We start from the raw sequence: 56071 nt of genomic DNA on the forward strand, positions 1-56071 counted from the left end.
GGCACCCCGATCCTCCGCGCACCGAGCCCGTCCAGCACCTGGGCGATCACCTCGGCGGTGCGGGCGACCGTGCAGGTGCGCACCTGCGCCTTGTAGTCGACGAGCCGGTCGGTGAAGAGTGCGAGTCGCTCGTCGTCGGGGAGCGTGCGGCCGGTCCGGTAGTCACGCGGGATGGCGGTGTCCGGCGTGGGGGCGAGGGCCAGGGCGTCCCGGACCCGACCGAGCACCGTGGCGCGAGCGTTCGTCACTTCTCCTCCTCGTGCTGGTTCCTGTCGTACTCGTCGGCGGCGGCCCGCATGGTCGCGGCACCCTCGTCCGACGCCAGCCACGTCCGGAAGGACTGGTTCGGCGGCGCCGCGGTGTCACGGCTGTCGCTCCACCCGCTGAACGGCGGCGGCAGATGCGAGATCTTCCCGTCCCGCCCACCGAGCACCCGGCCGAGCCCCGCCGCCTTCTGGGCGGCGGTGAACAGTTTCGGCCTCTTCATCACGCCGGCCGCGGCCTTCATGGCCAGCTTCTCGGCCGTCGTACCGGACTCTTCGGTGTGCTGGTGGCGCAGTTCGACCAGCAGCGACGGGATGTCGATCTTGACGGGGCAGGCATCGAAGCAGGCGCCGCAGAGGCTGGAGGCGTACGGCAGCGAGCTGTTGGGGTCGTCCTTGGCGGCATGCATCCCGGCGAGTTGCGGCGTGAGGACCGCGCCGATGGGTCCGGGATAGGTCGATCCGTACGCGTGACCGCCGGCCCGTTCGTACACCGGGCAGACGTTGAGACAGGCCGAGCAGCGAATGCAGTTGAGCGCCTCGCGCCCGATCCGGTCGGCCAGCGCGGCGGTCCGTCCGTTGTCGAGGAGGACCAGATGGAAATCCTGCGGTCCGTCGCCTGGCGTCACGCCCGTCCACATCGAGGTGTACGGGTTCATCCGCTCCCCGGTCGACGAACGCGGAAGCAACTGCAGGAAGACTTCGAGATCCTGATAGCGCGGCAGCACCTTCTCGATGCCCATGACGGTGATCAGGGTGTCGGGCAGGGTCAGGCACATCCGGCCGTTGCCCTCGGACTCGACGACGGACAGGGTGCCGGTCTCGGCGATCCCGAAGTTGGCGCCCGAGACCGCCACCTTCGTCGTCATGAACTTCTCCCGCAGATAGGCGCGGGCCGCGGCGGCGAGATGTGCGGGCACGTTGTCGAGCCGCGGGTCGACGCCGGGGATCTCCTTGAGGAAGATCTGCCGGATCTCGTCGCGGTTGCGGTGGATGGCGGGCACCAGGATGTGTGACGGTTTGTCGTGGGCGAGCTGCACGATGAGCTCGGCGAGGTCCGTCTCGTACGGGGTGATGCCGGCCGATTCCAGGTGTTCGTTGAGACCGATCTCCTGGGTGGCCATCGACTTGACCTTGATGACCTCCGTGGATCCGGTCGCCCGGACGAGCCGGGTGACGATCTCGTTGGCCTCGACGCCGTCGCGCGCCCAGTGGACGGTACCGCCGCGCTCGGTGACCTGCTGCTCCAGCTGTTCCAGGAGTTCGGGGAGCCGGTTCATGGTGTCGGTCTTGATGGCCGAGCCGGCGTCGCGCAACTGCTCCCAGTCCGGGAGTTCGCCGGTGACGTTCAGGCGCTTGGCGCGGATCGTGTGGGTGGCCTTGCCCAGGTTGCGGCGCAGTTGCTCGTTGCGCAGCTCGTCGTGGGCGGCCGCGGGAAACTTCCGGTCGCCGCGCAGATTGCCCGTCCCGTACGGGGAGCGGGGCGGGGTGGCGGGCATGCCGAGGAAGGTGCTGCTCATCGGACGGCCTCCGTCAGGACGTACGGCGAGGTGCGGGTGGAGGAGAGGATCTGCGCGAGGTGCAGGGTGCGGGTGCCCGACTTGATACGGGAGAGTCCGCCGCCGATGTGCATCAGACAGGACGAGTCCCCGGCGGTGCACACGGCCGCCTTCGTGGTGGCGATATTGCGCATCTTGTCCTGGAGCATCGCGGTCGACGTCTCCGCGTTCTTCACTGCGAAGGTACCGCCGAACCCGCAGCAGGAGTCCGCCTCGGGGAGCTCCACGAGGTCGATGGAGTCGACGGCGCGCAGCAGCTTCAGCGGCTTCTCGCCGACGCGGAGCATCCGCAGGGAGTGGCAGGTGGGGTGGTAGGTGACGCGGTGGGGAAAGTAGGCGCCGACCTCGGTGACGTCGAGGACGTCGACGAGGAACTCCGAGAGCTCGTACGTCTTGGCCTTGACGGTGGCGACACCCGCACGCAGGGCCGTGTCGCCGTATCGCTCGGCGACGATCTCGTGCTGGTGGCGCACGGATCCGGCGCACGATCCCGAAGGCATGACGACGGCGTCGATGGACGGGTCGCCGAACTGCTCGGCGAAGTTCCGCACCAGGGGGACGGGCTCGCGCTGGTAGCCGGTGTTGACGTGCATCTGACCGCAGCAGGTCTGCTCCGGCGGGAACACCACTTCGTGTCCCAGGCGGGCGAGCAGGACCGCGGTGGATTTCACCGCCTCGGGGAAGAGCGTGTCTCCCAGACAGGTGGCGAAGAGTCCGATACGCATGGGGCCTCTCCGATCGTTTCTCTGGCCTTTGTATGGTCGGACCATACTAGCCTCGGTCCGGAAGGTGAAGGGGTCGGGACATGCGAGAGGGGCGGTGCACATGCACACCGCCCCTCGATCGCCCGATGCCCTGCGGGCTATTCCTTCTCGTCCACCAGCGTGCCGTGCAGGCTGCGGATGTGCCGCTCGACCAGATCGGCCGCCTTCGCCCCCTTGCCCGCGCGCACCAGCCGCAGCAGTTCGGCGTGCTGGGCGTTGAGCCCGGCCGCCGTGGCCGGCCAGTCCTCGGCCGCCTCCAGCGCCCGCAGAATCAGCGGACGTACGGACTCACGCACGGCGGAGGTGAGGGTGGAGGTCAGTTCGTTGCCGGAACTGCGGGCGATCTGCACATGGAAGCGGGTGTCCAGATCATTGAACTCGGCCACGCCGACATCCGGCTCCCCCATGCGTATGAGCAGGCGCTCCGCCTCGTCCAGATCCTCGGCGGAGGCGTGGGTGGCTGCCGCTTCGAAGCTGGACCGTTCCAGCACGACGCGCGCTTCGAGGACGTCCTCCAGGCTGTAGCTGCCGAGAGCGAAGTGGAGCCGCAGCAGTCGACCGAGGGCATCGTCGGGGTTGCGCACGATCCGCGCCCCGGCATCCGGGCCGCGGCCGGGCTGGGCGACGAGCACCCCGATCGTCTCCAGCACCCGCAGCGCCTCACGGAGCGCGGATCGGCTGACGCCGAGCACCGGTGCGAGTTCACGCTCGGGCGGCAGCCGGTCCCCCGCCTTGAGCTCTCCCGCGAACACCCGCTCCTCGATGCTCTGGAGCACGAGCTCATGCGTACGGGACTGCCGTACGGGTTGCCACTCGACGGGCACCGTTCACCCCCTGCTTCGGCTTTGCTCCCACTATGTCACACACGCCATGTGGTCGGACCAAAGATTCGGCGCACCACGACTGCCCCCGTCGCCTCCCGCCGCACACGGGACGTGGACAGGTTCGGCTACGCGACACCCGGTGCATTCACGGCGATGTTCCGCCGGACGCCGGGCTCGACCCCTTCGGCATACTTCGCCGACCGGGAAGGAGCCCAGCTCGGCAGGTGAGGCCTCAGTAGGTGACGACGATGCGGCGGGCGGTCCCGTCGACGCGGATGTGTCCGCCGTACGGGATCACCACCTGCGGGTCCGTATGGCCGAGGTCGACGTCGAGGACGGCCGTCGTGTCGGGGGCGTACTCGCTCAACGCGCGCAGGACCGCCTGCCGTTGCTCCGCGCGGAACCGGTCCCCGTCCTCGGCGCCGAGCGGCTGTGCGAACGACCAGCACTTGGCCCGCCCCATGATCAGCGCGGGGAACTGCTGGAGGAGCCCACGCTCTCCCATGCCCCGCAGAATCCTGTAGACCTCGTCGGCGGAGGGCATCTCCTCGGACGTCTCCAGGAAGAGCACGCTGCCGGTGTACTCGTCGACCGGCCGGATCTCACGGTCGGCCATGAGCAGCCACGACAGGATCTCCAGGTTGCCGCCCCAGCCGATCCCTTCGACGACCCGGTCGGCGTTGTGCCAGATCCAGCCGTCGGCGGGTCGCATCCCGGGCTCCGAGTCGAAGGTTCGCGGGTCCTCCCAGGGGCGGTTTACGTGGTCGGTCTCCTTCGCCGGAGTCAGTTCGTAGGTTCCCCGGGTGAAGAGGGCGGCTCGCAAGGAGTCGGCGGTCAGGGGGTGCATCGCGCCGGGGCGTCCGAGTTCGACCATCACCGACCCGCCGTGGTAGCCGACGATGCCCAGGTTCCGGAGGAGGACCAGCAGGTTGGTGTTGTCGCTGTACCCGAAGAACGGCTTGGGGTTGGCGCGCAGGAGCTCGCGGTCCAGGTGCGGAAGAACGGTGATCTGGTCGTCACCGCCGATGCTGGCGATCACCGCCTTGATCTCGGGGTCGGCGAACGCCGCGTGGATATCGGCGGCCCGCTCGGCCGGAGTCGATCCCATGGTGCGCGTCGCCGGATACTCCACCACTTCGAGCCCGAACTCCTCGCGGAGTCTGCGCAGCCCCAACTCGTAGGGCAGGGGCAGGATTCCGGGCAGTCCGGAGGACGGGGAGATGACGGCGACGCGGTCGCCGGGGCGGGGCTTGTCCGGGTAACTGGGTGTCGTCATCCGGCGAGCGTAGGACCAGCCCGTTCCCGGTGTCAGCCGGGTTTCGGCTCAGTCGGCGAACGAGCCGTGGCGGCCCGCACCGCCTCCGAACCGGTCGGCACCGGCCTGGGTCTCACCCGCGGTCAGCGGAACCAGACCGTGCCGGTACTCGGCCGCCAGGGCTTCCTGCTCGGAGAGACCGTACTGTTCGCGCGCGGAGAGCCTGTCGTGACGCAGGCACAGTTGAGGGAACGCGGCGATCTCCCGGGCGAGTTGCTCCGCCGCGTGACGCGCCTGACCGGTCGGCACGAGCCGGTTGGCGAGCCCGAAGTCGTACGCCTCCGCCGCCGGGACCGGGCGACCGGTGAGGATCATGTCCATGGCGCGGCTCTCCCCGATCAGACGCGGCAGGCGCACCGTGCCGCCATCCACCAGGGGAACGCCCCAGCGGCGGCAGAAGACACCGAAGACCGCGTCCTCCTCGACGACGCGCAGATCGCACCAGACGGCGAGTTCCAGGCCGCCGGCCACCGCATGGCCGGAGACTGCGGCGACGACGGGTTTGCTCAGCCGCATCCGGGTGGGACCCATGGGGCCGTCGCCCTCGGCGAGGACCTTGTTGCCGCGTGCCGTGCCGATGCCCTTGAGGTCCGCACCGGCACAGAAGGTGCCGCCCTCGCCCCACAGCACGGCGACGGACGCGTCCGGGTCGGACTCGAAGGTCCGGAAGGCGTCAGCGAGTTGGTCGGCTGTCGGCCCGTCGACGGCATTGCGGACCTCGGGGCGGCTGAGGATCACCGTGAAGACGGGGCCGTCGCGCTCGATCCGTACGGCGGGGTGTCCGGCCGTCATTTTCCCTCCCACAGGGGGTCGCGCAGGGCCCGGCGGAGGATCTTTCCGACCGGCGAGCAGGGGATGGTCTCGACGAAGTGCACGGCCTTGGGCACCTTGTAGCCGGCCAGACGGGCGCGCACATGGTCGCGCAGGGACCCTTCGGAGACCTCGGCACCGGGTCGAAGCGTGACGAAGGCGGTGACGGCCTCGACCCAGGTGGCGTCGGGGGCACCGACGACAGCGCACTGCGCGACCGCGGGGTGGCTCGCGAGGGCGTCCTCGACCTCGCGCGGGTAGACGTTGTAGCCACCCGTGATGATCATGTCGCTGCTGCGGTCGACGAGGTGCAGACAGCCGCGGTCGTCGAAGCGCGCGAGATCCCTGGTGCGGATCCAGCCGTCGCCGGTGAGGCTCGCGGCGGTCAGCTCGGGGGCGTTGTAGTACCCGGCCATGGTGAACGGGGCCTTGACCCGGACCTCGCCGATCGCGCCGGGCGCCACGGGGGCGCCGTCCTCGTCGGTGAGGACGAGCTGCGCGTCGACCGCCGGATACCCGGCGGCACCGAGCAGTTCGCCGCCCTCGGCGTGGTCGTCCTTGTCCAGCACGGTGAGACACAGCGGCGCCTCGGTCTGGCCGAAGTACTGGACGAACCTGGGGCCCCAGGCGTCCAGTGCGTGCTCGATGAGCGGGCGCGGCATCGGGCTGGCCCCGTAGACGACGGTGGACAGCCGGGCGAGGTCCGCGCGTTCGGCCCGCCCGTCGGCGAAGAGCATGCCGAGCATGGTGGGGACGAGGTTGACGGCGGTCACCCCGTAGCGGGCCATGGCCGCCAGGTACTCGTCCGGGTCGAAGCCGCCGAGGACGACGGCCGCGCCGCCCCGCACCCAGTACGGCAGCACGAAGGTGCCGCTGGCGTGGATGAGGGACGCGGCGTGCAGCATCACGTCGTCCCGGCCCGGCGAGACGAGATTGGACAGGATGTTCGCGGTGATCGCGGCGTAGCTCGCCTGGGTGTGCTGGGCCGCCTTGAGCGTGCCGGTGGTGCCGGAGGTGTAGAGAATCAGGATGACGTCGTCCGGCGCGGCGGGCAGCATCGGGTCTGCCGGGCTCGCCTCGCGCATGGCCGCCGGCAGGTCGAGGTGGCCGGCCGCGTCGGGGCTGCCGAGGCAGGCGAGCACCAGCCCCGGTACGGCGGCGGCGAGTTCGATCGCACGCTCGGCACGTTCCGGCCCGTAGACCAGGAGGGTCGCTCCGGTGTCCTGGAGCATGCGGGTGTGTTCGGCGGCGGAGAGCCGGTCGTTGAGGGGGACGCGGGCGGCCCCGGCCTTCAGGCAGGCGAAGTCGACGGAGATGGACCACATCCCGTTGCCGAGGAGCAGCCCGACCCGGTCGCCGCGGCCGACGCCCAGTCCTGCGAGGACGTGGGCCAGGCGGTTGGCAACCTCGTCGACCTCCGCATAGGTGAGGGAACGGTTTTCGAAATGCACGGCGGTACGCCCTGCGAAACGCGCGGCACCGCGGCGAACCAGGTCTACGGCAAGCATGGCCCGGACGATAGACCCGCCACATACAGTCCGTCCAGACTGTATGTGGCGGATCAGGCGTGCCGTACGCTCGCCGACATGCCCGCTCCGCGCCGTACCCAGCAACAACGCCGGGAGGAGACCCGGCTCAGGCTCCTCGACGCCACGATCGGCTGTCTGGTCGACTACGGCTTCGCCGGCACCACGACCCAACGCGTGCAGGAGCGGGCCGGGGTCTCCCGCGGCGCGCTGCTGCACCACTTCGCCTCGAAGGCCGATCTGCTGGCGGCCGCCACGCATCACGTCGCCGAAGTGCGGCTCGCGCACATCCGTACGGAGACGGAGAGCGGCCCGCACGATCGCGAGAAGGGGCTCGCGCTGCTCCGCACCGCGATGTCGGGCCCGCACTTCCTCGCAGGTCTGGAGCTGTGGCTGGCGGCCCGCACCGACCCCGATCTCAGAGCGGCGCTGCTTCCGGCCGAGCGGGACGTGGGCGCGGCTCAGCGTGCGGTGATGGCCGATGTCTTCGGCCCGGAGACGGCGGCGCGCGAGGACTTCGCTCTGCTCTGCGAGTCGCTTCTCGTCCTGCACCGCGGTCTCGCCCTCACCAGTGTGCTGCGCGAGGACCCGGCATTCGACGACGCGTTGCTGAGACTGTGGACGGAGCGGTTTCTGGGGGCTCAGCCCTGAGGCTGCGCGCCCCGCAGATCATGGACGTACCGGTTGAACGAGGCGCCGTCCGCTTCCACGGCCTGCTTGAGGTACGTGAAACCCGCCCGCCGCGCGACGGCCACCGACGCCCTGTTCTCCGGGTCCGCCGCTGGGCCGGCGCACCAACTGCTCTTCCTCGCCCGCCAGATGGGCGTCGACATCGTCCAGACGGAGGTGACAGGGTGACAACACTCCATGACGGACAGCAGATGCTCACCACTTCGGAGGGCACCGCCGTCCGGCCCTGTTCCACCGCGGCAGAACGGCCATGGGACGGGGCGGGGCAAGGTCTCGGAGCCATCCGCCGGCCAACTAGAAGTTGCCCGCGTGCATGTGTTGTGTGGGGTGCTCGAGGATCTCGCTCAGCCACGGGCTGCGGACGGCCGGCAGCCGGGCCAGGGTGCGCTTGAACACTCCATGGTCGATCCGAAACGAGTCATGGACACTCGGTGTGGGCGGGTCGTCGCGAAGGACGTCGTCGGGCATGAGATTCGACGCGGGGACGGGCAGCTGCGGCTCAGGGAAGACCAGCCGGAGCCACACCCCGAACGGCAACGGCACCAGATACGCCCGGGCGGCCGAGGCGGGTGGGGTCCAGACCTCCCCGGTCTGCGGATGGGACGGCACGAGGAGGATATCGGCGTCCGTGTCGGGGGCGGACAGTCCCGGTCCGGCGAGGACGGCGCGCCGCACCGGCGGACCGGCCGGCAGTAGAGCGTCGAGGGCGCGTTGGAACACCTCCGCGGCCAGGCCGTCAGGGACGGCCACCGCCCGGCCTTCCGAAGCCGCCAGGAGGTGGGCGAACGCCCACCCGGCCGCCGCCACCCACCTCGGGCTCCAGGACCACCGGTGGCTCGCCCCGGACAGCGATCCCCACGGGGTGATCGGCTCGAACGGGGACACACCCTTCCCCTCCGCCATCAGCTCCGCCCAGGAGAGCGGTCCGGCGTCGACGCCTTCCACGGGCCGGCAGCGCACGGCGTCCGGGGCGAGCCACACGGCCTGCCAGAGCGAGCAGTCGTCGATCCGGCTCGCCACCGGCAGACCGCACGCCTCGCAGGCCATGTTGGGGCCGTCGGACCCGTCGAGGCCGCAGCAGGCGCCGCCGCGCTTCTCCGGGATCAGCACGGCGCCACGGGTATCCCCGGGTGCGATGACGATCGCACCGGGCGCGCCGTCGGACAGGGCGTGGACCGGCGCGTAGACGCCACGGGCCGCGGCCTCGTCCGGATCGATCCCTTCCCACCTCCGCCACGGCGGCCCCCAGGGCTCCGGTTCCACGGCGAACGTCCCCGGCTCCATGAGCACCGGGAGCTGAAGCCCGTTCCCGTACTGCTGATGGGCATGGACCGGCAGGGCGACCTGGGACAACGGGGCGGTCAGCTCGGCGTCGCACCCCGAACACACGAAAACGAACAAATGTCCTCCGCTCGGGAAACAGGGGCATCGTCGCAGCTCGGCAGCGGCCGGCCAACGTGTTTTCCGTCCGTCCCCTGCCCGCAGCGCAGCCACGGCGTGCGGCATCGACCCCGGCGCGAACGGGTGCCGACCGTCGCCCATCCCGGTGGGTAAGGCGCGGCACGCTGCGGCGGGCGCGGCGCGGCGGTGCGCTCGGTGCTCGCCGCGCGGCCCGGCACCTTCGGTATGGACGCGACGGCGACGGCCGGGCCAAGCCTCGTGCCGTGACGTGGAACAGCACGGAAGAAGTCCTTGTCGACTACATCGATCTCTCCCTCTCGCCGGTCCGCCGCCGCTCAAGTGGCCTATGGTGGTGCGGTGTCAACAGGAATCACCGTGGTCGCGCGCAACATGCGCATCCTCAGAGAGCAGCGCGGGCTGTCGCTGGCCGAACTCGCCCGGCAGGCCGGTCTGGCCAAGCAGACGCTCTCCAAGGTGGAGCTGGGCACCGGCAATCCCACGGTGGAGACGCTCTTCGCGGTCGCGGCGGCCCTCGGGGTGCCGGTGACCCGGCTGGTGGCCGAACGCGAGCAGGTCATGACGGTACGCCGGGGCGGGGACGCCGCCTGGCAGGACCGGTCCGGATACGAGGTCCGGAGTCTCGATCACGTCTACGGTTCCGGTGTCATCGAGAACTACGTGCTGCGGATCCGGGGCGAAGGACGCTCGGAGCCCCACCCGGTGGGCACTCTTGAGCACCTCTACGTCATCAGCGGCCGGGTCAGGGTCGGCCCGGAGGACAGTCCGGTGGAGCTGGTCGCCGGTGACTTCGTACGTTTCCCGGGCGACCGTCCGCATCTGTACGCCTCCCTCGAAGGGGAGAGCGTGGTGCACATCGTGGTGAGCGTGCCCCGGGTCCAGCCGGGCACCGGCGGCGGGCACGGTGGTGTCCGGCGCGGAGGCGGCGCCCCCGCCGAGGGCTGAAGCCGACGACTGGGCGCCGGAGCCGGGATCCCGGCGGCGGGCGCGGCATTCCGCGTCGGCACCGGATCTCCGGACGGTGTGCGAGCGAGTCAGGCGGCCGCGGACCCCGCCGGGTGGCGGCGGCCGCGCGAGCGGGCCGTGGTGCCCAGTTCCCTGGCCGCCTCGAAGGCGACCCGGCGCAGCTCCGGTGCGACCCGGGCGGGCTCGAAGCGGTGCAGTGCGCCGGAGACCGAGATCGCGGCGACCGGCCGGCCGGCCGCGCCGATGACCGGCACCGCCACGCATGTGACTCCCGGCAGGATCTCCTCCCGGTCGTACGCGATCCCGTCCCGCCGGACCCGGGCCAGTTCGGCCCGGAAGTCCGCCGGGTCGGTCACCGAGTGCTCCGTCGGCGCGGGCAGTCCCTGCGCGATGGCGAGCTCCGCCGCGTCGTGGTCGAAGGCGAGCAGCGCCTTGCCGACCGCGGTGCAGGACGCGGGCAGCCGCGAGCCGATCCGGGTGGACGTACGGGCCCGGCGGTGGCCGTGCAGCTTGTTGACGTACATGACGTCCGTGCGGTGCAGCACCGCCAGATGCACGGTCTCCTGGGTGAGGACGTACAGCTCGGTCAGGAACGGCAGCAGCCGATCCTGCAGCATCAGCGGCGTCGGGCCGTAGACCCGGCGGCCGATGTCGAAGAGCTGGGGCCCGAGCCGGTAGCTGCTCCCGACGCGCTCGACCACATCGTTGCGCTGGAGGATGCCGAGCAGCCGGAACGCGGTCGACTTGGTGAGTTGCGTGCGGCGGGCGAGCTCGCTGACACCGACCTCGCGGTCCTCCTCGGCCAGCGACATCAGCAGGGTCAGCGCCTTGTCCACGGCGGTCTGCTGATCCTGCGAGGGACCGGTCTCCGAGGGGCTCCCGGCATCGGTGATCGAGGTGGGGTCGAGCATGTTCGCCTCCGCACATTCTCCGGCGACCACTTCAGTGGACGTGCGTCCACTTTAGATGACTGTTTCGGCAGCGTGAACAGCAAAGGCTCACCGAAACGGAGAAAGGGGTGCCTCGTATGTCACACCTGAGGGAATGACGAAGCGTCGCCTCATCCACGGATCCGGGCCGATGCGGCCGCTCCCGTCCACCCCGGCCAGGGGACCGCCCCGGTCAAGGCCGGACGATCACCTTCCCCGTGACCTCACCATCGATCATGGCCCGGAAGCCCTCGTGGATGCCGGTCAGCGGGATCTCCCGGTCGATCCGGGGCCGCACCCCGGTGCTCTCCATGAACCGCAGCAGCGACACGAACTCCTGGCGGGTCCCGCCTGTGGAGCCCAGCACCCGCTGCTGGAGATAGAAGACCCGGTTCAGATCGGCCGGCGGGTTGGCCCCGCTGGTCGCTCCGGCCACCACCACCGTGCCGCCGGCGCGCAGCGACCGCAGGGAGTGGGCCCAGGTGGCCTCGCCCACCGTCTCCACGACCACGTCGACCTTCTCCGGCAGCCGCTCCCCCGTCGGTACGGCCACATGCGCCCCCATCTCCAGGGCCGCGTCCAGCTTCGTCCTCGACCGGCTGGTCGCGTACACCCTGGCACCGGCGGCCCGCGCCAGGGCGATGGCCGCCGAGGCCACACCGCCGCCCGCGCCCTGCACCAGCACCCGGTCGCCGGGACGCACCTGGGCCTGGGTGAACAGCATCCGGTACGCCGTCAGCCAGGCCACCGGCAGACAGGCCGCCTCCGCGAAGGACAGCGCGGCCGGCTTGGGGATCAGATTCCGCCGCGGTACGCACAGGAGCTCGGCGAACGCCCCGTCGTGCCGCTCCGACAGCAGCGCCCGACCGGGGTCCAGGGTCTCGTCGCCGCCTCCGGCCTGCGGGTCGCCGATCACCGGGTGGACGACGACCTCGTTGCCGTCCTCGTCGTACCCGGCCGCGTCACAGCCCAGCACCATCGGCAGCCGGTCCGCGGGATGGCCGACACCGCGCAGCGTCCAGATGTCGTGATGGTTCAGCGCGGCCGCGACCACCCGGACCACCGTCCAGCCGGGCGGGGCCACCGGAGCGGGGACTTCGCGCAGCTCCAGCCCACCGATCGGATCGGCAGGGTCCTGGTGTACGGCGACGGCGGCGAGCATCGGTCCTCCTGGAGCGGGGCGTCATCGGATTCGGCGCACAGAGTGCGCACCGGCGCGGAGCGCGGAACACCGAGCCTTGCCGGACCCGGCATCCGGCGGCCAGCGGTCGTGCCGGAAAGCGGCACGGTCATCCGGTGAACCCGCTGCGCGCCCGCAGCAGGTGCGGTCGGGGCGCCGGACGGCGTGACCGGGACGTGTTCCACAGGGCGGCACAACGCATGGCAGCGCCGTCCGGGACGTCGTCTGCTGGATCCCGCCCGTACGGACCGACAGCCCGTCCGGCCCTCGCCCGTACACCCTGACCAGACCTGAAGGGACGGCCCGTCATGCAACTCAGCGGACTGGGATACTTCGGACTCCGAACCCGGCGCGTCGACCAATGGCGCACCTTCGTCGAGAACGTGCTCGGCCTGTCGGCACAGACCACCGAGGACGGGCTGCGGCTGCGCGCGGACGACCGGTCCTGGCGCATCGCCCTGCACGAGGCCGACACCGAGGAGTTCGGCTATGTCGGCTGGGAGGTGCCCGGACCCGCCGAACTGGCCGCGGCCGCAGCTGAACTGGCAGCCGCCGGAGTCGAAGTGACGCACGCCGACGAGCGGTTGCTGCGCGACCGCGATGTGCTCGGCCTGGTCCACGTCGCGGACCCCAACGGCGTCCGCGTCGAGATCTTCTACGGTGCCCGGACCGCCGTCACCCCGTTCGTCTCACCGACCGGCGCCCGCTTCGTCACCGGCGAACAGGGCCTCGGCCACGTGGTGTTCTCGGTCGACGACTACGCGGCCACGCTCCGGTTCTACACGGAGCTGCTCGGCTTCCGGCTCTCCGACTTCTGCGACCTCGGCCGCAAGCGCATCGCGTTCCTGCACACCAATCCGCGTCACCACTCGCTGGCCTTCGCCGGACTCGTCATCGAGCCCGAGCGCAAGCCCCGCAAGGACGTCGAGCCGGGCGAGCTGTTCCACTTCATGCTCGAGGTCGACGACCTCGACACCGTCGGCCATGCCTACGACCGCTGTCTGGACGGCGCCGCACCGGTCGCCCTGACCCTCGGCCGGCACAGCAACGACAAGATGCTCTCCTTCTACGCGATCACGCCCTCCGGCTTCGAGATCGAGTACGGCCACGGCGCGATCACCGTCGCCGACCCGTGGACCGCGACCCGCGTCGACGGCACCAGTCTGTGGGGCCACCACCGTCCGCCCGAGCCCGCTCCCGCCGTTCCCCCGGCCGCGGCCGCCCCGGAAGGAGCGAAGGCGTGAACGCTCTGAACCGCACCCCCGCGCCCTCCGTCGACGTCAGCGAGTACTTCGACATCGACCACGGCCTCGTCGATCGCGGGATCTTCAGCGACAGCGGGCTCTACCAGCAGGAACTGCGCCGTGTCTTCGCGCCCAGCTGGCTGTTCCTGGCCCACGAGTCCCAGTTCAAGAAGCCCGGCGACTTCTTCAGCACGTACATGGGTGAGGACCCGGTCATCGTGACCATGGGCAAGGACCGGCGCGTCCGGGCCTTCCTCAACGCCTGCCGGCACCGCGGTATGCGGGTCTGCCGCGCCGACGCGGGCGCCACCAAGGCGTTCACCTGCAGCTACCACGGGTGGGCGTACGACACCTCGGGCAAGCTGATCAACGTCCCCAACCGCGAGGGCTACCCGGCCGACTTCGACGAGAGTCGCTGGGGTCTGACCGAGGTCGCCCAGCTGGACACGTACAAGGGACTGATCTTCGCCACCTGGAACCCGGACGCCCCCACGCTGGCCGAGGCGCTCGGCGGCATGACCTGGTACATGGACGCCATGCTCGACCGCGACCCGGAGGGCACCGAGGTCGTCGGCGGTGTCCACAAGTGGGTGCTGGAGGGCAACTGGAAGCTGGCGGCCGAGCAGTTCTCGTCCGACTGGTACCACGTCAACATCTCGCACGCCTCCGCGCTGATGGTCATGTCTCCCACCGGCAAGGGGCCCAAGGCGGAAATCGTGCAGACCCCGGGCCGCCAGTACACCGACCCGAACGGGCACGGCGCCGGCTTCCCGACACACCCCAAGAGCCGGTTCGACGACCGGGTGGTGCACGAGTACTACGACTACGACCGGCTGCGCGAACGCCTCGGCAAGGAACGCGTCGAAGGTCCGATGACGACCGGGCACGCCAATGTCTTCCCCAACTTCTCCTATCTGCCCGTCAACGGCAGCATCCGCGTCTGGCACCCCAAGGGGCCGGACAAGATGGAGGTCTGGGCCTGGACGATCGTCGACAAGTCGATGCCCGACGAGGTCAAGAACGCCCAGCGGCTCTACAACCTTCGCACCTTCGGACCCACCGGCATCTTCGAGCAGGACGACGGCGAGAACTGGAGCGAGGTCCAGGCCACCGCACACGGATTCATGGCCGGCGGCATGACGCTCAACTACCAGATGGGCGTCGGGATGGGGGCCGAGGACGGCGTCCACCCCGGCACCACCGGTCACCTGTACTCCGACGGGGCCGCCCGTGGCTTCTACGCCCGCTGGCGCGACCTGATGAACACCCCGGCCTGGCACGAGAAGGCAGCTGAAGAACGATGAACACCACCGACCACGCAGTCCGGGTCGCCTCCGTCGGCGACATCGAGGAGGGCGAAGCCCTCCAGGTGCCCGCCGAGCGGACCGGACACAGCGACACCATCGCCGTCTTCCACGACGGCGGCGCCTACTACGCACTCGACGACACCTGCTCGCACGGCCAGGCGTCCCTCGCCGACGGCTGGATCGAGGACGGCGAGGTCGAGTGCCCGCTGCACAGCGCGCGCTTCTGCCTCAGGACCGGCGAGCCGCAGTGCATGCCCGCCACGCTCGCCGCCCGGACCCACAAGGTCGAGGTGCGCGAGGGCGAGATCTGGCTGCACCCCGGTCAGGAGCCCACCGCATGAAGAGGATCGCCCTGGTGGGCGCGGGCATCTCCGCCGTCTCCACCTGCGACGCGCTGCGCTCCGGCGGCTACGACGGCGAGATCGTCCTGCTGAGCAACGAGGAGGGCGTCCCGTACGACCGTCCACCGCTCAGCAAGGACGTCCTGCTCGGCAGGGCCACCGTCCGCGACGATGTGGCGCTGCGACCGGCCGACTGGTACGAGAAGCAGCGCATCGAGCTGCGGCCCGGAACCGCCGTGACGGCGCTGCGCCCCGACGAGGGCGTACTGGAGCTGGCCGACGGCACCGAGCTGACGGCCGACCGGATCGTCCTCGCCACCGGCGGCACCGCCCGCACCCTGCCGGTGTCGGGCGCCGACGACCCCGCCGTGCACACCCTGCGTACGTGGACCGAGGCCGAACTCCTGCGTACCCGGCTCACCCCGGGGGCCCGGATCGCCGTCATCGGTGCCGGTCTCATCGGCGCCGAGACCGCAGCGGTCGCGGCCGGGCTGGGCTGCCGGGTCACGCTCATCGATCCGGTGCCCGTGCCGCTGACCACCGTCGTCGGACCCGACATCGCCGGTGCGCTGCACGACCGGCACCGCACCGAGGGCATCGAGGTCGTCACGGGCGGCGTCGAGCGCATCGACCGGGCACCCGGCGCCGACGAGGTCACCGTCACCGTGGGCGGCCACGCCTCGCCGATCAGCGCCGACACGGTCGTCGTCGGCATCGGGATCCGGCCGGACATCTCGCTCGCCGAGGCCGCCGGGCTCACCGTCGACAACGGCATCGTCGTGGACGCCACCCAGCGCACCTCGCACCCGCGGGTCTACGCGGTCGGGGACGTCGCGCGCCGGGCGGACCACCCGGTGCGGCACGAGCACTGGGACGCCGCGCAGCACGGCGGGCGGGCCGCGGCCGCCGCACTGCTCGGGGCGAACACACCGGCCGAACCGGCCTCGTGGTTCTGGTCCGACCGCTACGGCAGCCGCCTGGAGGCGGTCGGCTCGATGGCCGACGCCGAGGAGACCGTACGCCGCGGCGAGGTGCGGTCCGGTGCGTTCACCGTGTTCGGGCTGAACGCGGGACGGGTGGTCGCCGCCGCGGCGATCGACCGGCCCAAGGACATCAAGGCCGCGCAGCGGCTGATCGCCCGCGCCGTCGCGGTCACCCCGCAACGGCTGGCCGACGAGTCCGCGGAGCTGCGCGCCCTGCTGCGCGGCTGACCGCGGTCACGACCGCTCACCCGCCGTCCGGAAGGTCGGCCGCATCCCCTGCCGGGACCGTGCCACGGACCGGCACACCCGCTCCCCGCACCCGCCGCCGTGCGATGGGATAGCCGACGCAGCGCGGCCCGCAAGGAGGATCCATGAGCATCCACACCCAGGACTCCGCCGCCGCCCCCACCGGTGGTGCGGCACTGGACGACATGCTGCTCCACTTCGAGGTGCAGCGCTTCTACACGCTGGAAGCCCATCTGCTCGACCAGCACCGCTATGCCGACTGGCTGGAACTGCTCGCCGACGACCTGCACTACTGGGCGCCGGTACGCACCAACCGGCTCCGGCGCCAGCAGTCGCTCGCCGACGGCGCCCCGGGCGAAGTCGCCATCTTCGACGAGACCAGGGCCAGCCTCGCCTGGCGCATCCGGCGCTTCGACTCCGGGATGGCCTGGGCCGAGGACCCGCCGTCGCGCACCCGGCACCTGATCACCAACGTCGCCGTGCGCCCGGGCGAGGAGCCCGGAAGCTATGTCGCCGAGTCCGACTTCCTCGTCTACCGCAACCGGCTGGAACGCGAGGTCGACCTGTACGCGGGCGGCCGCACGGACCTGCTGCGCCGTGGCGAGGACGGCTCACTGCTGATCGCCCGCCGCCACATCCTGCTCGACCAGAACGTGCTGCTCGCCAAGAACATCAGCACGTTCCTCTGACCGCTCGCCCCCTCCCACCCCCGTACCACCCCGGCAGGCCGCACCCCGCCCGCCCCCGCATCCCCGTGGAGTTCCCGTGACGACTGTCCGTGCACACGACGCCGTACATCCCGAGATCACCGAACGCACCGTCCAGACCTCCCTGGGCACGATCTCGGTCAGCGAGGCCGGGCAGGGCCCCGTACTGGTGATGCTGCACGGCGGCGGGCCGGGAGCCGGCGGTCTCGCCAACTACCGGCAGAACCTCGCCGCGCTCACCCCGCACTACCGCGTCGTCCTGCCCGACCAGCCGGGCTTCGGCGGCAGCTACCGGCCGTCCGAGGAAGACCTGGACGCGCGCTCCATCACCGAGATCACCGTGGACGCGCTCCTGCAGACCCTCGACGCCCTCGGCATCGAGCGGTTCCACCTGCTGGGCAACAGCCTCGGTGGCGCGGCCGCGATCGCCACCGCTCTCGCGGCGCCCGCCCGTGTCGAGAAGCTGGTCCTGATGGCGCCCGGCGGCGGCTGGCTGCCGTTCGGCCCGACCCCCACCGAGGGCCAGAAGGCGATGTTCCGCTACTACAACGGTGAGGGCCCCACCGTGAAGAAGATGCGGGACTTCATCCGCGTCATGACGGCCGAGCCCAAGCGCTGGGAGGACACCGTCCAGGCCCGCTACGAGGCCTCCCTCGACCCGAGCCACATCGAGTTCTACCACCACTACAACGCGGCCTTCGGCAAGCGGCACGGCATGGACCCGCTCTGGCGCGACGTGCACCGGATCAAGGCACCGACGCTGCTGCTCTGGGGACGTGACGACCGCACGATCACGCTCGACGGTGCCCAGCTCATGCTCAAGCAGATCCGCGACGTCCAGCTGCATGTGTTCGGCGGCTGCGGCCACTGGGTTCAGTTGGAGCGGCAGGCCGAGTTCGAGCGGCTCGTCACCGACTTCCTCCAGGAGCGCTGAGCCATGGCCACACCGGCACAGTCCACCACCCCGGAAACGGCCGCCCGCTGGCTCGACGGCGACGTCGCCCTGATCACCGGCGGCGCCAACGGCCTCGGTCGGGCCATCGCGCTGCGGTACCTCGCCGAAGGCGCACGCGTCGCGGTGCTCGACCGGGACGCCGAGCAACTGGCGGCCCTGGTCGAGGCCGCGGGCGCGCACGCCAACCGGGTGCTCACCGTCACCGGTGACGTACGCTCGACGAAGGACCTGCACGCGGCGGTCGCCGGAGCCGTCGAGCGGTTCGGGAAGCTCGACATCCTGGTGCCCAACGCCGGGATCTGGGACTACCACCGCAGTCTCACCCGGCTGACCGGCGAGGAACTGGCAGAGGCGTTCGACGAAGTCTTCGCCGTCAACGTCAAGGGCTATCTGCTCGCCGTGGAGGCAGCCTGGCGCGAGCTGGTCGCGACCCGAGGCAGCATCATCATGACCCTGTCCAACTCCTCCTTCCACACCAACGGCGGCGGTCCCGTCTACACGGCGAGCAAGCACGCCTGCCTCGGTCTGGTACGGGAGTTCGCGTACGAACTCGCCCCCAAGGTCCGGGTCAACGGTGTCGCCTGCGGCGGCATGCGCACCCAGCTGCGCGGCCCGGAGAGTCTCGGACTGGACGAGCGCAGGATCGAGGCGTCGTTCGCCCGTGCCGAGGCCGCCGGCGCACGTCCGCACGTGCCGCTGTACGACGCGAGCGTGGAACCGGAGGACTTCACCGGGACGTACGTTCTCCTGGCTTCACGCCGCAACAGCGGCAACATCACCGGCGCCGTGGTCCCCGTGGACGGCGGCATAGCCGTACGCGGATTCCGCACCGCTGCCGGCGGCGCCGATCTCTGACCGGCCGCCGCACCGCTCTCCCCCTTCACGCCCCGCCGACAGCCACCGAAGGAGCCGCTCGGGTCATGGTCGACATCAGTCCTGCTGCCGCCGTGCAGCGCAGAGCACGGTACGACTCAGCCGCCCCGGCCCTCGTCTACGAGGACCGGACCATCACGGCGGGCGAACTCGCCGCGACCACCAGCTGGCTCGCCGCCGGGCTCGCCGCCCGTGGTCTGCGACGCGGCGACCGGGTGGCATTCCTGGGTCTCAACAGCGCCACGCTGCTCGAAACCCTGCTGGCCGCCAGTCACCTCGGCGCGGTCTTCGTACCGGTCAACCATCGGCTGGCCGCCGACGAGGTGCGGCACATCCTCACCGACTCGGGCGCCCATACGCTGATCGCCGAGGAGAGCCACCGGTCCTTGGCGGAGTCGATCCTCGCCGAGGTCCCCGTCCGCCGGCCCGTGCTCGTCGACACCGATCCGTCCTGCCCCGCAGCCCCTGCCCCGCCCGCGGTGTGGACCCCGCTGTCCGAGGTGCTGTCCACCGACGCGACGCAGCCGGAGGCCGTGACGGTGGGGGAGGACGACCTGGCCGCCCTCATGTACACGTCCGGGACCACCGGCCGCCCCAAGGGCGTCATGCTCACCCACGGCAATCTGTGGTGGAACGCGGTGAACGTCGACACCATGGTCGACACCCGTCCCGGCGACGTGAACCTGGCCGTCGCCCCGCTCTTCCACATCGGCGGGCTCAACGCCCTCACACTGCGCACCCTGACCCGCGGCGGCGTCGTCGTCGTACGCCGCTCCTTCGACCCCGAGCAGTGTCTGGCCGACCTGGTGGCGCACCGGGTCACCAGCATCTTCGCGGTCCCCGCCATGTTCGCGGCGCTCACCCGTGCCCCTGGGTTCCGGGAAGCCGATCTGTCCGCGCTGCGCGCGGTGATCGTGGCGGGCGCCGCCGTACCTCCCCAGCTCATCCGGGACTACGCGGAGTCGCACGGGGTGCTGCTGCAGCAGGCGTGGGGGCTCACCGAGACGGCACCGTTCGCCACATATCTGCCGGCCGCGCGCACCCTGGAGAAGGCCGGTTCGGCCGGTCTTCCGATGCCGTACACCGAGGTCTGCCTGATGGTCCCCGGTGGGGGCGGCGTCGTCGACGAGCCCCATGTGCGCGGTGAGATCTGCGTGCGCGGTCCCAACGTCGTCGCCGGCTACTGGAACAACCAGCAGGCGACCCGGGAGGCTTTCGACGACGCGGGCTGGTTCCACAGCGGAGACATCGGCTATCGCGACGAGGACGGCCACTACTACGTCGTCGACCGGCTCAAGGACATGATCATCAGCGGCGGGGAGAACGTCTATCCCGCCGAGGTCGAGCGGGTCCTGAGCTCCTTCCCCGGAGTCCACGAGGTGGCGGTCGTCGGCATCCCCGACCCGAAGTGGGGCGAGACCGTCGTCGCCGTACTCACCTGCGAGCCGGGGGTCGAGCCGACGCTCCAGGAAGTACGCGACTTCGGTTCCGGCCGGCTCGCCCGCTACAAGCTGCCCACGCGGGTGGTCCTCGCCCCCGAACTGCCGCGCAACGCAAGCGGCAAGCTGGTCAAGGGCCAGGTACGGGACATCGTCACCCACCGGGCCGGGCCGACCGGCGCCTGATCCGTCCCCCGGCACCCACCGACCGGCCCGGACCCCTCCTCCCCCGGGCCACGGCCCGCCCGTCTCCCCCGACCGAGGGACGGGCGGGCAACTCCCCCGGCCCGGGGCCGTCCCGGGCCCGCCGCACGCCGGGATCCCCCCACCACGAAGGGTCGCGCCCATGACACTCACCACCGTCGGCCACCGCCCGCTGCCCGTACCGGCGCTCCCCGGTCACATCGCCGGATGGTCACTGCGCCCCACCGGGTCCGAGCCCGTTTCCGACACCGCCCCGTTCGGCCCGGCCCCGGCAGGCACCGTCCGCGCGTACACCGCGAGCACCGGCCACGACGAGCCGCCGGTCGCGCGCGTGACGATCCATCGGGTGCTGCACCATCCGCTGCGCGGCTGCTACCCGGTAGGCGCACACGATCTGCTGCTGGAACTGGTCACCACGGAGCCGCAGCCCCCGTCGGCCGCCGACGGCCCGGACACCACCGCGCTGCTCGCCTCCCTGGTCGCCGCCCTCTTCGCCGCGGATCCGTCCTGCCGCCGCATCATGACGGCGCCCGCCGACGAGGACACCGCTGCTCAGGAGCAGTACGCCGCCGGGGGCTTCCGCCCGGTGGCCGAGGCCGATGTGCGCGGAGGAACCGTGCTCCTGATGGTCGTCGAACCTGCCCAGGTCACCACCATCGCCACGGCTCTGTCCGACATGCCGCACTGACACGCCACGTCCGCAAAGCAGTACTGCCCCTGCTGCCGGCGGCTCCTCCTCGCCGTCGCCGCGCCCCCTGACGGCCACGCCGCCGGAGATGACGCCCTTCGGCGACGACCCGAGGATGCATCCGTACGTCCCGGACGGCGTCCGGGCGCGGTCGGCCGTGCCGGCTGAGGTGCACTGCCGCACGAGCGCCGGTCCGGCGTTCCACCAGGGCGTGTGTCGGAAGTCCCGCCGTCCGCCCGAAGGGCGGGCCCGGCGGCATCCGGTGCGTGCGATCGCAAGGCGGAGGGCCGTCCTCGTACCGGACGTACTCGGGCGGGCCCGACAACGCAGCGAGCGTGCGTGCCGGGCGTCGCGGGGCGGGCGGCACTTCCGACACACGCCCCAGGGCGCGGCGCGCTCAAGAAGTCGGGCACCACCCCGGTCTCTATCATGGGCAGGGAGAGGCCTGGGACGAGGTGGTGCCGGTGCGCGTGCCCAAGGATTCCGGGGGCCTCGACGCAGGGTCGGGAGGCCCTTTGTCGGGGGCGTGCACGGCCATCGCATACGTGGCGGACAACGGCGCGATCATCCTGTGGAGCCCGCAGGCGGAAGCACTTCTTGGATACCCCGCGGAAGACGTCTGCGGAAAGCCGGCGGTGGATCTGCTGACCGCCCGGGCGGACCGGGAAACGGCAGTGGCTGCCCAGGCACGGCATACGGCCGGGCAGAGCTGGGACGGCGTACTGGGCATGAGGCACCGCGACGGGCACGAGGTGTCGGTGGCGGTGCGCGTGCGGCCGCTGCTCAGCAAGGAGGGCCGGGCCGGCTGGTCCGTCAGGGCCGCCGACGCGCGGGCGGTGGAGCGGGAGGAGGTCGACCGCGCGATCCTGGAGGCGCTCTTCAGCCAGTCCCCGATCCCGGTGACCGTCATGGACACCGAGCTGCGGTACCTGTGGGTGAACGCCGCGACGGAGCGCGTGACCGGCCTGCCCGCCGAACGGCTCATCGGCCGTCGCATCGGCGATGACTCACCGGACTCGGCCCCGACGATCGACCGGGTCCTGAGCCGGGTGCGGGACACCGGCGAGCCGGTGGTCGACTTCCAGGTGCACAGCCGGCTTGCGTCCGATCCGGACCGCGACCACGTGTTTTCCGCCTCCTCCTTCCGGCTGACAGACCCGGCCGACCGCGTCCTGGGCATGTGCCAGATGTACGTCGACATCACCGACGGCTATCAGGCCCAGCAGCGGCTGGCGCTGCTGACCGAGGCCGGCGTGCGCATCGGCACCACGCTGGACGTGAAGCGCACGGCGCAGGAACTGGCCGACGCGGCAGTTCCCGGACTCGCGGACTTCGTCGCCATCGACCTGCTGGAGGCAACGGTGCGGGGCGAGGAACCGGCCCCCGGGCCGGTGGCAGGAGGGGTGCGTGCGCGCCGATCGGGACTCCGCTCCATCCGCGACCACGCCCCGGAGGCCGTGTTCGTGGTGGGCGAGGCAGTGGCGTTCCACCCGGGCACTCCACAGGTCCGGAGCCTGGCCACCGGGCAATCGGTCCTGGTGCGGAAACTGGACCCCGACGAGTGGTTCGTCCATGACACCCGGCGGGCCGAGAAGATCCGCAGGTTCCGTTTCCACTCGTACATGGTGGTGCCGCTGCGGGCTCGCGGCATCACGCTGGGCGTTGCCACCTTCGGCCGCAACCGGGATCCTCGGCCCTACGACGAAGGGGACCTGTCCCTCGCCGAGGACTTCTCGTCCCGCGCCGCGGTATGCATCGACAACGCCCGCCGCTACACCCGCGAGCACAACACCGCCCTGGCCCTGCAGCACAGCCTGCTGCCGCACGATCTACCCGATTTCCCCGCCGTCGAGACCGCCCACCGGTATCTGCCGGCCGCCGCGCACGCCGGAGCGGGCGGGGACTGGTTCGACGTCCTGCCCCTGTCGGGAGCCCGCGTCGCCCTGGTCGTCGGAGACGTCACCGGCCACGGCCTGCACGCGGCGGCCGTCATGGGGCGGCTGCGCACCGCCGTCCATACACTGGCCGACCTCGACCTCCCTCCCGACGAGGTCCTCACCCAGCTCGACGACCTCGTCATCCGTCTCATCGAGGAGGATCCCGACTGCGAGGGCGCCACGTGTCTGTACTCCGTCTACGACCCCGTCTCGCGCATCTGCGCGTTCGCGCGCGCCGGTCATCCGCCACCCGTCCTGGTGCAGCCCGACGGCGCGGTGGAGATCCTCGACGACATCCCGCCCGGACCGCCCCTGGGGCTGGGCGGTCTCCCCTTCGAAACCGCTGAACGCCGTCTCGCGGACAGCTCTGTCCTGGCGCTCTACACGGACGGCCTCATCGAAGCACCCGGCCGGGATGTCGACGCCGGGCTCGACCGGCTGTCCCGCACCATGGCCGGCCCCACCCGACCGCTCGAACAGCTCTGCGATGCCGTAGTGGCCTCCCTGCTGTCGGAGCACCGATCCGATGACGCTGCCCTGCTGCTTGCCCGCACCCGTGTGCTGGAAGCGGGCCGGGTCGTCTCCTGGGAACTGCCGGTCGACCCCGCGGAGGTCGCCCACGCCCGCAACCTCACTACCCGTCAGCTCGCCACGTGGGGCTTGGAACCACTCACTTTCACCACCGAGCTGATGGTCAGTGAGCTGGTCACCAACGCCATCAGGCACGCGCACGGCCCCATCGCCCTGCGTCTCATCCGCGCCGCAGCCCTCATCTGCGAAGTCTCCGACGGCAGCCTCAGCGCCCCGCATCTGCGCCGCGCACGCACCGGGGACGAGGGCGGCCGCGGCCTGTTCCTGGTGGCCCAGCTCGCCTCCCGTTGGGGCGCCCGCTACGACCGCGACGGCAAGACCATATGGGCCGAGCAGGCTCTTTCTCCTGTCGAAGCGCCGGCTCCGGCGTTGTGACGCTCCGGCAGAGGCCTCCGTGAGCCGACCGTGCATCGGCGCCACGGACGAACCCACCGCGTCGTTGCCACGCACTCCTGCGCACAGGTGTTCACAGGGATGGGGCTAGTCTGTCCGTCGTACCGGACACGGGGTGCCCCACCCGAGGGCTGAGATCACACCCGTCGAACCTGAACCAGTTCGTACTGGCGGAGGGATGTCTTCCATGCCTTTGACGCATGTTTCCGGCGGGCTGCCCGCCGACGGCCGGCAGACCGTCTTCGACGGGCGGATGCCGGCGGCCCCCGGCGACCTCCGCGTCGAGACGCACGGCATCGAGCCGGTCCCCGAGAGCAACCGCTACGGCGGTCCCGGGCGCCTGTTCACCGTGTGGTTCGCTCCCAACCTGACCATGACCGGTGTGTTCACCGGCACTGTCGGCATCGCCCTCGGCCTGGACTTCGCCACCGCGCTCGTCGCCGTCGTGCTGGGCACCGTGCTCGGCGCGGTGCCCACCGCCTACCTGGGTACCTGGGGGAGCCAGACCGGCGCCGGGCAACTGCCGCTGGCCCGGCTCGCCTTCGGCCGGGCCGTCACGGTACCCGGCATTCTGCAGTGGCTGTCCTCGGTCGCCTGGGACGCGCTGATCGGGCTGTTCGGCGGGGACGCGCTCGCGCGACTGTGCGGCTGGCCGTTCTGGCTCGGCGTCCTGGCCATGATGGTGGCCCAAGGCGCCCTCGGTGTGCTGGGCTACGAGGCCATCCACCGGCTTCAGATCGTCATGACCTTCGTGCTCGCGGCCGCGTTCGCACTGATCGCCTGGCGGTTGCTCGACGGTGTCCACCCGGTCGGCTCGGGCACCGCCCACGGCGCCGACCAGGCCGGCGCGTTCGTCCTGACCAGTACCATCGCGCTGAGCCTGACTCTGTCCTGGGCTCCGTACGCCAGCGACTTCAGCCGCTATCTGCCACGCACCGCCTCACGCCCACGCATGTTCTGGTTCACGCTGCTGGGCCTTGTGGTGTCCTTCGTGGCGGTACAGGCCCTCGGGTTGTTGGGCGCGTCCGTACTGACGGACCAGACCGCCGCGGGTGTGGACAAGCTGCTGGGCGGTGGCGCGCTGGGTGCGTTCGGACTGCTCGCCGTGGCACTGGCGGCCCTCTGCAGCAACGCCATGAACGACTACAGCGGTTCCTTGGCCCTGCAGACCGTCGGAGTGCGCCTCCCGCGCCCGGCGGCCGCCGCCCTCGCCGCCGTGCTCGGCTTCCCCCTGGTGCTGTGGATGCACGCTGCCGACACCACTGCCCGCTTCCAGAACGTGCTGCTGTTCGTCGGTTACTGGATTCCCGGGTTCGTGGCGATCGTCATCGTCGACTGGCTCGCACGGGCCCGAGCACGGGGCGGCGCCGCGATCGACCTCGCCGCCGAGACCGCCCGGCCGCAGTCCGGATGGGCCCCGTTGCTGGCCTTCGCCGTCGCCTTCGCCGCGGCCGTGCCGTTCATGGACACCAGTCTGTACGTGGGTCCGGTGGCGGCCGCCCTGCACGGCGCCGACCTCTCGTACTACGTGGCGTTCCTCGTCGCGCTCGCCGTCTACGCGCCGCTGCGGCTGCGCCCCCGCCCGCAGGACTGACCTGCCGCCGGCCCCGGCGTCCGAACACCCCCTCCCCTCCCCCCCACGGAGCGATATCCCATGCCCCCGACATCCGCCGATCACACCGCCTTCGCCCCGCAGGCCCTCGCCCGCGTCCGGGCGGACTCCCCTCTGGTTCAGTGCCTGACCAACTCGGTGGTCACGGGCTTCACCGCCAACGTCCTGCTGGCGCTGGGCGCCTCACCGGCCATGGTCGACATTCCGCAGGAGGCCGGCCCGTTCGCCCGGATCGCCTCGGGTGTCCTGATCAATCTCGGCACCCCGCATGCGGAGCAGCGCTCCGCCATGGTCGAGGCCGCGCGGGCAGCGACGTCGGCCGGTACCCCGTGGGTCCTCGACCCGGTGGCGGTCGGCGCGCTACCGGTGCGCACCGCGCTGGCACGCGAGCTCCTGGAGCTGCGACCGACGGTGATCCGGGGCAACGCGTCCGAGATCATCGCGCTCGCGGGCGCGTGCGACGGCGGCCGCGGCGTGGACTCCTCCCACGGCGTCGAGGCCGCCGAGGAATCAGCACGCGAGCTGGCCCGTACAGCCGACTGTGTGGTCGCCGTCTCCGGACCCGTGGACTTCGTCACCGACGGGGTTCGCAGCGCCCGGATCGCCAACGGGGACGCCCTGTTGACCCGGGTGACAGGTGGCGGCTGCGCGCTGGGTGCGGTGATGGCAGCCTTCGCAGCAGTCGACGAGGACCGGTTCGCCGCGGTGGTGGCCGCCGTCGCCGCGTACACGGTCGCCGCCGAACCGGCCGCGAAGGAGGCCTCCGGCCCCGGCAGCTTCGCCGTCGCGTTCCTGGACGCGCTCGCCGCGCTGGGGGCAGCGGACCTCGCCGAGCGGGCGGCTCTCTCGTGACCACGACACCGGTGGATCTGTCGGTCTACCTGGTTACGGACACGGCCCAGTGCACGGCCCGCGGCCGGAGCGTGGCCGACACCGTCGCCCTGGCAGTGGCCGGAGGCGTCACTGCCGTGCAGATCCGGGAGAAGCACGCCACCGGGAGGGGGTTCCTGCGTACGGTGCTGGAGGTGGCCGACGTCCTGCCCGAACGAGTGACGCTGATCGTCAACGACCGGGTGGACGTGTACCTGGCGGCCCGAGCCGCCGGCGCACGCGTGACGGGGGTTCACGTCGGCCAGTCGGATCTACCGCCGGCCGCCGTGCGCGACATGATCGGGGAGCACGCGGTGCTGGGCCTGAGCGCGGCCACCCCCGATCAACTGCGCGCCGCCGCCGAGGATCCGGCACGCGTCCACCACGTCGGCATCGGCGCACTGCACGCGACCCGGACCAAGGCGGACGCCCCGGCCCCACTCGGCCATGCCGGCTTCGCCCGCCTCGCCCGGCTCAGCGGCCTGCCCGCCGTGGCCATCGGCGGCGTCACCCCGGCCGACCTGCCGTTCCTGCGGGATTCAGGGGCGGCCGGAGCCGCCGCCGTCTCCGGCATCTGCGCCGCCGAGGACCCTCGCGCGTCGGCCCGCGCGTACGCCCGGGCATGGTTCGGTACCCGGAACGAGAGCCTGGCATGACCGCGTCGGCCCGCGTGCTGCCGATCGACGGATCCGGCTCCGCAACAGGAGCCTGAGTCCAGGCCGACCCGCACGAGGAATGGCACGTACGCAACCGGTCAGAAGCCGAAGGGCGCCGCGACACAAGCCCTGCGTGACGATCCACACTCCCTTCCCATCGCGCACCCTGCATGTCGGCCGAGCCACCTCCGCCCGACGTCCCCGCACGACTTGCCGCCTCGGCCGATCCGAGGCCGCGATCCGCTGTGCGGTGATCAGCCCGATGGCGGCGCACACCTTTGACAGTTGTCGACCGGTCGTCTAGTTTTAAATAGTCGACCGGTCAGCTAGTCCGGCCCCCGCTTACCCCGCAATGAAACGGAAAGCCCCATGACCACCCCCGTGAAGCTCGCAATCGTCTACTACTCCGCCACCGGCACCATCACCGATATCGCCAAGGAACTGCACGACGTCGGCATCAAGTCCGGCGCCGAGGTCCGCCTGCTCAAGGCAGCCGAGCTGGCCCCCCAGTCCGCCATCGACTCCAACCCCGCCTGGGCCGCCAACCACACCGCCACCGCCCACATCCCGGTGGCCACCCCCGAGGACGTCGAGTGGGCCGACGCCGTGATCTTCGGTACCCCCACCCGCTTCGGTAACGTCTCCTCGCAGCTCAAGCAGTTCATCGACACCCTCGGCGGCCTGTGGGCCCAGGGCAAGCTGGCCGACAAGGTCTACAGCGGCTTCGTCTCCACGGCCACCCCTCACGCCGGCCAGGAATCCACCCTGCTCGCCCTTTACAACTCCGTCCATCACTTCGGTGGCATCACCGTCACCCCCGGCTTCACCGACCCGGCCAAGTTCGTCGACGGCAACCCCTACGGCACCTCCCACGTGGACGCCCAGGGCAACAACCCCGTCGACGACACCACTCGCACGGCAGCTCGCATCCAGGCCGAACGCGTCGTGAAGATCGCCGCACAGCTCAAGGCCGCCTGACCGTCAAGGTGTGTGGTTTTTGTTGACGGGATTCGACGGCGCCTGGCTCACCCGTCAGCCAGGCGCCGTCGCTCGATCTTCGCCCGATGGCTGCCGATGCAGTGGAGGGTCGCTGCCCTCAGACGTGGAGGTCGGGCGGGAAGCCGGTCCAGCGAAGGTCGGCGGGCAGGTGGCTCATGTCGTTGTAGAAGAGCACGGATGAGGGCCGGTCGGGCGCATAGCGGATGACGGTCAGCGCGGCGTTGGCGTGGTTGATGCCCATCCAGCGCCACTTCGGGGCGTCGAGGGCAGCCCGGACGAGCCAACCGATGAGGAAGTTGTGGGTGACGACGAGTTCGTGGCGCGGCTCGTTGCCGGCGACAGGTCCGGTGAACTGCGCGAGAGCTGCCCCGGCCAGCTCCGGCCCTTTTTCGCGTTCCTCGGCTGGGAACTGGGCCAGGCGACCGAGCATGGCATCGGCCGATTCCGGCGGCAGCTCCTCGCGCTGCGGTATGTAGGGGATGTAATCGCCGGCCGGTTCGGACGGCTGCAGGGGGACACTTTCGAGCTGCTCGCAGACCAGCTGCGCCGTCTGCTCCGCACGCGCGAGCGGGCCGTGGTGGATCGCCGTGAGAGGGGCCTCACGAAGCCGCTTTCCGAGCAGGACGGCTTGGCGGCGGCCGTTGTCCGCCAACTCGCTCTCGTCCTCGGATGCCTCGCCGTGCCGCGTGAGGTAGAGGTAGCGGGCAGCTGTTGCCGTCATGGGCGAGTCCTCCGTCAAGGGTTCATGATCTTGCCAACGTCTGGACTGACGCCGGCATGCGCCGTGCGGTTGCGTCGTCTGCAGGCGCATCCTGCAGCGGCGTCTCCGTCAGCGACGCGTGCCGGTCAGCCGACCTCGGCGGGTTCGTGCTTCTCCCTCTCGGTGGTCACCGCCGCGAGCCGGGCGCCCATTTTGTGAACTCCTCCTGTGCAGGGACGTCACCGTCGCCGATGCCCGGCCGCAAACCTGGGCGTCCGGTGTCGGGTCGGTCTCGGCCTGCGCAGCCTTGCGGGCACCGCCGGCGCGACCGCGTCCGCGGTCATGGTCCGCCTCCGCCCCTGCTCGGCTCAGCCCCGGCACGCGGGTGACAGCGGCCTTGAGGTTGTCGTAGCGGACCTTGCTGCGCGGAACTCCTCTGCTATGCGGGTCTCGATGTCGAGCTGCCGGTCGCGGCGAGGGGGCTCGGGTACCCGGTCTCACGCGATCCGGTCCGATGCCATGAAGGCGCAGTCCGCCGCAGGGTGTCGGTGAATCTGCTCCGCGGCCCGAGGAAGGCATTGTCAGTGGCCGAGGTGATACTGACGTGATGAAAATGTCCTCCTCCACCGAAACCGGTTCAGCCGAGCCTTCCCTCACCTGGGTCGAGTCGATGGGAGGCCCTCTGATCGCCGTTCCGGTTTCCGCATTGGACGGATGGCGTGGCTGCACGGAGTCGGGGATGGTCATCGGCGACGGGGACGTCGCGGACGACTACGACCGCGCCTGCGAGGTGGACGGTCTGGCCGGCGTGATCGCTGTCGGCGAGGAAGGCGCGCTCGGACTTGTCTTGGCAGACCTGCCCGCAACCACCTGCTATCTGCCGGAACATCACGCCTTCGTCCGGTGGCTCGGAGCCGGCTCCGAGGCCGATCTGATCGCCGCAGCCAAGGCCGTACTCGCCGACCCCGCCATCCAGTGGGAGGAGTGCGGTGTCTGGGAGACGAACGGCCCTGTGGTGCTCATGGATTCCGTCACCGCCGGAGCCGAGCTGGACGTCGAGTACCCCAGCGGCGGAGGACTGCCGGAGCAGGCCTCCGTCCCGATACGACCGGGCCGCTGGACAGTCCGCGCCGTCCACGCTTCGCCGAACGACGACGCCCGGGTGGGGCTGGTCCATCTTCTGCCGTCCGACGGAGACTCACTCTCATCGGGACGCCCGATCAGAACGCTTCCTCGTCAAGTCGGCTGAGGAGTCCGTCGAAGAGCTGTTCCCGCACCACCTGCCCCTCGGCTGCCGCGTCGTCTCGCCGGCATTGGTCGAAACGTCAGCCGGTCGGCGGCTCGGACCCGCCTGCGGCGTCACCACGAACATCATCGCCGTCAGTCGAAGACGGGGCCGGCGGTGCGGCTGCGCTTGATCTCGTAGAAGCCCGGGGTGGAGGCGACGACGAGGGTGCCGTCCCACAGCCGTCCTGCCTGTTCGCCCTTGGGGGCGGGTGTGACGACCGGGCCGAAGAAGGCAATCTGGCCGGTGTCGGTGTCCGGGCCCGGTACGGCGATGATGGGACTGCCGACCTCCTCGCCGACAAGAGCAAGACCCTTCTGATGCGAGGCGCGCAGCAGTTCGTCGTAGGCATCCGTGTCACCGGTGTCGGCAAGGTCCACGGGCAGACCGACGTCTCGCAGTGCGGCTTCGACGGTCGGGCGGGTCCTGGGCTGCTGCTGTCGGTGGAATCGGGTGCCGAGCGCGGTGTACAGAGGCTCCAGCACCTCAGGACCGTGGGCCTGCGAGGCCGCGGTCAGGACGCGGACCGGTGCCCATGCCTGCCCCATCAGGACACGGATGCGCTCGGGCAGTTCGTCGAGGCGGCCTTCGTTGAGGACGGCCAGGCTCATCACATGCCAGGTGATGGCGACAGCCCGGGCCTTTTCGACCTCCAGCATCCAGCGGGAGGTCAGCCAGGTCCACGGACACACGGGGTCGAACCAGAAGTCGACGGGTGTGCGGGGGCGGGAGTCGTTCACGAAAGGATCCAAACGCGGTCGCGGAGCCCGCGGGACGGGCCGGGGATGGTTCAACGGTCGGTGGGCAAGTCGGTGGACGCCGTCGGGTCGGCCCACGCGGCGAGGTCGTCGCCGCTCAGCTGCTTCGGCATCTGTTCGACCAGGCGCAGGCCGTCGGCGCCGAGCACGAGGTGGGCCGGCTGATTGCCGGCGTCCAGGACCCGCAGCAGCGCCTCGGCGGCCCGGGCCGGGCACCGGTCTGCCTGCCGTTTCGGGCGTGGCGGGCGGCACGGATGGGATCGACGAGCGCTTCGTGGTCGGGGATGGTGCGCGGGACACGGGACATCGAGGGGCCGCCCCAGTCGGTGCGGAACGAACCGAACGCGACGGGTCGGGGTCTGTCAGGTGTGCCCCTCTCGCACCCGGCGACGGCCGGTGCCGGTTCTGCCGTCGACGGCTCCGGTGCGGGTGCCGGATCGGAGCAGGGGCGTGGGACGCTGCCCCTGCCGCGGATCGTGCGGACAGGCCCGGCCACGGGTGCGGCACCCGGCCCGTGTGCCGCTCCGCCGAGCCGATACGTCGGACCCTGCCACCCCGGCATGCCGCACCCGGAGCGCTCCGCGGCTGCCGGGACGGGGCCCTGCCCCCACACGGTCGAGGGACAGGCAGCAGGGGCCTGCGGCTCAGTGACCGGCGCTCTGGCCGCCGTCGACGGGGAGGATGACGCCCGTGACGAACGGGGCGTTCTCGAGGTAGACCACCGCGTCGACGATGTCGCTCACCTCACCCATCCGGCCGACCGGGTGCAGGCCGGCGAGGAACTCGTGGTGCTCCTCGGGGTGCATGGGGGTCTTGATGGTGCCCAGGGCGACGGCGTTGCTGCGGATGCCGCGGGTGGCGTACTCGATGGCCAGGGCCTTGGTGGCGGACTGCAGGCCGCCCTTGGTCAGCGAGGCGAGTACGGAGGTCACCCTGGAGTCGGCCTGGTCGGCCAGGCTGCTCGTGATCTGCACGACGTGACCGCCGCCCTGCTCGAGCATGCGCTCGACCGCGAGCTGGGTGATCCGGAAGAAGCCGTCCACGTTCACGCGGAGCACCGCGTCGTAGTCGTCCTCGGTGTAGTCGGTGAAGGGCTTCGCGATGAAGATCCCGGCGTTGTTGACCAGCGTGTCGATGCGGCCGAACCTCTCGACGCCCGCGGCGATGACGCGCTCGGCTGTAGCGCGGTCGGCGATGTCGCCCTGGATGGTGAGGACCTCCGGGTCCTGCGACTGGGGAATGTTGCGTGAGGTGGCGACGACGGCGTAGCCCAGCTTGCGGTAGGCGGCGACCAGGCCGGCGCCGATTCCCTGAGAGGCGCCGGTGATGACCGCGACCTTCTGACCCTGGCTGCTCATGATGACCTTCTTCAACGGGGTGGGGAGTCTCGTACCGGCACTAGCCGACCGGTCACCTATAAACTAGACGACCGGTCGAGAACCGTCAAAGTTCGGCGTCGCGAGTGACAGGGGCGGGGTACGCACGCCGCCGCGAATCGGCCTGTCCGCCCCCACCCCACCATCGGGCACGGCAGGGCGGGGAGCGGCGCGCCACGGGCGCACCACCCGTTCCGACGGGCCCGCGCGCTTCACCGGGGCCGGCCGATCCATCCGGGCCTCAGCGCTGTCAACCGGTACGAACTGCCGGGCGGGCGCGGATTCCGAATGCGGCACGGGGCGGGCCGGGCCGACGCGTCCACGGCCCGGGCCACGAAAGCCCGGAGTGAGCGGAGCGCGCCGGGCGTCGCGAGGGGGAGCCACATCGATTCCCCCCTGACCCGCACCTCGATGTGTGCGCGTCAGGGCGGGGCGGGGCACGACTCCCCGCCGCGGCCATGACCGGTCGGCGGGGAGCAGGGCGCGGGGACGGGATGCACAGTCAGGCAGCACCCCCGTTCCCGCCCGGGTCGTTGGGGTGCGACTGGACGGCGGTGACCACCGCGGTCATCCACGGCCAGAGGGGCAGCGTGCCGAGCACCTCCTCGTACAACTCGGCCTCGTCGGCGGCGCGCCACAGACCGACACTGCGCAGTTCACCCACCGGGCGCCACAGCCTGACCAGGTGACCGGCGGCGGCCAGTTCACCGGCCCGGACGGCTTCGGCCGCGCGACGGCGGTCGACCTCGGCCGGGTCGGTGCCCTCGGGGACGGTGGTGGTGAGCTCGACCAGGAACTCCTTCATGTACGTACCTCTCTCTGATGCAGTTGGGACTTCGGCGGCGCCGGAAACGTGCAGAAGGGGGACAGCGGCACACTCCCGCAGCTCACGGTGCTCGCCGCGGCGAGCACGACCCGGCGGACGGCCGGAATGGCCGACGCGCACCTGCGACAGGACCAGCGAGGCGGGCCAGGTACACCGTGGGCGCACGCCGGATGCCGCGGGAGCCGGTACGGCGATGCACTACCGGTTGTCCACGGCCTCGCAGTGCACGGGCCATCCGGGACGACGCCAGGGCGGCTTCCCCCTGCCGACGAGTGCAGGATAGCGGTGACTAGTCGACCGGTCTAGTAAAATATAGTCGAGCGGTCATATACTGGCATCATGGGACGGACCAGCGATGCCAAAGAGAAGATCCTCAGCGCTGCGCACTCGCTCATCGAGCTGCGCGGCTACTCGGCTCTGGGTGTGGCCGAGATCTGCAAGACGGCCGGGGTGCCCAAGGGCAGTTTCTACTACTTCTTCGAGTCCAAGGAGGCTCTCGCGCTGGCCGTGATCGACGAGCAGTGGGCCGTCCAGCAGAGCGACTGGACCCGCATCCTCAACAGCGGCGCGGAGCCACTGCAGCGGCTGCGGCAGCTGTTCGAGGAGACGGAAGCCGAGCAACGGGCCGGCCAGCAGAGCTGCGGGACCGTTTCAGGCTGCATGTTCGGGAATCTCACCCTGGAGATGAGCAACCAGACCGAAGCTGTCCGCAAGCATCTGCAGGAGATCTTCGACGCCCAGGTCGAGATGGTCGACTCGGTCATCGCCGAGGCCCTCCAGCGTGGCGACGTCACCGTCACCGACACGCGCGAAGCCGCCCGATCGGTGGTCGCGCAGCTCGAGGGCCAGGTCTTGTTCGCCAAGCTCTACAACAACACCTCCCAGCTCAGCGCCCTCTGGACGAACTGCCTGGCGCTACTGGGCGCTCGTACGGCGCAGGCCCCGGCCGACGCCTGACACGACAGCTGCAGACCTCGATCTGCGGCTGTCGTGGCCGACGGGCGGGGCAGGGGCAGCTCCGGAGAGTCCATGGGCCCGGTGGCGAACTGCCTGCCGGGCCGGGGCACGTACGGCCTCGCGCGACATGTCAGGAGCCGGACCGAGGCCCGTCCCGCGGACCGACCGGAGTTCGGATCGCCCGGAGACCCGACAAGGCAGGCATCGCCACCTCACAGGAGGAAGACACCCATCATGGTCTCGCCACTGGCCGCTCTCGGGGTCAGCACCCCGGTTCTCGCCGCGCCGATGGCCGGCGGCCCCACCACGCCCGCGCTGGTCACCGCCGCGGCCCGGGCGAACAGCCTCGGGTTTCTTGCCGGCGGCTACCGGACCGCCGACGCCCTCGCCGAGCAGATTGCCGAGGTCCGGTCCGACGGCGCGCGCTTCGGGGTCAATCTGTTTGCGCCCAACCCCGTCCCGGTCGACCCGGAGGCCTTCCGCCGCTACGCGCTCTCCATCGCTCCCGAGGCCCGAAGCCACGGCATCGACATCCTGACAACCGGAATCGTCGAGGACGACGATCACTGGTCGGACAAGATCGACCTGCTGCTGTCCGACCCGGTACCGGTCGTCAGCTTCACCTTCGCCGTCCCGGAGGCAGCGGTGATCGCCGCGCTGCGCGCCGCCGGGACGCTGGTCGTCCAGACGGTCACCTCGGCTGCGGAGGCCCGCCTGGCCGCGGAAGCCGGCGTGGATGTGCTGGCCGTGCAGGCCTCGGCGGCAGGAGGACACTCCGGCACGCTCACCCCGCAGCGCATTCCGGCGCCCGTTCCCCTGACCGACCTGTTGGGCGAGGTGCGCCAGGCAGTGCCCCTACCACTCGTCGCCGCGGGCGGAGCGGCCACCCCGGCGGACGTGACCGGGGCGCTGCGCGCCGGAGCCGCGGCGGTCATGGTCGGCACCGTCCTGCTGCGTGCCGACGAGGCCGGCACCTCACGACCCCACAAGGCCGCACTGGCCGACCCGGCGCGGCGCCGGACCGTGGTAACCCGGGCCTTCACCGGGCGTCCCGCGAGGGCACTGCGCAACGGCTTCACCGACCGCTACACCGACCTCGCCCCGGCCGGCTATCCCGCGCTGCACCACTTGACCAGCCCGATGCGCAAGGCGGCCGCCGCCGCGGACGATCCCGAACGGATCAATCTGTGGGCCGGCACGGGATACCGCCATGCCACCGCCGAGCCCGCCGGCCGGATCCTGGAGCGGCTGGCGTCCGGGCTCTGACCGGCGCACCGTGACCGACGCCCGGCACACTCCGGGCGACTCGGGCGCAGGGCAGGTCCGACGGGCGCAGCATCTCCGTCGAGCAGCCCGCGCCCCAGGAGCTCCACCGCCCGGCCGCACCCGAGCGCGCCGACCCCTCCCACAGGGAGAGTCACCGCCTTGAAGGGTGACGAATATGCGCGCATGGTCGAGGCCATACGGTCACCGGATGCTCCTCGGCAGGTTCACCACCCCTTGGGTGACCCCACCAGCCCTCGCCGACCACACCGGCCCGCAACCGACCGGGAGCCGCCACCAGGCTGCCAAGGGGACGACGCGATGCGTTCTGCACCCGAGAGTCCCGAGGCCGCCGAAACGGCGCGCCGCGCACGATTCGGCAAGCTGCCGGAGCGAATCCCCCACCGATGCGTTCGGCCGGGACGAGCAGCGTCGTGGCGGCGCAACCCCTGATAACGAAGGCCTCCTCGGCGGCGTCCAGGATCCGCTCGCGCCGCCGCGCCCTCCTACGAGCCCGTACGCGGTGGTCACGTTCCGGTGACGGCACAGGGAGGGTCTTGTATCGCAGATCACGTCAGCGTACGGTCCGTATCACCCCAGCGAACAAAGTGTTCGCTGAAGACGCATCAGGTGTTCACTCATGACTGATCGTTCGTCGCCGGACCCCTCCGCCAACGCTGCCGACACGGCCCTGGGGGCTCGCATCCGGGAGTACCGGATGATGCGGCGGATGTCGCTGCGCGCCCTGGGGGAGGCAGCCCAGGCCAGCCCCGGGTTCCTCAGTCAGCTGGAACGTGGGCAGGCGAACTCCTCCATCGGCATGCTGCGGCGGATCGCCGTGGCGCTCGGCGTCACCGTGGCCGACCTGTTCGACCAGGACAGCAGGCCCGGTCCGAGGGTGGTGCGGCGGGCCGACCGGCCGATGCTGCACACCGCTCCGGGAAGTCGCAAATTACTCATTTCACAGCGCCCGCTCAGCCATCTGGAGGTGTACGCGGGCGAGTTCGACCCGGGGGCCTCCACCGGCGACGACGCCTACACCCATGGCGACTCGCAGGAGATCCTTCTGGTGATCAGCGGTGCCGTGCGGGTCGAACTCGACGGCCGCGCCCACGACCTGGACGCCGGCGACAGCATCGAATACCGCTCCTCGGTGCCGCACCGCGTGGCCAACAACCATGAAACGCCTGCGGAAATCCTCTGGATCATCAGCCCACCGACACCGGACTGACTTCTCCCCACCACACCCCGGCCCACCCGTCGCACCCCCCTTCCCCCGGGTGTGCCGCACCCCCTCCCCTCCCCCCAGAGGCGTGCCTCGCGCGCCTTCCCGCCACCCCCTCCCCTGGCGCGCGATGCGTACCCCTGCCGCCGCGCACTCCTGTTGCGCGCGCTCCGCGCCCTCATCCCCCTCTGGTGCCTTCACCGTTCCTTCTTGGAGTCAGTAATGCCCGGAATATCCCGCAACATCCTTAGGTGTACCGCTGCCGCCGGTGCCCTGCTGCTGTCCCTCACCGGCTGCGCCGGCACCGGCCCCGCCGCGGCCGACGTCGACCTGGGCCCCGGTCCGGCCGTGGCCGGCAAGGTCAAGAAGGGCGCGCTCGACGGCGTCACCCTCACCTTCGCCTCCTACGGCGGCATCTACCAGGACGGCCAGGAGGCCGCGGCCGTCAAGCCGTTCGCCACGAACTCGGGGGCCAAGGTGCTCTCCGACGGTCCCACCGACTACACCAAGGTCAAGGCCCAGGTCGATGCCAAGAACGTCACCTGGGACGTGGTGGACGCCGACACCCTCTGGGCCGAGCGTCAGTGCGGCAAGCTGTTCATGCCGCTCGACAGCGACATCGTCGACACCTCCAAGCTCCCCAAGGGCATGGAGGGCAAGTGCTCCGTGCCGGCCATGAGCTACGGCGTGGTCCTGATGTACGACAAGAAGAAGTTCGGCGACAACCCGCCGAAGGACTGGGCGGACTTCCTCGACACGGCCAAGTACCCGGGCAAGCGCGCGATACCCGGCTTCGCGTCGGACGCGGCCCCGGGTGCGCTGGAGGCGGCGCTGATCGCCGACGGGGTCGCTCCCGACCAGCTGTACCCGCTGGACGTCGACCGGGCCCTGAAGAAGTTGACCGGCGTCCGCTCCTCGCTGGTCTTCTGGGACACCGGTGCCCGCTCCCAGCAGTTGCTGGAGTCCGGCGAGGTCTCCATGGCCATGGTGTGGTCGGGCCGCGCCTACTCCGCGGTCAAGAACGGCGCCCAATTCGCGCCGCAATGGAACCAGTTCCTGCCGGTCTCCGACTCCCTCGCCGTTCCCGTCGGCGCGAAGAACCCCAAGGCCGCCATGGCGCTGATCAACTACTACCTGGGCGCCACCCAGCAGACCAAGCTCACCGAACTGACCTCCTACTCGCCGATCAACTCCGACGCCAAGCCCAGGCTCGACGAGCTCGCCTCGCAGTACGTGACCACCGGCCCCGAGCGGGAGGCCCAGGCGCTCAAGATCGACAACGCCTGGTGGGCGAAGAACCAGGAGCAGATCATCCAGAAGTGGTCCGACTGGCTGGCGCGGTAACCCATGACCGCCCTGATCGAGATCGCCTCCCCGGCCACCGGCGGCCGGCCCCGCAAGGGCGCCGACGGCCGGTGGGGGTGGCTGCTGCTGCCCGCGGTGGTCCTGCTCGCCGTGCTCTTCCTGGTGCCGCTGGGTCTGATGGCCTGGCGCAGCGTCACCGAGCCGACGCCCGGCTGGGGCAACTACTCCTGGTTCCTCACCAGCGACGTCGCCCTCGCCACGCTGGTCCGCACGCTGACCGTCGGCGCCGTCGTCACACTGGTGACGCTGGTGCTCTCCTACCCGTACGCCTACCTGATGACCGTGGTCGGCGCCCGCGCGCGGATCTGGCTCACCCTGCTGGTGCTGCTGCCGTTCTGGACCAGCCTGATGGTGCGCACCTTCGCCTGGGTGGTGCTGCTCCAGGACAGCGGCGTGGTCAACCAGCTCCTCGGCACCGTCGGGCTGGGCCCGCTGCAGCTGATCCGCACGCCCTCCGGAGTGGTGATCGGCATGTCCCAGGTGCTGATGCCCTTCATGGTGCTGCCGCTGTACGCGGTGATGAGCGGCATCGACCGCCGGCTGCTGGACGCCGCGCAGGGCATGGGCGCACGCCCGGCCGTCGCGTTCCTGCGGGTCTTCGTGCCGCTGTCGCTGCCCGGCGTCGGCGCAGGCGCGCTGACCGTGTTCATCACCTCGCTCGGCTTCTACGTCACCCCGGCGCTGCTGGGCTCGCCCGACCAGGCGCTGATCTCGCAGCAGATCTTCACCCAGGTCAGTGGGCTGCTGGCATGGGGCCGCGGCGGAGCGATGGGCGTGGTGCTGCTGGCGGTGACGCTGGTCCTGCTGGGACTGGTCGGCGTCGTCCTGCGATTCACCCGTAACCGCGGAGGTGCCCGATGAGGACCGGACCCGCACGGATCGCGCTCTGGACGTTCAGCGCCCTGGTGGGCTGCTGGCTCATCGCGCCGACGCTGGTGGTGATCCCGCTCAGCTTCACCGACAAGGCGTCCCTGGTGTTCCCGCCGAGCGGCTGGTCCACCCGCTGGTACACCAACTTCTTCACCGACCCCCGGTGGATCGACGCGCTGCTCTCGTCGCTCCAAGTCGGCGCCCTGGTCGCGCTGGTGGCCACTGTTCTGGGCACCGCCGCCGCGATCGCGCTCACCCGGTCCGGCTCGCGCTGGGTGAAGGGGTCGTACGGGCTGCTGCTGGCCCCCATGATCGTGCCGACCGTGGTGGTGGCCATCGGCGTGTATGCGCTTTTCCTCCAGTACAACCTGCTGGGCACCCTGCTCGGCTTCGTCACCGCCCACACGGTGCTTGCCCTGCCGTTCGTGATCATCCCGGTGACGGCGAGCATGCGCGGCTTCGACCGGCGGCTGGAGGACGCCGCGCTGATCTGCGGCGCCAACCGGTGGGGCGCCATCCGGCAGGTGACCCTGCCTCAGATCGCCCCCGGAGTCGTCTCCGGCGCCTTGTTCGCCTTCGTCACCAGTTTCGACGAGGTCGTCGTCTCGCTGTTCATCCAGAGCCCCTACCTGCAGACCCTGCCGGTCAAGATGTTCGCCAGCGTGACCCGGGACACCGACCCCACCATCGCCGCGGCCGCCACTTTGATCATCGTCTTCACCACGGTGCTCGTGCTGGCCGCCACCTTCGCCACCGCCAGGAGGAACCGTGTCCGCTGAGTCCAGCCTCATCAAGGCGCGCGGAGCCCGCATCGAACTGGCGCAGGTGCGCAAGGAGTACGCGGACTCCGTCGCCGTCGACGACGTCTCCCTGGTCATCGAACCGGGCGAGTTCATGACCCTGCTGGGCCCCAGCGGCTCCGGCAAGACCACCACCCTCAACATCATCGCCGGTTTCACCACCGCCACCTCGGGCACGCTGACCATCGGCGGCAAGCAGATGCAGGACCTGCCGCCGCACCGGCGCGACATCGGCATGGTCTTCCAGCACTATGCGCTCTTCCCCCACATGACCGTGGCGGAGAACGTCGCCTTCCCGCTCAAGCAGCGCAAGGTGCCCAAGGCCCGCCGCACCGAGATGGTCGAAGCGGCCCTTCAGACCGTGCGGCTCGGCGGCTACGGCCACCGCAGGCCGCGCGAACTCTCCGGCGGCCAGCAGCAGCGGGTCGCCCTGGCCCGGGCCGTGGTGTACGAGCCGAGCGTGCTGCTGATGGACGAGCCGCTCGGCGCGCTCGACAAGAAGCTGCGCGAATCCCTCCAGTTGGAGATCAAACGGGTGCACCAGGAGGTCGGCTCCACCTTCGTCTTCGTCACCCACGACCAGGAGGAGGCGCTCGTCCTGTCGGACCGCATCGCCGTCTTCGACGACGGGGGTATTCAGCAGATCGGCACCGGGAGCGAACTCTACGAAAAGCCCCGCAGCCTCTTCGTGGCCGAGTTCCTCGGCGAGTCCTCCGTCATCCGGGGACGCGTCGAGCCGGACGGCGACGACTCCCTCCTGCGGGTCGGCGACCGCACCGTAGGCGCACTCGGCCGGCCGACGGAGGACGGCACGGCCGCCGTCGTGGTCCGCCCCGAGCACCTGCGAGTGCAACCGGCCGCGGCGCCGGTGGCCTCCGGGGTCAACGCGCTTCCCGCCCGGGTCACCCAGGAGATCTACCTGGGCTCCGGCCGCAAGCTCGAACTCGCCCTGCCCGACGGCACCATGCTGCTCGCCCGCGAGCAGGCCGACCGGCTGTCCGGCGTCCGCCGCGGTGACGAGGTCACCGTGGTCTGGGACGTCGAACGAGGCGTCCTGCTCGACGACACGACCGGCACCACCCACCCACCCACTTCCGGTGACCGGATCCCGGTCGCCGCCGCGGAAATGAGCGGACGATGAGCACGACCACTACGGGCGGCACTCCCGCCACCAGCCCCACCTTCGTCAACGGCGCCGTCTCCTTCTGGTACCGGGAGGGCGGCGTCCCCGCCCGCCGCCCGGCCCTGCCCGGCGATCTGGACGTGGACGTCGCGCTCGTCGGCGGCGGCTACACCTCCCTGTGGACCGCGTACTACCTCAAGCAGGCCCAGCCCGACCTCAGGATCGCCGTCCTGGAGAAGGAGTTCGCCGGTTTCGGCGCCTCCGGCCGCAACGGCGGCTGGCTCAGCGCCGAGCCGCCCGGCCAGATGCGCCGCTACGCCGCGTCGCACGGCCGGGAGCCGGCCGTCGCCCTGCAGCGCGAGATGTTCTCCTCCGTCGACGAGGTCATCCGGGTCGCCGCCGAGGAAGGCATCGAGGCCGACATCCAGAAGGACGGTCTGCTGCACGTCGCCACCAACGCCGCGCAGGAGCGGCGGCTGCGCGAAGGGCTGCCGACGCTGCGCGCCGAGGGCTGGGGCGACGACGACCTGGTCGAACTCGACGCGGACCGGCTCGCCGAGCGGGTCCGCGTGGCCGGCGCCCGCTACGCCCAGTGGAGCCCGCACTGCGCCCGCATCCAGCCCGCCAAGCTGGTGCGGGGCCTGGCCGACGTGGTCGAGCGGATGGGCGTGGCCATCTACGAGGGCACCGAGGTCACCGAGATCCGCCCGCACGAGGCGGTCACCCCGCACGGCACCGTCAAGGCGACGTACGTCATCCGGGCGCTGGAGGGATTCACCGCCGGGCTGCGCGGTCACCGCCGGGTCTGGCTGCCGATGAACAGCAGCATGATCGTCACCGAGCCGCTGCCCGCCTCCGCGTGGGACGAGATCGGCTGGCGCGGCGCCGAACTGATCGGGGACGAGGCCAACTCGTACTGCTACATCCAGCGCACCACCGACGGCCGCATCGCCATCGGCGGGCGCGGCATCCCGTACATGTTCGGCTCCCACGTCGACCAGCGCGGCGAGACCCGGGCCGCCACCCAGTTGCAGCTGCAGGCCATCCTGCGGCAGCACTTCCCGGCCACCGAGGGCGTCGGGATCGACCACACCTGGTCCGGTGTGCTGGGCGTTCCGCGCGACTGGTGCGCCACCGTCCACTTGGACGAGCGGACCGGTCTCGGCTGGGCCGGCGGCTACGTCGGGCACGGCGTGACCACCACCAACCTCGCCGGACGCACTCTGCGCGACCTGATCCTGCGCCAGAAAACCGACCTCACCCGGCTTCCCTGGGTCGACCGCAAGGTGCGCGGCTGGGAGCCGGAGCCGCTGCGCTGGCTGGGCGTGCGCAGCCTCTACGTCGCCTACCGCGCCGCCGACCGGCACGAGAACTCCGGCCTGGAGCGCACCTCCGTCATCGCACGCGTCGCCAACGTCATCAGCGGCCGCTGAAAGGAGCGACCCACATCATGGACACCACCGCCCTCGTCCCCACCGTCGCCTTCCTCGCCGATGCGGCGAGCGCCGACCTTCCCCCCGCGAACCCCAAGCCCACGAGCACCACCGGCCAGCAGGAGACCACCCGCCCCCTGTGGCAGTCCCCCGACGGACTGGTGGAGGTCGGCATCTGGGAGTGCGACCCCGGCCACTTCACCGCCACCCGCGACGGCTACGACGAGGTCTGCCAGGTGCTGACCGGGTCCGCCACCGTGTACACCGAGGGCGGAGAGGCCGTCGAGCTCGTTCCCGGATCCACCCTGGCGATGCCGGCCGGCTGGCGCGGCACATGGCAGGTACAAGAGACCCTGCGCAAGGTGTACGTGCTGCGCACCCACGGAGCCGGCGCATGACCCTGGTCCTGCACGGCGGCCGCGTGTGGACCGGCGACCCGCGGCGCCCCCACGCCGCGGCCGTCGCCGTGTCCGGCGGCCGGATCACCGCCGTGGGCACCGACGCCGAGGTACGCCGGGCCGTCGGCCGGCCGGCCGAAGCCGTCGACCTGGTCGGCCGGACCGTGGTGCCCGGCCTCCAGGACGCGCACATCCACCCCGTCTGGGGCGCCCTGGAGGCGCTGCGTTGCGACCTCACCGGCGCCACCGACGCCGAGAGCTGCGTCGCGGCCGTCCGGGAGTACGCGGCCACCCACCCCGGGCAGCCGTGGATCCTGGGCGGCGGCTGGACCATGGACTGCTTCCCCGGCGGCTGGCCCACCCACGAGCCGCTTGACGCAGTCGTCCCGGACCGGCCGGTCTTCCTGCCCAATGCCGACCACCACTCGGCATGGGTCAACTCGGTGGCACTGGAGCGCGCCGGGATCGACGCGGCCACCCCGGACCCGCCGGCCGGACGGATCGAGCACGACGCGGCCGGCCGGCCCACCGGGGTGCTGCACGAGAGCGCCATGGACCTGGTGGCCCGGCTGCTCCCGCGGGACACCGTCGAGGACCAGGTCGCGGCGCTCCGCCACGCGCAGGACCACCTCTTCCGGTACGGCATCACCGGCTGGCAGGACGCCATCGTCGGCGCCTACGGCGGGGCCGGCGACACACTCGCCGCCTACCGCCGGGCCGACGCCGAGGGACTGCTGAAGGCCCGGGTCACCGGTGCCCTGTGGTGGGACCGCAACCGCGGCCTGGAGCAGTTGGACGACCTGGTGGCGCGCCGCGGCGAGCCCGGCCACCGGTTCCGGGCCGGCGCGGTCAAGGTGATGCAGGACGGAGTGCTGGAAAACGGCACCGGCGCCCTGCTGGAGCCGTACCTGGACTCCTGCGGGTGCGCCACCGGCAACCTCGGCCACTCCAACGTGCCCGCCGAGCTGCTCGCCCGGGCAGTGACCCGGCTGGACGCGGCCGGCTTCCAGGTGCACTTCCACGCGATCGGTGACCGCGCGGTGCGCGAGTGCCTGGACGGGGTCGAGGCCGCCCGTCGCGCGAACGGGCCGCGTGACCGGCGCCACCACATCGCCCATGTGCAGCTGATCGACGACGCGGACATCGGCCGCTTCGCCGAGCTGGGGGTGGCGGCCAACGTCCAGTCGCTGTGGGCGACCCACCACCAGCAGACCGACGAGCTGACCAACCCGCTGCTGGGCAAGGGACGGGCCGGCCGGCAGTACCCCTTCCGCCGGCTGCTTGACAGCGGCGCCCGGCTCGCAGGGGGCAGCGACTGGCCGGTCACCACGGCCGACCCGTGGCAGGCCATGCACGTGGCAGTGCACCGCACCGAACCACCCGGCTCGGCGCACGCCGAGTGGCCGAACGCCGACCGTCCGTTCGGGCCCGAGGAGCGGCTGGAGCTCACCGACATCCTGCGCGCCTACACCGCGGGCTCGGCCTGGGTGAACGGCAACGACGACGAGGTCGGCCTGGTGCGCGAGGGGATGGCGGCGGACCTCGCCGTCCTCGACCGGGACCTCTTCGCCCCCGACGGGTACGTGGCCGGCGCCCGCTCGGTACTCACCCTCGTCGCGGGGGAGGCGGTCCACGCCGAGTGAGTGGTCGGACGGCGCAGTGGGTGATGGTGCCGGTGTACTGGCCGACGACCGCATCGGCGGGCACCGTGATGACCGCCGGTCGCACGCCCGGCTGACCACCTTCGTCGGCAGGGGCGCCGATGTCGCCGCGGTCCGCGAGCTCACAGCCGGCGCAGGTACAGGACCGGCGCCCCGGCTGCCGGCCATGCAGATCGCCTGCGAGGCGTACGGGGTCGGCGGCGGACTGGTCTTCGGCCGCCGCACCATGCTCAGCGTCGGCGCCGGAACGACCGTCTACGTCGTCCTGCTCAACGCGCCTGCGCCCGACCGGCCCACCGACACAGTGATTGCACTGTGCACTTTCTCACAGGGCGAGACGAGGCCCATGTCGGTAGCGTCCCGAGCAGCTGACGTGACGGCAGCTCCGGCTGCCCCTGGAAGTCCGTTACACCTGAGGAGAAACAACCGTTGTCCATCCCGACCACGCCGCGGGCCAGTTACTTCGAAGCCATCGACGACCACCGCTACAAGCCGACGACGCACGCGGGCGGGGCCTGGGACCCCGACGAGCAGCACTTCAGCCCGCTGGGCGGGCTCGTCGTCCACGCCCTCGACCGTCACCGGGCAGCCGGCCCGGACGACGGCCTGACCCTCTCCCGGATCAGCTACGACATACTCGGCCGCCTCGCCCTGGACGAGTGCGAGATCCAGGTGGAGACCATCCGCCCCGGCCGGACCATCGAACTCCTCGAAGCGGTCGTACGGATCGCCGGCCGCCCGGTCGTCCGGGCCCGCGCCTGGTTCCTGGCAAGCCTCGACACCACCGCGGTCGCGGGCGGGCCCGACGACCGCCTCGCCCCGCCGGAGTCACTCACCACGTGGCCGATGTCCGAGGTGTGGCCCGGTGACTACATCGCGTCCCTGGACGTCCGCCCGGTCGCGCCGCCCCGGCCGGGCCGTACGACCGCCTGGGTGTCCACGCCACTCGATCTGGTCGCCGGCGTTCCCGTCAGCCCGCTCGCGTCGTATCTCGCCCTGGTCGACACCGCCAACGGAATCGCCGTCCGGCAGTCGCCCACCGCGTGGATGTTCCCCAATGTCGACCTGACCGTCCACCTCCACCGCCAACCACGCGGCACCTGGACGGGACTGGACACCACCGTCACCTTCGGCCCCTCCGGACAGGGCCTCACCAGCACGGTCCTGCACGACGTCGACGGCCCGGTCGGACACGCCCAGCAGATCCTCACGGTCCGCCCCCAGCCGGGAACATGACAAGGCTGGAAAGTCACCGCATCGCCGACCCGGCCGGACACTCCGGTCCCGGTCGGCTCGGGGCGAGAGTACGGCGGAGGTCTGCCCGACGCACTGCATCGGCATCTCCGTCCGGACGCTCTGCACCCCTTTGATACGTGTCGGATGGTCGAGCTGGACCTGCCGGTGGGCGTAGAGGTCGGCTGCACTGCGCGGTGTTCGTGTCGACCGCCGCCGGCCTCAAGGGCGAGAACCGCGCGGCAGACATGATCTCCTACGTCACAGCTGCAGTGAGCGACACATCGAGTGGGGCGGCTGCCCGGTCCCGTGCTGCTGTCACTGACGATACGGGGCGGCCTCTTCACTCGGGGTCCGGGGCGCGGTGAGGTCGAGCAGCAGCATGGCGTCGTGGTCGGGGGTGCCCGGCTCGGCGAAGTACACACCGAGGCGTTGACCGGGCGTTCCTTCGAGCTGCATGGCCTGGAAGCCGAGAGTGAGATCGCCGACCGTGGGATGGTGGAAGGTCTTGGTCGCGTACTTGCGTCCGGTGACGTCGTAGCGTTCCCACAATCCGGCGAAGTCACGGCTCTTGAGGAGGAGTTCGCCGACCAGGGTGGTCAGGTCGGGGGCGTCGGGGTCGGTCCCGGCGAGCGCGCGCAAGCGGGCGACGCAGCCGCGGATCTGGTTGTCCCAGTCGGTGAGGACGTCGCGGGCGGCGGGGTGGAGGAAGAGGTAGCGAGCCAGGTTGCGTTGCTTGACGGGCCAGTCGCCGATGCCGGCGTACAGGGCGAGGCCACCGGGGTTCCAGGCGAGCAGGTCCATGCTGCGGCTGACGACGTAGGCGGGGTTGGGGCGCAGCGTCTCAAGGATTTGTTTGATGTGCGGGCGCACGGTGCGGCTGGGCGCGGGCGGGGGTTCGGGGGCGTAGCGGGCGGCACGGGCGGCGAGTTCGCGCAGATGCTGGTGTTCGTCGTCGCCCAGGTGCAGGGCACGGGCGAGGGAATCGACGACCTCGGGGCTGGGCCGGGTTTCCCTGCCACGTTCCAGCCGGGCGTAGTAGTCGATGCTGACTCCGGCCAGGGTGGCCAGTTCCTCGCGGCGCAGGCCGGGGGTGCGGCGCACTCCGGGCCCTGTGGTGAGGCCGACGGACTCGGGGCTTGTCTGGGTGCGGCGCGCGCGCAGGAAGCGTCCCAGCTCGGTGCCGCCCTGCTGCTCGGGTGCCATGCCTTCAGTCTCACACCGCCGTGAGCTGGACGGCGGGTGCAAGGGGGGACCTGTCACACCACGGCTGGCCACTCAGTGGCACAGCTCGGCCTTCCTGAAGACCGCGTACGGCAGCACTGTGGATGACGTGCTCGGAGGACCGTCCGAGCAGCACTGCACCGAGCCGTACCCGGCTGTCGCCCCGCCCGCTGAGCACCGCACCGCGGACTCGGGTTGCGAGGGGCGACGGCCATCGCCGGGAACGGCCAGGAGAGGAAGACCGCGATGCACCACCTCACACTGCGTGACCTGGAGGTTTCCCGGATCGGACTGGGCACGATGGGGATGTCCCACGGCTACACCGACTCCGGGACCGACGAGGCGGAGTCCGTCCGTACGATCCACCGGGCTTTGGAGCTGGGCGTCACCTTCATCGACACCGCCGAGATCTATGGCCCGTATGTCAACGAGGAACTCGTCGGACGTGCCTTGAAGGGGCGCCGTGGCCAGGTGGTCCTGGCGACGAAGTTCGGCATGGTCTCGCACGCCGGGGCCGGGCCGTGGAACCGGGACAGCAGTCCGGCAAACATCCGCACCGCCGTCGAGGGCTCGTTGAGGCGGCTCGGCACCGACCACATCGACCTGTACTACCAGCACCGGGTCGACCCGAACACGCCCATCGAGGAGACCGCCGGTGCGGTGGCCGAGCTGATCGCCGAGGGCAAGGTCCGCGCGTTCGGCCTGTCCGAGGCCGGGCCGGACACCGTCCGCCGCGCCCATGCCGTCCACCCGGTCACCGCCGTGCAGTCCGAGTACTCCCTGTGGACCCGCGGCATCGAGGACCGCATCCTGCCCGTCCTGCGGGAGCTGAGCATCGGCCTGGTGCCCTTCGCCCCACTCGGCCACGGCTTCCTCACCAACACCATCCGCTCCACGGACGGCTTCAAGGAAGGCGACTTCCGGCACGGCAACCCGCGCTTCACGGGCGAGAACTTCCAGCGCAACCTGCGCATCGCCGACGAGGTCCAGGGCGTCGCCGCCGAGGCCGGGGCCACACCCGCCCAGGTCGCGCTGGCCTGGCTGCTGGCCCAGGGCGACGACATCGCTCCCATCCCCGGCACCAAGCGAGTGCACCGGGTCGAGGAGAACACCGCCGCCGACGGCATCCGACTCTCCGACGAGCATCTCGCGCGCCTCGGCAACCTGCCCCCGGCGGCCGGCGAGACCCATCCGCAAGGCGCCCGGCAGATGCTCGAGCGCTGATTCCGGGCCTCACCCACGGCAACGATCCGACCAGAGGAACCCATGCAGACCGTCACCCTGAACAACGGCGCCACGATGCCGATCCTCGGCTTCGGCGTCTACCAGATCCCGCCCGAGCAGACCGAGCAGGCCGTCACCGGGGCTCTCGCCGCCGGTTACCGCCTGCTCGACACCGCCGCCGCGTACAAGAATGAGGAAGCCGTCGGCCGCGCCATCAGGAACAGCGGCGTGCCACGAGACGAACTGTTCGTCACCACGAAGTTGTGGGTCCAGGACGCACCCGCCGAACAGAACACCGAACGCGCCTTCGAGACGTCGCTGGCCAAGCTGGGCCTGGACTACATCGACCTGTATCTGATGCACCAGCCCTACGGCGATGTGCACGGACAGTGGCGCGGCATGGAAGAGGCGTACCGCGAGGGCCGGGCCGAGGCGATCGGCGTGGCCAACTTCCACCCGGACCGGCTGGTCGACCTGATCGTCAACAACGACGTCACGCCCGCGGTGAACCAGATCGAGACCCACCCGTTCTTCCAGCGCGCCGCCGACCAGGAACTCATGAGCGGGCACGGGGTCCAGATCCAGTCCTGGGGCGGGTTCGCCGAAGGCAGGAACAACCTGTTCACCCAGCCGCTGCTCAGCGAGATCGGCCGGGAGCACGGCAAGTCCGTGGCGCAGGTGGTACTGCGGTGGCTGGCCCAGCGCGACGTCGTCGCGATCCCCAAGTCGGTCCGGCCCGAGCGCATGGCGGAGAACATCGACATCTTCGACTTCGAGCTCACCGACGACCAGATGGCCGCCATCGCCACCTTGGACACGGGAGCGTCCCTGTTCTTCGACCACCGCGATCCGGAGATGGTCGCCCGGCTGGCCAAGCACCGATTGGACTCCTGACTCCCCCTCACTCGGCTCATCCGGGCACCCGGAAGGACACCCCCTGACCTCCTGGACCAGCTCCGATCTGGAGCGGATCGGCACAGCCGAAGGGCTGGACCCGCGATCCGAACGCGCCGAGTGACGTTCCCGAGGCGCATCCCAGCCGGTACGCGGGCGTGGATGCCGCCTACCGCGCCACGTACGGGCGCTGCACCAGCATCGTCGAACACCTTCTGACCGACCGGGCGCCGGCCGCCAACCTCCGCCTGGAACCGCGCCGAACCCGCTACCACCCCCACCCCTTCGAGGAGTTCCGCTCATGCGAGCCACCCTGCTGTACTCGGCCGGCGACGTACGCGTCGAGGACGTCGCCGACCCGAAGATCCAACAGCCCACCGACGCGATCGTGCGGATCGTGCTGTCCTGCATCTGCGGCAGCGACCTGTGGCCCTACAAGTCGCTGCCGCCTACCGACAACCCACGCCACATGGGGCACGAGTTCCTCGGCGTGGTCGAGGAGACCGGCTCCGAGGTGCGCGGCCTCAGGCCCGGCGATGTGGTGGTGGCCCCGTTCGTCTGGGCCGACAACACCTGCGTCTACTGCCGCGAGGGCCTGCAGACCTCCTGCCTGCACGGCGGGCAGTGGGGCGTGAACGGGGTCGACGGCGGTCAGGGCCAGGCCGCGCGGGTCCCGTACGCCGACGGGACCCTGGTGAAGCTGCCCGTCGGCGAGGACTCCGAGCTGCTGCCGGACCTGTTGACGCTGTCCGACATAGTGTGCACCGGTTACCACGCCGCCCGCACCGCCGGCGTCGAGCACGGCGACAGCGTCACCGTCGTCGGCGACGGTGCCGTGGGCCTGGCCGCCGTGCTCTGCGCCAAGCTCCTCGGCGCCGACCAGGTCGTCCTCATGGGTCGCCATCGGGCACGTACCGAGCTGGGCCGTGAGTTCGGGGCCACCGATGTGGTCACCGAGCGCGGTGGCGAAGGCGTCGCCCGGGTGCGCGAGCTGACCGGTGGCGAGGGCACCCGCAAGGTCCTCGAGTGCGTGGGCCTCAAGGACGCACTCGTGCAGAGCCTCGGGGTCGTGCGCGCCGGCGGCACCATCAGCCGTGTCGGCGCCCCGCAGTACCCAGAGGTCCCCTTCGGATTCGGCGACTTCATGCGCAATATCACCCTCACCGGCGGCGTCGCCCCGGCCCGCACCTACATCGAGGAACTGATGCCGCACATCCTTGACGGCTCGATCCGCCCGGGCCGCGTCTTCGACCGCACGGTCGGCCTGGAGGACGTCGCCGACGGCTACCGGGCGATGAACGACCGCGAAGCGCTGAAAGTCCTCGTCCGTCCCTGAACCCGGCACCCGGCACCAGCGGTGAGCACAGGAGCATCCGCCATGAACCAGAACACCCCGTCCACCACGGAAGTAGCCGTCGTCATCGGCTCCGGCAGCATCGGCCTCGCCATCGCGCGCCGTATCGGCGCCGGCCGCAGGATCCTGCTCGCCGACCGCAACGAGGAAGCGGCTGCAGCCGCGGCCCGGACGCTGCGCGGCGGGGGACACGAGGTGACCACCCGTGTCACCGATGTCGCCGACCACGACGCGGTGGAGTCCCTGGCCGATGCGGCCGCCGCGCTGGGCCCGGTCACCCAGGTCGTGCACACTGCGGGCGTCTCCCCCACCCAGGCCACCGTCGAGCGGATCCTGCAGGTCGACCTGCTCGGCACCGCCATGGTGCTCGATGCCTTCGCCCGCGTCGTCGCTCCGGGCGGGGCGGGCCTGGTGATCGCCAGCATGGCCGGGCACCGCGAAAGCCCGTACGCACCGGAGATCGAGCACGCGCTCGCCACGACCGAGACGGCGAAACTGCTGGAACTGCCGTTCCTGCAGAGCGAGCAGATCGGTACCACCGTGCACGCCTACGCGCTGTCCAAACGGGCAAACTCGCTGCGGGTGCAGACCGCTGCCGCCGCGTGGGGCAAGCGGCAGGCTCGGCTCAACGCGGTGAGCCCCGGCGTCATCGTCACCCCGCTGGCCCTCGATGAACTGGCCGGGCCGCGCCGCGAGTGGTTCGAGCACGTACGCGAGGTGTCGGTCGCCGGACGCTTCGGCACACCCGACGAGGTCGCCGATGCCGCCGCATTCCTCCTCGGCCGCCAGGCCGGCTTCATCACCGGCGCCGACCTGTTGATGGACGGCGGCGTCACCGCCGCGCTGCGCGGCGGAGAGCTGACCGTCCCCTGACCCCACTGCGCAGAGGCGGCGGAGAGCTGCTGGTCGGCGGCCCAGGAGGAACATACCTTCAGCAAGGCCGTCGGACTGGGCACCGGCGCAGCCGCGGTCCCGCTGTCCGGCCCTCCGGTCGGCGCGTCCGCCGCGACCGACGCGGCCGCCTCGCACCAGTCGAGCGGTGTACCTGCTCCCCACCGTGCCCACCAGCACCCCGGCGCCCGCAGCGGCTTCAGCACGCTCGAGCACACCGAGGCGGGCGTCCTCGACATCGGTTACGCCTAGGGCGTGTGTCGGACCGGCCCACGGCCCGGACATCATCTGTCGGATGCGCGGCCGTGAAGGGCGGTGCCCTTCACGGCCGCGCCGGTGTTCAGGACTCGGCGCGCTTGGGCAGCCGCCAGTTCGGGCGCGGGAAGTGGCAGGTGTAGCCGTCCGGGTAGCGCTGGAGGTAGTCCTGGTGATCCGGCTCGGCATCCCAGAACGCGCCGGCCGGCACGACCTCGGTCACCACCGGCCCCGGCCACAGCCCCGACGCCTCGACGTCGGCGATGGCGTCCTGAGCGACGCGCCGCTGCTCGTCGTCGAGGTAGAAGATGGCGGAGCGGTAGCTGAGGCCTACGTCGTTGCCCTGCCTGTTCCTCGTGGTCGGGTCGTGGATCTGGAAGAAGTACTCCAGGATGGTGCGGTAGTCGGTGGCCGTGGGGTCGAAGACGATCTCGATCGACTCCGCGTGCTTTCCGTGGTCGCGGTAGGTGGGGTGGGGCGTGTCGTCGTCGCCGCTGTAACCCACCCGGGTGCGCACAACCCCGGGAAGCGACCGGATCAGCTCCTGCATACCCCAGAAGCAGCCGCCCGCCAGCAGCGCCCTCTCCTCGACGTCACTCATCGTCATCACCCTTCTGTCCGCATCCGTTCGCGCGGGATCCAGCCTCGCATACTGGCCGGGAAACCCCACGACTTTCGTCACCATCTTAACAGGTGACGGATGCCATGGCAGATTCATCACCAGTCAAGGCGGTGACAAAATCCGGCAGGGCCGGAATACCCGAGAGGGGTCTGTCGCGCCGAGCATCAAGGGTGGATGCAAGCAACCGGTGACGACCGCGGTCTCGAAGTTCCGGCAGGTCTCACGCCGACGCGTTCACTGCATGCGCCTGCCGTTCACCGATCCGGCGGCACGAGGGAAGCACCAGGACCAGCAGCAGGGCACCCGGGACACCGTCGCCGCCCGACACAAGGAGACCTCAGCCGACCCCGACGATCCCGACCTCTCCGCCCTCATCGGCGAACCGACCGTCCAGGAACCCGACTTCCGTACCTGACGGGCCGAACACCGCGTCAACAGCGCGAGCCACGGCACCAAGCGCCAGCGCCACCATCGCGTCGGCGACGTCACCCTCGACTGCGACACCCGGTCCGGCTCCGCGACCACCACGCCCCGAACGCACGAAAGGCCGCCCTCCCACGAGTGAGAGAACGGCCTCCGACCTGCAAAAAGCATGGTCGGGACGACAGGATTTGAACCTGCGACCCCTTGACCCCCAGTCAAGTGCGCTACCAAGCTGCGCCACGTCCCGATGCTCGCCTGACCTGGGCTTTCCCCTGGCCGAACGCGCATGAGAACAATACCGCACTTGAGCCGGTGCTTACGAACCTCTTTCCACACTTGACCTCAACCATGCTTGAGGTTGAATGCTGCACCCATGACGATCAAGACCGCCGCTCCGGCGCACACCTACCGTGACCTGAACCGCCTGATGAGCCTGATGACCGGCGACGAGAAGCACGGGCCCGCGGCCACCTCCACCCTCGATGCCCTCTGGGTCCTGTACGACCAGGTGCTGCGCGTCACCCCCGACACCACCGAGGCCCCGGACCGGGACCGGTTCCTGCTCTCCAAGGGGCACGGACCGATGGCGTACTACGCCGTCCTCGCCGCGCACGGCTTCTTCGACGAGGAATTGCTGCCCGGATTCGGCGGCTACGAGTCACCGCTGGGGCATCATCCGGACCGCATGCTCGTCCCCGGTGCCGAGATCGGCAGCGGTTCGCTGGGACACGGATTGCCGCTGGCTGTCGGCAGTGTGCTCGGGCTCCGGGCACAGGGGCTGACCCAACCCCGGGTCTGGGTGCTGATCGGGGACGCCGAGCTGGACGAGGGCAGCAACCACGAGGCGATCGCCTACGCCGGCCCGGCCGGACTCGAGCAGCTGCACACCCTGGTGATCGACAACGCCTCCGCCACCTTCGGGTGGCCCGGCGGCATCGCATCCCGGTTCGAGGCGGCCGGCTGGTCGGCCGAGACCGTGGACGGGCACGACCACGAGGCGCTGTACGCGGCATACACGGCACCGCATCCCGGGCAGCCGCGGGCCGTGGTCGCCCGCGTCTCCCCGAAGAACTGACCCCCGCACCACCGCACACCAGCGATTCAGCGATTCACCGATTCAGAACGAGGGAGAACCGACCCATGGACACCATGCGTGACCGCTTCATCACCACCGCGTCGCGGCTGCTGGACGACGACCCCAGGCTGGCCGTCGTGCTGGCCGAGATCAGCCGGGACGGCTTCGACCGCGCCGAGCGCGCCCATCCGGACCGGGTGATCAATGTCGGAATCCGGGAGCAGCTGCTGGTCGGCGCGGGGGCCGGACTGGCGCTGACCGGGATGCGACCGATCATGCATACGTTCGCCCCGTTCCTGGTGGAGCGGCCCTTCGAGCAGGTGAAGCTCGACTTCGGACATCAGGGTGTGTCCGGGGTACTGGTCAGCGCCGGAGGTTCCTACGACTGGCCCGCCGGCGGCGTCACCCATATGGCGCCCGGCGATGTCGCGCTGATGGACACCCTCGACGGCTGGACGGTGCAAGTGCCGGGCCACCCCGACGAGGCGGAGGCCCTGCTGCGGCAGGCTGCCGCCGGGGAGGACAAGGTCTACCTGCGGCTCTCGCTCCAGCAGAACGAGCGGGCCCGGGCGGTCGGTGCCGGGTTCACGCCGGTGCGGGAGGGGAGCAACGGGGTGGTGATCGCCGTCGGCCCCATGCTCGACAACGTCCTGGCAGCGACGGACGGCCTGGATGTGACGGTGCTGTACGCGACAACCGTGCGCCCCTTCGACGCGGCGGGACTCCGGCGCGCGGTCGGGGGCCGGGAGACGGCGGACGTGGTGATCGTCGAACCGTATCTGGCGGGCACGTCGACGGGCGCCGCCAACGACGCGCTCGCCGATCTGCCGCACCGGGTGCTGGGGCTCGGAGTGGGAAAGGCGGAGCTTCGTCGGTACGGACAGATGGACGAACATCTCGCCGCACACGGCCTGGATCCGCAGGGACTGCGGGGGCGGATCACCGGCTTCCTGGGCGGCTGACCGGGGCGGGGGCGGCAGCCGATGTGCTTCCGGAGCCGCGCCCAACACGTTCCGCACCCCTCCCCCTCTCCGGAAGCTGTCAGGCGGCGCCCTCGCCGTCGACCACGGCCCGGCCCAGATCCGGATGGGCGTCCTGCAGTTTTCGGGGTGCCGCCTGGCGCCAGGAGTCGGCGAGGATCGCGGTCAGCTCGTCCACGTCGTCCAGTGCGGCGAGCCGCACCCGGAGCCACGCGTAGGTGTCGTCGTGGCCCTTGCGCGTGAAGAACTTCTGCGGTTCGGCGGCGATCAGCTCCACCCGGTCCTCGACCGGGCACTTCACGCCCATCGTCGTGTCGTCGTCGCCGAGCGCGGCGAAGATCTTCCCGGCCACGCGGAATGTGGGCTGCCCCCAGGCCAGTTTCTCGGCTGTGTCGGGCAAAGAAAGCGCGATGGTGCGGACGTCGTCGGCGGTGGTCATCCACGTCTCCGATCCGGTGAACCAGCCAGGTGCGGTCGGAATCGACCGTAGCGCCCGGCACCGACAATCGCCCGGAGCCGCGGGACCCGGCCGCCGCCCCGAGCCGTCCGCAGCAGGCTCGCACCCCCTCACAGCAGAGTCACAGAGAGCCCTGCCGACCCATTGACCCCGCGGAAGACGTGAACCTACTCTGAACGGCGTACTTCAGAAAGCGCTTTCTACATCCCGTAGTCGGCATCTACCGCACAGGGAGCGCCCATGAGTCACCATCCGTTCAGCAGACACCCGTCGCGAGGATTGCCCTCATCCCTCCTCGCCCTCACCGCACTTCTCGCCCTGATCCTCGGCCTGTTGGTCGCTTCGCCGCCTCGCGCCCACGCGGCCCCGTTCCGGGTCCTTGTCTACTCCGAGGTCACCAACTTCAGGCACGACTCGATTCCTGCGGGCATCGAAGCGATCAAGAAACTCGGTACCGAGAACGGCTTCGAAGTCGAGGCCACCGACGACTCGGCCGTATTCAATGACTCCGATCTCGCCCGCTTCCAGGCCATCGTCTTCAACAACACCAACTCCACGCCGCAGAGCGGCAACTTGCTGAGTACCGACGAGCGTTCCGCGCTCCAGAAGTACATCCGTGCGGGCGGTGGCTGGGTCGGGCTGCACGCCGCGTCGGCGAGCGAGCGCGACTGGGACTGGTACGAGGGCCTGGTAGGCGCGATCTTCGATCAGCATCCCGCCGTGCAGACCGGCCGGGTCAAGGTACTCGACCATGCGCACCCCTCCACCAAGGGCCTTCCGGACCTTTGGGAGCGTACGGAGGAGTGGTACAACTGGCGTACCAATCCGACCTCCAAGGTGCACACGCTCGCGCAGATCAAGGTGCGCGACGGCATCACGGGTCTGGACGAGGGCGTGGACCATCCGTGGTCCTGGTGCCAGAACTACGACGGCGGCCGCTCCTGGTTCACCGCCGGCGGCCATGCCGCGTCGGCCTTCCAGGAGGAGGGCTTCGTCAAGCATCTGCTGGGCGGCATCGAGTGGGCCGCGGGCGCCAAGTCCGGCGACTGCACGGCGACTCGGACCGGTTCCTTCCAGCGCACGGCACTGGCCACCAGCGACCTCGCCGA

At 70.8% G+C, this 56071-nt stretch carries 54 protein-coding genes, 1 tRNA gene and 1 riboswitch (2 of these 56 only partly in view); of the genes, 36 read left to right on the plus strand and 19 right to left on the minus strand.

Features of this window, described 5'->3' with window-relative positions; genetic code table 11:
- From ACFU6I_RS08855 to ACFU6I_RS08885, 7 genes are all read right to left on the minus strand, one after another.
- Window positions 1–248, minus strand: the start of a protein-coding gene (locus tag ACFU6I_RS08855; protein ID WP_384363167.1) for a lactate utilization protein C. It extends 385 nt beyond the left edge of the window; 248 of the gene's 633 nt are visible here — the first part of the coding sequence; its start codon is at window positions 246–248; its stop codon lies beyond the left edge, outside the window.
- Complete coding sequence (locus ACFU6I_RS08860) at window positions 245–1783, minus strand: LutB/LldF family L-lactate oxidation iron-sulfur protein (protein ID WP_384363169.1); 1539 nt, start codon at window positions 1781–1783, stop codon at window positions 245–247. Before ACFU6I_RS08860 ends, ACFU6I_RS08855 begins: the two co-directional genes overlap by 4 nt.
- Window positions 1780–2547, minus strand: coding sequence for a (Fe-S)-binding protein (locus ACFU6I_RS08865; protein ID WP_384363171.1), 768 nt, complete (start codon window positions 2545–2547; stop codon window positions 1780–1782). Before ACFU6I_RS08865 ends, ACFU6I_RS08860 begins: the two co-directional genes overlap by 4 nt.
- A gap of 137 nt (window positions 2548–2684) precedes the next feature.
- A complete protein-coding gene (locus ACFU6I_RS08870) occupies window positions 2685–3410 on the minus strand; it encodes a FadR/GntR family transcriptional regulator (protein WP_384363173.1) in 726 nt (241 codons plus the stop codon).
- Window positions 3411–3642: 232 nt separating this feature from the next.
- Window positions 3643–4686 carry a S66 peptidase family protein gene (locus ACFU6I_RS08875; RefSeq protein ID WP_384363175.1) on the minus strand — a complete coding sequence of 348 codons (1044 nt, stop codon included), beginning with the start codon at window positions 4684–4686 and terminating at the stop codon, window positions 3643–3645.
- A 48-nt stretch (window positions 4687–4734) separates the two neighbouring features.
- Entirely contained in the window at window positions 4735–5517 is a 783-nt protein-coding gene (locus ACFU6I_RS08880) for a crotonase/enoyl-CoA hydratase family protein (RefSeq protein ID WP_384363177.1), read from the minus strand.
- Window positions 5514–7043, minus strand: a complete 1530-nt coding sequence (locus tag ACFU6I_RS08885; RefSeq protein WP_384363179.1) for an AMP-binding protein — start codon at window positions 7041–7043, stop codon at window positions 5514–5516. The genes ACFU6I_RS08880 and ACFU6I_RS08885 overlap by 4 nt, the downstream gene beginning before the upstream one ends.
- A 78-nt stretch (window positions 7044–7121) precedes the next feature.
- On the opposite strand from ACFU6I_RS08885, the gene ACFU6I_RS08890 reads away from it, so the two are divergent.
- Window positions 7122–7712, plus strand: a complete 591-nt coding sequence (locus ACFU6I_RS08890) for a TetR/AcrR family transcriptional regulator (RefSeq protein ID WP_384363181.1) — start codon at window positions 7122–7124, stop codon at window positions 7710–7712.
- Here ACFU6I_RS08890 and ACFU6I_RS08895 read toward each other — a convergent pair.
- Together ACFU6I_RS08895 and ACFU6I_RS08900 are read right to left on the minus strand one after the other, a co-directional pair.
- Window positions 7703–7894 carry a hypothetical protein gene (locus tag ACFU6I_RS08895; protein WP_384363183.1) on the minus strand — a complete coding sequence of 64 codons (192 nt, stop codon included), beginning with the start codon at window positions 7892–7894 and terminating at the stop codon, window positions 7703–7705. The two genes, ACFU6I_RS08890 and ACFU6I_RS08895, sit on opposite strands and share 10 nt — an antisense overlap.
- 151 nt (window positions 7895–8045) lie before the next feature.
- Window positions 8046–9152: a hypothetical protein gene (locus tag ACFU6I_RS08900; RefSeq protein ID WP_384363185.1), complete on the minus strand. Its 1107-nt coding sequence runs from the start codon at window positions 9150–9152 to the stop codon at window positions 8046–8048.
- Window positions 9153–9509: 357 nt separating this feature from the next.
- Here ACFU6I_RS08900 and ACFU6I_RS08905 point away from each other — a divergent pair, with 357 nt between their 5' ends.
- Complete coding sequence (locus ACFU6I_RS08905) at window positions 9510–10115, plus strand: helix-turn-helix domain-containing protein (RefSeq protein ID WP_384363187.1); 606 nt, start codon at window positions 9510–9512, stop codon at window positions 10113–10115.
- Between the two features lie 89 nt (window positions 10116–10204).
- Here the strand turns inward: ACFU6I_RS08905 and ACFU6I_RS08910 are convergent, their stop codons facing one another.
- Together ACFU6I_RS08910 and ACFU6I_RS08915 are read right to left on the minus strand one after the other, a co-directional pair.
- Window positions 10205–11047 (minus strand): IclR family transcriptional regulator, encoded by an 843-nt coding sequence (locus ACFU6I_RS08910; RefSeq protein ID WP_384363189.1) that lies wholly within the window; start codon window positions 11045–11047, stop codon window positions 10205–10207.
- Window positions 11048–11258: 211 nt separating this feature from the next.
- Window positions 11259–12227, minus strand: a complete 969-nt coding sequence (locus ACFU6I_RS08915; RefSeq protein WP_384363191.1) for a zinc-binding dehydrogenase — start codon at window positions 12225–12227, stop codon at window positions 11259–11261.
- A 326-nt stretch (window positions 12228–12553) separates the two neighbouring features.
- On the opposite strand from ACFU6I_RS08915, the gene ACFU6I_RS08920 reads away from it, so the two are divergent.
- The 14 genes from ACFU6I_RS08920 (at window position 12554) to wrbA (ending at window position 28269) form a co-directional block, all read left to right on the plus strand.
- Window positions 12554–13489 (plus strand): VOC family protein, encoded by a 936-nt coding sequence (locus tag ACFU6I_RS08920; RefSeq protein WP_384363193.1) that lies wholly within the window; start codon window positions 12554–12556, stop codon window positions 13487–13489.
- The gene (locus ACFU6I_RS08925; protein WP_384363195.1) at window positions 13486–14793 is read left to right on the plus strand and encodes an aromatic ring-hydroxylating dioxygenase subunit alpha; all 1308 of its coding nucleotides are present in this window, start codon (window positions 13486–13488) and stop codon (window positions 14791–14793) included. Before ACFU6I_RS08920 ends, ACFU6I_RS08925 begins: the two co-directional genes overlap by 4 nt.
- Window positions 14790–15137 carry a bifunctional 3-phenylpropionate/cinnamic acid dioxygenase ferredoxin subunit gene (locus ACFU6I_RS08930; protein ID WP_384363197.1) on the plus strand — a complete coding sequence of 116 codons (348 nt, stop codon included), beginning with the start codon at window positions 14790–14792 and terminating at the stop codon, window positions 15135–15137. The genes ACFU6I_RS08925 and ACFU6I_RS08930 overlap by 4 nt, the downstream gene beginning before the upstream one ends.
- Window positions 15134–16348: an NAD(P)/FAD-dependent oxidoreductase gene (locus ACFU6I_RS08935; protein WP_384363199.1), complete on the plus strand. Its 1215-nt coding sequence runs from the start codon at window positions 15134–15136 to the stop codon at window positions 16346–16348. The genes ACFU6I_RS08930 and ACFU6I_RS08935 overlap by 4 nt, the downstream gene beginning before the upstream one ends.
- Window positions 16349–16491: 143 nt before the next feature.
- A complete protein-coding gene (locus tag ACFU6I_RS08940) occupies window positions 16492–17055 on the plus strand; it encodes a 3-phenylpropionate/cinnamic acid dioxygenase subunit beta (RefSeq protein WP_345516497.1) in 564 nt (187 codons plus the stop codon).
- A 76-nt stretch (window positions 17056–17131) separates the two neighbouring features.
- Window positions 17132–18007, plus strand: a complete 876-nt coding sequence (locus tag ACFU6I_RS08945; protein ID WP_384363201.1) for an alpha/beta fold hydrolase — start codon at window positions 17132–17134, stop codon at window positions 18005–18007.
- A 3-nt stretch (window positions 18008–18010) separates the two neighbouring features.
- Window positions 18011–18883, plus strand: coding sequence for a 3-(cis-5,6-dihydroxycyclohexa-1,3-dien-1-yl)propanoate dehydrogenase (hcaB, locus tag ACFU6I_RS08950; protein WP_384363203.1), 873 nt, complete (start codon window positions 18011–18013; stop codon window positions 18881–18883).
- Between the two features lie 65 nt (window positions 18884–18948).
- Entirely contained in the window at window positions 18949–20526 is a 1578-nt protein-coding gene (locus tag ACFU6I_RS08955; RefSeq protein WP_384363205.1) for a long-chain fatty acid--CoA ligase, read from the plus strand.
- A 160-nt stretch (window positions 20527–20686) separates the two neighbouring features.
- A complete protein-coding gene (locus ACFU6I_RS08960) occupies window positions 20687–21232 on the plus strand; it encodes a GNAT family N-acetyltransferase (RefSeq protein ID WP_384363207.1) in 546 nt (181 codons plus the stop codon).
- A 470-nt stretch (window positions 21233–21702) separates the two neighbouring features.
- Window positions 21703–24135 carry a SpoIIE family protein phosphatase gene (locus ACFU6I_RS08965; RefSeq protein WP_384363269.1) on the plus strand — a complete coding sequence of 811 codons (2433 nt, stop codon included), beginning with the start codon at window positions 21703–21705 and terminating at the stop codon, window positions 24133–24135.
- Between the two features lie 119 nt (window positions 24136–24254).
- A riboswitch (TPP riboswitch) is annotated at window positions 24255–24349 on the plus strand.
- Window positions 24341–25747 carry a purine-cytosine permease family protein gene (locus tag ACFU6I_RS08970; RefSeq protein ID WP_384363209.1) on the plus strand — a complete coding sequence of 469 codons (1407 nt, stop codon included), beginning with the start codon at window positions 24341–24343 and terminating at the stop codon, window positions 25745–25747. (Overlaps the previous riboswitch by 9 nt.)
- 60 nt (window positions 25748–25807) lie before the next feature.
- Window positions 25808–26617, plus strand: a complete 810-nt coding sequence (thiM, locus tag ACFU6I_RS08975) for a hydroxyethylthiazole kinase (protein ID WP_384363211.1) — start codon at window positions 25808–25810, stop codon at window positions 26615–26617.
- A complete protein-coding gene (gene thiE, locus ACFU6I_RS08980; protein WP_384363213.1) occupies window positions 26614–27291 on the plus strand; it encodes a thiamine phosphate synthase in 678 nt (225 codons plus the stop codon). Before thiM ends, thiE begins: the two co-directional genes overlap by 4 nt.
- Window positions 27292–27660: 369 nt before the next feature.
- On the plus strand, window positions 27661–28269 hold the full coding sequence (wrbA, locus tag ACFU6I_RS08985) for an NAD(P)H:quinone oxidoreductase (protein ID WP_384363215.1): 609 nt from the start codon (window positions 27661–27663) through the stop codon (window positions 28267–28269).
- A gap of 118 nt (window positions 28270–28387) precedes the next feature.
- On the opposite strand, the gene ACFU6I_RS08990 is transcribed toward wrbA, so the two are convergent.
- Window positions 28388–29011, minus strand: a complete 624-nt coding sequence (locus ACFU6I_RS08990; RefSeq protein ID WP_384363217.1) for a histidine phosphatase family protein — start codon at window positions 29009–29011, stop codon at window positions 28388–28390.
- Between the two features lie 592 nt (window positions 29012–29603).
- Here ACFU6I_RS08990 and ACFU6I_RS08995 point away from each other — a divergent pair.
- The gene (locus ACFU6I_RS08995) at window positions 29604–30239 is read left to right on the plus strand and encodes an Imm21 family immunity protein (protein ID WP_384363271.1); all 636 of its coding nucleotides are present in this window, start codon (window positions 29604–29606) and stop codon (window positions 30237–30239) included.
- Between the two features lie 131 nt (window positions 30240–30370).
- Here the strand turns inward: ACFU6I_RS08995 and ACFU6I_RS09000 are convergent, their stop codons facing one another.
- The 3 genes from ACFU6I_RS09000 to ACFU6I_RS09010 all read right to left on the minus strand — a co-directional run bounded on the left by ACFU6I_RS09000 (window position 30371) and on the right by ACFU6I_RS09010 (window position 33214).
- The gene (locus ACFU6I_RS09000; protein ID WP_384363219.1) at window positions 30371–31015 is read right to left on the minus strand and encodes a DsbA family protein; all 645 of its coding nucleotides are present in this window, start codon (window positions 31013–31015) and stop codon (window positions 30371–30373) included.
- Between the two features lie 662 nt (window positions 31016–31677).
- Complete coding sequence (locus ACFU6I_RS09005) at window positions 31678–32391, minus strand: SDR family oxidoreductase (RefSeq protein ID WP_345516476.1); 714 nt, start codon at window positions 32389–32391, stop codon at window positions 31678–31680.
- A 520-nt stretch (window positions 32392–32911) separates the two neighbouring features.
- On the minus strand, window positions 32912–33214 hold the full coding sequence (locus ACFU6I_RS09010) for a muconolactone Delta-isomerase family protein (protein WP_384363222.1): 303 nt from the start codon (window positions 33212–33214) through the stop codon (window positions 32912–32914).
- Window positions 33215–33574: 360 nt separating this feature from the next.
- On the opposite strand from ACFU6I_RS09010, the gene ACFU6I_RS09015 reads away from it, so the two are divergent.
- The 11 genes from ACFU6I_RS09015 to ACFU6I_RS09065 all read left to right on the plus strand — a co-directional run bounded on the left by ACFU6I_RS09015 (window position 33575) and on the right by ACFU6I_RS09065 (window position 45566).
- The gene (locus ACFU6I_RS09015) at window positions 33575–34192 is read left to right on the plus strand and encodes a TetR/AcrR family transcriptional regulator (protein WP_384363224.1); all 618 of its coding nucleotides are present in this window, start codon (window positions 33575–33577) and stop codon (window positions 34190–34192) included.
- A 234-nt stretch (window positions 34193–34426) separates the two neighbouring features.
- Window positions 34427–35458, plus strand: coding sequence for a nitronate monooxygenase (locus ACFU6I_RS09020; RefSeq protein ID WP_384363226.1), 1032 nt, complete (start codon window positions 34427–34429; stop codon window positions 35456–35458).
- 637 nt (window positions 35459–36095) lie between these two features.
- The gene (locus ACFU6I_RS09025) at window positions 36096–36686 is read left to right on the plus strand and encodes a helix-turn-helix domain-containing protein (RefSeq protein ID WP_384363228.1); all 591 of its coding nucleotides are present in this window, start codon (window positions 36096–36098) and stop codon (window positions 36684–36686) included.
- A 216-nt stretch (window positions 36687–36902) separates the two neighbouring features.
- Window positions 36903–38024 (plus strand): ABC transporter substrate-binding protein, encoded by a 1122-nt coding sequence (locus tag ACFU6I_RS09030; protein WP_384363230.1) that lies wholly within the window; start codon window positions 36903–36905, stop codon window positions 38022–38024.
- Between the two features lie 3 nt (window positions 38025–38027).
- Window positions 38028–38906 (plus strand): ABC transporter permease, encoded by an 879-nt coding sequence (locus tag ACFU6I_RS09035; protein ID WP_384363232.1) that lies wholly within the window; start codon window positions 38028–38030, stop codon window positions 38904–38906.
- Complete coding sequence (locus ACFU6I_RS09040; RefSeq protein WP_345516465.1) at window positions 38903–39694, plus strand: ABC transporter permease; 792 nt, start codon at window positions 38903–38905, stop codon at window positions 39692–39694. The genes ACFU6I_RS09035 and ACFU6I_RS09040 overlap by 4 nt, the downstream gene beginning before the upstream one ends.
- Entirely contained in the window at window positions 39684–40856 is a 1173-nt protein-coding gene (locus ACFU6I_RS09045; RefSeq protein WP_384363234.1) for an ABC transporter ATP-binding protein, read from the plus strand. The genes ACFU6I_RS09040 and ACFU6I_RS09045 overlap by 11 nt, the downstream gene beginning before the upstream one ends.
- Window positions 40853–42271: an NAD(P)/FAD-dependent oxidoreductase gene (locus tag ACFU6I_RS09050; RefSeq protein ID WP_384363236.1), complete on the plus strand. Its 1419-nt coding sequence runs from the start codon at window positions 40853–40855 to the stop codon at window positions 42269–42271. The genes ACFU6I_RS09045 and ACFU6I_RS09050 overlap by 4 nt, the downstream gene beginning before the upstream one ends.
- Before the next feature lie 17 nt (window positions 42272–42288).
- Window positions 42289–42669: a cupin domain-containing protein gene (locus ACFU6I_RS09055; RefSeq protein WP_384363238.1), complete on the plus strand. Its 381-nt coding sequence runs from the start codon at window positions 42289–42291 to the stop codon at window positions 42667–42669.
- Window positions 42666–44312: an amidohydrolase gene (locus ACFU6I_RS09060; protein ID WP_384363240.1), complete on the plus strand. Its 1647-nt coding sequence runs from the start codon at window positions 42666–42668 to the stop codon at window positions 44310–44312. The genes ACFU6I_RS09055 and ACFU6I_RS09060 overlap by 4 nt, the downstream gene beginning before the upstream one ends.
- A gap of 447 nt (window positions 44313–44759) precedes the next feature.
- The gene (locus tag ACFU6I_RS09065; protein ID WP_384363242.1) at window positions 44760–45566 is read left to right on the plus strand and encodes a thioesterase family protein; all 807 of its coding nucleotides are present in this window, start codon (window positions 44760–44762) and stop codon (window positions 45564–45566) included.
- 315 nt (window positions 45567–45881) lie between these two features.
- Here ACFU6I_RS09065 and ACFU6I_RS09070 read toward each other — a convergent pair whose 3' ends face one another.
- Window positions 45882–46769, minus strand: a complete 888-nt coding sequence (locus tag ACFU6I_RS09070) for a helix-turn-helix transcriptional regulator (RefSeq protein ID WP_384363244.1) — start codon at window positions 46767–46769, stop codon at window positions 45882–45884.
- A 264-nt stretch (window positions 46770–47033) separates the two neighbouring features.
- Here ACFU6I_RS09070 and ACFU6I_RS09075 point away from each other — a divergent pair, with 264 nt between their 5' ends.
- The 4 genes from ACFU6I_RS09075 (at window position 47034) to ACFU6I_RS09090 (ending at window position 51132) form a co-directional block, all read left to right on the plus strand.
- Complete coding sequence (locus tag ACFU6I_RS09075) at window positions 47034–48011, plus strand: aldo/keto reductase (protein ID WP_384363246.1); 978 nt, start codon at window positions 47034–47036, stop codon at window positions 48009–48011.
- A gap of 42 nt (window positions 48012–48053) precedes the next feature.
- On the plus strand, window positions 48054–48905 hold the full coding sequence (locus ACFU6I_RS09080) for an aldo/keto reductase (protein WP_384363248.1): 852 nt from the start codon (window positions 48054–48056) through the stop codon (window positions 48903–48905).
- A 301-nt stretch (window positions 48906–49206) separates the two neighbouring features.
- Entirely contained in the window at window positions 49207–50241 is a 1035-nt protein-coding gene (locus ACFU6I_RS09085; RefSeq protein WP_384363250.1) for a zinc-binding dehydrogenase, read from the plus strand.
- Window positions 50242–50283: 42 nt separating this feature from the next.
- Window positions 50284–51132 carry an SDR family oxidoreductase gene (locus tag ACFU6I_RS09090; RefSeq protein WP_384363252.1) on the plus strand — a complete coding sequence of 283 codons (849 nt, stop codon included), beginning with the start codon at window positions 50284–50286 and terminating at the stop codon, window positions 51130–51132.
- A gap of 358 nt (window positions 51133–51490) precedes the next feature.
- Here ACFU6I_RS09090 and msrA read toward each other — a convergent pair whose 3' ends face one another.
- On the minus strand, window positions 51491–52006 hold the full coding sequence (gene msrA, locus ACFU6I_RS09095; RefSeq protein ID WP_384363254.1) for a peptide-methionine (S)-S-oxide reductase MsrA: 516 nt from the start codon (window positions 52004–52006) through the stop codon (window positions 51491–51493).
- Between the two features lie 208 nt (window positions 52007–52214).
- Here msrA and ACFU6I_RS09100 point away from each other — a divergent pair, with 208 nt between their 5' ends.
- Entirely contained in the window at window positions 52215–52442 is a 228-nt protein-coding gene (locus tag ACFU6I_RS09100) for a hypothetical protein (protein WP_384363256.1), read from the plus strand.
- A gap of 178 nt (window positions 52443–52620) precedes the next feature.
- Here the strand turns inward: ACFU6I_RS09100 and ACFU6I_RS09105 are convergent.
- Window positions 52621–52697 (minus strand) — tRNA-Pro (locus ACFU6I_RS09105).
- A 126-nt stretch (window positions 52698–52823) separates the two neighbouring features.
- On the opposite strand from ACFU6I_RS09105, the gene ACFU6I_RS09110 reads away from it, so the two are divergent.
- Together ACFU6I_RS09110 and ACFU6I_RS09115 are read left to right on the plus strand one after the other, a co-directional pair.
- Window positions 52824–53525 carry a transketolase gene (locus ACFU6I_RS09110; protein ID WP_384363258.1) on the plus strand — a complete coding sequence of 234 codons (702 nt, stop codon included), beginning with the start codon at window positions 52824–52826 and terminating at the stop codon, window positions 53523–53525.
- Between the two features lie 65 nt (window positions 53526–53590).
- Entirely contained in the window at window positions 53591–54487 is an 897-nt protein-coding gene (locus ACFU6I_RS09115) for a transketolase family protein (protein ID WP_384363260.1), read from the plus strand.
- Between the two features lie 79 nt (window positions 54488–54566).
- Here the strand turns inward: ACFU6I_RS09115 and ACFU6I_RS09120 are convergent, their stop codons facing one another.
- Complete coding sequence (locus ACFU6I_RS09120) at window positions 54567–54944, minus strand: MmcQ/YjbR family DNA-binding protein (RefSeq protein ID WP_384363262.1); 378 nt, start codon at window positions 54942–54944, stop codon at window positions 54567–54569.
- Between the two features lie 258 nt (window positions 54945–55202).
- Between ACFU6I_RS09120 and ACFU6I_RS09125 the strand changes: the two genes are divergently transcribed.
- A protein-coding gene (locus ACFU6I_RS09125; RefSeq protein ID WP_384363264.1) for a ThuA domain-containing protein crosses the window boundary here: on the plus strand, window positions 55203–56071 show its beginning. The gene runs 2620 nt beyond the window's last position; 869 of the gene's 3489 nt are visible here — the first part of the coding sequence; it begins with the start codon at window positions 55203–55205; its stop codon lies off the right edge, out of view.

The sequence above is a fragment of the Streptomyces sp. NPDC057486 genome, from assembly GCF_042802415.1.
GTDB lineage: Bacteria > Actinomycetota > Actinomycetes > Streptomycetales > Streptomycetaceae > Streptomyces > Streptomyces yanii.

What these genes read in the sequence shown, in the direction of transcription:
- ACFU6I_RS08930 (WP_384363197.1), top strand. Translation starts at nt 14,790, where the DNA reads ATGAACACCACCGACCACGCAGTCCGGGTCGCCTCCGTCGGCGACATC.
- ACFU6I_RS09070 (WP_384363244.1), bottom strand. Translation starts at nt 46,769, where the DNA reads ATGGCACCCGAGCAGCAGGGCGGCACCGAGCTGGGACGCTTCCTGCGC.
- ACFU6I_RS08970 (WP_384363209.1), top strand. Translation starts at nt 24,341, where the DNA reads ATGCCTTTGACGCATGTTTCCGGCGGGCTGCCCGCCGACGGCCGGCAG.
- ACFU6I_RS09030 (WP_384363230.1), top strand. Translation starts at nt 36,903, where the DNA reads ATGCCCGGAATATCCCGCAACATCCTTAGGTGTACCGCTGCCGCCGGT.
- ACFU6I_RS08995 (WP_384363271.1), top strand. Translation starts at nt 29,604, where the DNA reads ATGTCCTCCTCCACCGAAACCGGTTCAGCCGAGCCTTCCCTCACCTGG.
- ACFU6I_RS09060 (WP_384363240.1), top strand. Translation starts at nt 42,666, where the DNA reads ATGACCCTGGTCCTGCACGGCGGCCGCGTGTGGACCGGCGACCCGCGG.
- ACFU6I_RS09080 (WP_384363248.1), top strand. Translation starts at nt 48,054, where the DNA reads ATGCAGACCGTCACCCTGAACAACGGCGCCACGATGCCGATCCTCGGC.
- ACFU6I_RS09040 (WP_345516465.1), top strand. Translation starts at nt 38,903, where the DNA reads ATGAGGACCGGACCCGCACGGATCGCGCTCTGGACGTTCAGCGCCCTG.
- hcaB (WP_384363203.1), top strand. Translation starts at nt 18,011, where the DNA reads ATGGCCACACCGGCACAGTCCACCACCCCGGAAACGGCCGCCCGCTGG.
- ACFU6I_RS08865 (WP_384363171.1), bottom strand. Translation starts at nt 2,547, where the DNA reads ATGCGTATCGGACTCTTCGCCACCTGTCTGGGAGACACGCTCTTCCCC.
- ACFU6I_RS09090 (WP_384363252.1), top strand. Translation starts at nt 50,284, where the DNA reads ATGAACCAGAACACCCCGTCCACCACGGAAGTAGCCGTCGTCATCGGC.
- msrA (WP_384363254.1), bottom strand. Translation starts at nt 52,006, where the DNA reads ATGAGTGACGTCGAGGAGAGGGCGCTGCTGGCGGGCGGCTGCTTCTGG.
- ACFU6I_RS09110 (WP_384363258.1), top strand. Translation starts at nt 52,824, where the DNA reads ATGACGATCAAGACCGCCGCTCCGGCGCACACCTACCGTGACCTGAAC.
- ACFU6I_RS08960 (WP_384363207.1), top strand. Translation starts at nt 20,687, where the DNA reads ATGACACTCACCACCGTCGGCCACCGCCCGCTGCCCGTACCGGCGCTC.
- ACFU6I_RS08955 (WP_384363205.1), top strand. Translation starts at nt 18,949, where the DNA reads ATGGTCGACATCAGTCCTGCTGCCGCCGTGCAGCGCAGAGCACGGTAC.
- ACFU6I_RS09115 (WP_384363260.1), top strand. Translation starts at nt 53,591, where the DNA reads ATGGACACCATGCGTGACCGCTTCATCACCACCGCGTCGCGGCTGCTG.
- ACFU6I_RS08880 (WP_384363177.1), bottom strand. Translation starts at nt 5,517, where the DNA reads ATGACGGCCGGACACCCCGCCGTACGGATCGAGCGCGACGGCCCCGTC.
- ACFU6I_RS08890 (WP_384363181.1), top strand. Translation starts at nt 7,122, where the DNA reads ATGCCCGCTCCGCGCCGTACCCAGCAACAACGCCGGGAGGAGACCCGG.
- wrbA (WP_384363215.1), top strand. Translation starts at nt 27,661, where the DNA reads ATGACCACCCCCGTGAAGCTCGCAATCGTCTACTACTCCGCCACCGGC.
- thiM (WP_384363211.1), top strand. Translation starts at nt 25,808, where the DNA reads ATGCCCCCGACATCCGCCGATCACACCGCCTTCGCCCCGCAGGCCCTC.
- ACFU6I_RS09055 (WP_384363238.1), top strand. Translation starts at nt 42,289, where the DNA reads ATGGACACCACCGCCCTCGTCCCCACCGTCGCCTTCCTCGCCGATGCG.
- ACFU6I_RS09015 (WP_384363224.1), top strand. Translation starts at nt 33,575, where the DNA reads ATGGGACGGACCAGCGATGCCAAAGAGAAGATCCTCAGCGCTGCGCAC.
- ACFU6I_RS09025 (WP_384363228.1), top strand. Translation starts at nt 36,096, where the DNA reads ATGACTGATCGTTCGTCGCCGGACCCCTCCGCCAACGCTGCCGACACG.
- ACFU6I_RS08895 (WP_384363183.1), bottom strand. Translation starts at nt 7,894, where the DNA reads ATGTCGACGCCCATCTGGCGGGCGAGGAAGAGCAGTTGGTGCGCCGGC.
- ACFU6I_RS08940 (WP_345516497.1), top strand. Translation starts at nt 16,492, where the DNA reads ATGAGCATCCACACCCAGGACTCCGCCGCCGCCCCCACCGGTGGTGCG.
- ACFU6I_RS09075 (WP_384363246.1), top strand. Translation starts at nt 47,034, where the DNA reads ATGCACCACCTCACACTGCGTGACCTGGAGGTTTCCCGGATCGGACTG.
- ACFU6I_RS08910 (WP_384363189.1), bottom strand. Translation starts at nt 11,047, where the DNA reads ATGCTCGACCCCACCTCGATCACCGATGCCGGGAGCCCCTCGGAGACC.
- ACFU6I_RS09005 (WP_345516476.1), bottom strand. Translation starts at nt 32,391, where the DNA reads ATGAGCAGCCAGGGTCAGAAGGTCGCGGTCATCACCGGCGCCTCTCAG.
- ACFU6I_RS09085 (WP_384363250.1), top strand. Translation starts at nt 49,207, where the DNA reads ATGCGAGCCACCCTGCTGTACTCGGCCGGCGACGTACGCGTCGAGGAC.
- ACFU6I_RS08860 (WP_384363169.1), bottom strand. Translation starts at nt 1,783, where the DNA reads ATGAGCAGCACCTTCCTCGGCATGCCCGCCACCCCGCCCCGCTCCCCG.
- ACFU6I_RS08885 (WP_384363179.1), bottom strand. Translation starts at nt 7,043, where the DNA reads ATGCTTGCCGTAGACCTGGTTCGCCGCGGTGCCGCGCGTTTCGCAGGG.
- ACFU6I_RS08875 (WP_384363175.1), bottom strand. Translation starts at nt 4,686, where the DNA reads ATGACGACACCCAGTTACCCGGACAAGCCCCGCCCCGGCGACCGCGTC.
- ACFU6I_RS08920 (WP_384363193.1), top strand. Translation starts at nt 12,554, where the DNA reads ATGCAACTCAGCGGACTGGGATACTTCGGACTCCGAACCCGGCGCGTC.
- ACFU6I_RS09120 (WP_384363262.1), bottom strand. Translation starts at nt 54,944, where the DNA reads ATGACCACCGCCGACGACGTCCGCACCATCGCGCTTTCTTTGCCCGAC.
- ACFU6I_RS08935 (WP_384363199.1), top strand. Translation starts at nt 15,134, where the DNA reads ATGAAGAGGATCGCCCTGGTGGGCGCGGGCATCTCCGCCGTCTCCACC.
- ACFU6I_RS09050 (WP_384363236.1), top strand. Translation starts at nt 40,853, where the DNA reads ATGAGCACGACCACTACGGGCGGCACTCCCGCCACCAGCCCCACCTTC.
- ACFU6I_RS09010 (WP_384363222.1), bottom strand. Translation starts at nt 33,214, where the DNA reads ATGAAGGAGTTCCTGGTCGAGCTCACCACCACCGTCCCCGAGGGCACC.
- ACFU6I_RS08915 (WP_384363191.1), bottom strand. Translation starts at nt 12,227, where the DNA reads ATGCTCGCCGCCGTCGCCGTACACCAGGACCCTGCCGATCCGATCGGT.
- ACFU6I_RS09020 (WP_384363226.1), top strand. Translation starts at nt 34,427, where the DNA reads ATGGTCTCGCCACTGGCCGCTCTCGGGGTCAGCACCCCGGTTCTCGCC.
- ACFU6I_RS09035 (WP_384363232.1), top strand. Translation starts at nt 38,028, where the DNA reads ATGACCGCCCTGATCGAGATCGCCTCCCCGGCCACCGGCGGCCGGCCC.
- ACFU6I_RS08990 (WP_384363217.1), bottom strand. Translation starts at nt 29,011, where the DNA reads ATGACGGCAACAGCTGCCCGCTACCTCTACCTCACGCGGCACGGCGAG.